Source organism: Terriglobia bacterium (genome assembly GCA_035712365.1).
In the GTDB taxonomy this organism is placed as follows: Bacteria; Acidobacteriota; Terriglobia; order UBA7540; family UBA7540; genus SCRD01.
Window position 1 is genome coordinate 1 of the sequence record DASTAW010000003.1, and the last position, 57,671, is coordinate 57,671.

Annotated in this window: 49 protein-coding genes and 1 tRNA gene (1 of these 50 running past the window's edge); 22 read left to right on the forward strand and 28 right to left on the reverse strand. The window is 57.6% G+C overall.

Translation table 11 applies throughout. The features are described 5' to 3' along the window. Positions 1-194 precede the first annotated feature (194 nt). Entirely contained in the window at positions 195-455 is a 261-nt protein-coding gene (locus VFQ24_00715) for a hypothetical protein (GenBank protein HET9176862.1), read from the forward strand. Between the two features lie 356 nt (positions 456-811). Here VFQ24_00715 and VFQ24_00720 read toward each other — a convergent pair whose 3' ends face one another. Next, complete coding sequence (locus VFQ24_00720) at positions 812-2,098, reverse strand: M14-type cytosolic carboxypeptidase (protein ID HET9176863.1); 1,287 nt, start codon at positions 2,096-2,098, stop codon at positions 812-814. A 160-nt stretch (positions 2,099-2,258) separates the two neighbouring features. Continuing rightward, positions 2,259-2,948, reverse strand: coding sequence for a hypothetical protein (locus tag VFQ24_00725; GenBank protein ID HET9176864.1), 690 nt, complete (start codon positions 2,946-2,948; stop codon positions 2,259-2,261). 170 nt (positions 2,949-3,118) lie between these two features. Here VFQ24_00725 and VFQ24_00730 point away from each other — a divergent pair, with 170 nt between their 5' ends. Next, complete coding sequence (locus VFQ24_00730; GenBank protein HET9176865.1) at positions 3,119-3,970, forward strand: hypothetical protein; 852 nt, start codon at positions 3,119-3,121, stop codon at positions 3,968-3,970. Positions 3,971-4,080: 110 nt separating this feature from the next. Here the strand turns inward: VFQ24_00730 and pruA are convergent, their stop codons facing one another. Together pruA and VFQ24_00740 are read right to left on the reverse strand one after the other, a co-directional pair. Next, positions 4,081-5,637 (reverse strand): L-glutamate gamma-semialdehyde dehydrogenase, encoded by a 1,557-nt coding sequence (pruA, locus tag VFQ24_00735; GenBank protein ID HET9176866.1) that lies wholly within the window; start codon positions 5,635-5,637, stop codon positions 4,081-4,083. A 378-nt stretch (positions 5,638-6,015) separates the two neighbouring features. Then, entirely contained in the window at positions 6,016-6,600 is a 585-nt protein-coding gene (locus tag VFQ24_00740; protein ID HET9176867.1) for a hypothetical protein, read from the reverse strand. A gap of 246 nt (positions 6,601-6,846) precedes the next feature. Between VFQ24_00740 and VFQ24_00745 the strand changes: the two genes are divergently transcribed. Further along, positions 6,847-7,833 carry an aldo/keto reductase gene (locus tag VFQ24_00745; protein HET9176868.1) on the forward strand — a complete coding sequence of 329 codons (987 nt, stop codon included), beginning with the start codon at positions 6,847-6,849 and terminating at the stop codon, positions 7,831-7,833. 34 nt (positions 7,834-7,867) lie between these two features. Here VFQ24_00745 and VFQ24_00750 read toward each other — a convergent pair whose 3' ends face one another. The 5 genes from VFQ24_00750 to VFQ24_00770 all read right to left on the reverse strand — a co-directional run bounded on the left by VFQ24_00750 (position 7,868) and on the right by VFQ24_00770 (position 11,663). After that, on the reverse strand, positions 7,868-8,029 hold the full coding sequence (locus VFQ24_00750; GenBank protein HET9176869.1) for a type II toxin-antitoxin system HicA family toxin: 162 nt from the start codon (positions 8,027-8,029) through the stop codon (positions 7,868-7,870). A 75-nt stretch (positions 8,030-8,104) separates the two neighbouring features. Beyond that, the gene (locus VFQ24_00755; protein ID HET9176870.1) at positions 8,105-8,344 is read right to left on the reverse strand and encodes a type II toxin-antitoxin system HicB family antitoxin; all 240 of its coding nucleotides are present in this window, start codon (positions 8,342-8,344) and stop codon (positions 8,105-8,107) included. A gap of 90 nt (positions 8,345-8,434) precedes the next feature. Then, on the reverse strand, positions 8,435-9,604 hold the full coding sequence (locus tag VFQ24_00760) for an acyl-CoA dehydrogenase family protein (protein ID HET9176871.1): 1,170 nt from the start codon (positions 9,602-9,604) through the stop codon (positions 8,435-8,437). Between the two features lie 255 nt (positions 9,605-9,859). Then, positions 9,860-10,606 carry a hypothetical protein gene (locus tag VFQ24_00765; protein HET9176872.1) on the reverse strand — a complete coding sequence of 249 codons (747 nt, stop codon included), beginning with the start codon at positions 10,604-10,606 and terminating at the stop codon, positions 9,860-9,862. 538 nt (positions 10,607-11,144) lie between these two features. Continuing rightward, positions 11,145-11,663 carry a helix-turn-helix domain-containing protein gene (locus tag VFQ24_00770; protein ID HET9176873.1) on the reverse strand — a complete coding sequence of 173 codons (519 nt, stop codon included), beginning with the start codon at positions 11,661-11,663 and terminating at the stop codon, positions 11,145-11,147. Between the two features lie 857 nt (positions 11,664-12,520). Between VFQ24_00770 and VFQ24_00775 the strand changes: the two genes are divergently transcribed. From VFQ24_00775 to VFQ24_00785, 3 genes are all read left to right on the forward strand, one after another. Further along, positions 12,521-12,670 carry a hypothetical protein gene (locus tag VFQ24_00775; protein HET9176874.1) on the forward strand — a complete coding sequence of 50 codons (150 nt, stop codon included), beginning with the start codon at positions 12,521-12,523 and terminating at the stop codon, positions 12,668-12,670. Between the two features lie 165 nt (positions 12,671-12,835). Continuing rightward, on the forward strand, positions 12,836-13,105 hold the full coding sequence (locus VFQ24_00780) for a hypothetical protein (protein HET9176875.1): 270 nt from the start codon (positions 12,836-12,838) through the stop codon (positions 13,103-13,105). 223 nt (positions 13,106-13,328) lie between these two features. Further along, positions 13,329-14,813 carry an NAD(P)/FAD-dependent oxidoreductase gene (locus VFQ24_00785; protein ID HET9176876.1) on the forward strand — a complete coding sequence of 495 codons (1,485 nt, stop codon included), beginning with the start codon at positions 13,329-13,331 and terminating at the stop codon, positions 14,811-14,813. Positions 14,814-14,880: 67 nt separating this feature from the next. On the opposite strand, the gene VFQ24_00790 is transcribed toward VFQ24_00785, so the two are convergent. After that, positions 14,881-16,167, reverse strand: coding sequence for a VCBS repeat-containing protein (locus VFQ24_00790; protein HET9176877.1), 1,287 nt, complete (start codon positions 16,165-16,167; stop codon positions 14,881-14,883). 186 nt (positions 16,168-16,353) lie between these two features. On the opposite strand from VFQ24_00790, the gene VFQ24_00795 reads away from it, so the two are divergent. From VFQ24_00795 to leuD, 3 genes are all read left to right on the forward strand, one after another. Next, positions 16,354-16,851 (forward strand): DUF2165 domain-containing protein, encoded by a 498-nt coding sequence (locus VFQ24_00795; protein ID HET9176878.1) that lies wholly within the window; start codon positions 16,354-16,356, stop codon positions 16,849-16,851. A 240-nt stretch (positions 16,852-17,091) separates the two neighbouring features. After that, complete coding sequence (gene leuC / locus VFQ24_00800; GenBank protein HET9176879.1) at positions 17,092-18,513, forward strand: 3-isopropylmalate dehydratase large subunit; 1,422 nt, start codon at positions 17,092-17,094, stop codon at positions 18,511-18,513. A 169-nt stretch (positions 18,514-18,682) separates the two neighbouring features. Continuing rightward, a complete protein-coding gene (gene leuD, locus VFQ24_00805) occupies positions 18,683-19,327 on the forward strand; it encodes a 3-isopropylmalate dehydratase small subunit (GenBank protein HET9176880.1) in 645 nt (214 codons plus the stop codon). 79 nt (positions 19,328-19,406) lie between these two features. On the opposite strand, the gene VFQ24_00810 is transcribed toward leuD, so the two are convergent. Then, positions 19,407-20,108 carry a rhomboid family intramembrane serine protease gene (locus VFQ24_00810; protein HET9176881.1) on the reverse strand — a complete coding sequence of 234 codons (702 nt, stop codon included), beginning with the start codon at positions 20,106-20,108 and terminating at the stop codon, positions 19,407-19,409. 471 nt (positions 20,109-20,579) lie between these two features. Here VFQ24_00810 and VFQ24_00815 point away from each other — a divergent pair, with 471 nt between their 5' ends. Next, positions 20,580-21,359: a septal ring lytic transglycosylase RlpA family protein gene (locus tag VFQ24_00815; protein ID HET9176882.1), complete on the forward strand. Its 780-nt coding sequence runs from the start codon at positions 20,580-20,582 to the stop codon at positions 21,357-21,359. 30 nt (positions 21,360-21,389) lie between these two features. Continuing rightward, on the forward strand, positions 21,390-21,734 hold the full coding sequence (locus VFQ24_00820) for a histidine triad nucleotide-binding protein (GenBank protein ID HET9176883.1): 345 nt from the start codon (positions 21,390-21,392) through the stop codon (positions 21,732-21,734). A gap of 20 nt (positions 21,735-21,754) precedes the next feature. On the opposite strand, the gene VFQ24_00825 is transcribed toward VFQ24_00820, so the two are convergent. Beyond that, a complete protein-coding gene (locus tag VFQ24_00825; protein HET9176884.1) occupies positions 21,755-22,939 on the reverse strand; it encodes a M20 family metallopeptidase in 1,185 nt (394 codons plus the stop codon). 149 nt (positions 22,940-23,088) lie between these two features. Here VFQ24_00825 and VFQ24_00830 point away from each other — a divergent pair, with 149 nt between their 5' ends. Further along, the gene (locus tag VFQ24_00830) at positions 23,089-25,203 is read left to right on the forward strand and encodes an alpha-amylase/4-alpha-glucanotransferase domain-containing protein (protein ID HET9176885.1); all 2,115 of its coding nucleotides are present in this window, start codon (positions 23,089-23,091) and stop codon (positions 25,201-25,203) included. Between the two features lie 102 nt (positions 25,204-25,305). Then, on the forward strand, positions 25,306-25,479 hold the full coding sequence (locus VFQ24_00835) for a Trm112 family protein (GenBank protein HET9176886.1): 174 nt from the start codon (positions 25,306-25,308) through the stop codon (positions 25,477-25,479). Positions 25,480-25,488: 9 nt separating this feature from the next. Here the strand turns inward: VFQ24_00835 and VFQ24_00840 are convergent, their stop codons facing one another. Further along, positions 25,489-26,607, reverse strand: a complete 1,119-nt coding sequence (locus VFQ24_00840; GenBank protein ID HET9176887.1) for a glycosyltransferase family 9 protein — start codon at positions 26,605-26,607, stop codon at positions 25,489-25,491. Positions 26,608-26,778: 171 nt separating this feature from the next. Here VFQ24_00840 and VFQ24_00845 point away from each other — a divergent pair, with 171 nt between their 5' ends. After that, on the forward strand, positions 26,779-27,795 hold the full coding sequence (locus VFQ24_00845) for a PfkB family carbohydrate kinase (GenBank protein HET9176888.1): 1,017 nt from the start codon (positions 26,779-26,781) through the stop codon (positions 27,793-27,795). Here VFQ24_00845 and VFQ24_00850 read toward each other — a convergent pair. The 7 genes from VFQ24_00850 to VFQ24_00880 all read right to left on the reverse strand — a co-directional run bounded on the left by VFQ24_00850 (position 27,792) and on the right by VFQ24_00880 (position 35,966). Continuing rightward, complete coding sequence (locus tag VFQ24_00850; protein ID HET9176889.1) at positions 27,792-28,193, reverse strand: hypothetical protein; 402 nt, start codon at positions 28,191-28,193, stop codon at positions 27,792-27,794. The two genes, VFQ24_00845 and VFQ24_00850, sit on opposite strands and share 4 nt — an antisense overlap. A 201-nt stretch (positions 28,194-28,394) precedes the next feature. Further along, positions 28,395-29,153, reverse strand: coding sequence for an SDR family NAD(P)-dependent oxidoreductase (locus VFQ24_00855; protein HET9176890.1), 759 nt, complete (start codon positions 29,151-29,153; stop codon positions 28,395-28,397). 139 nt (positions 29,154-29,292) lie between these two features. Further along, positions 29,293-29,544: a pilus assembly protein HicB gene (locus tag VFQ24_00860; protein ID HET9176891.1), complete on the reverse strand. Its 252-nt coding sequence runs from the start codon at positions 29,542-29,544 to the stop codon at positions 29,293-29,295. After that, positions 29,541-29,969 (reverse strand): putative toxin-antitoxin system toxin component, PIN family, encoded by a 429-nt coding sequence (locus VFQ24_00865; protein HET9176892.1) that lies wholly within the window; start codon positions 29,967-29,969, stop codon positions 29,541-29,543. Before VFQ24_00865 ends, VFQ24_00860 begins: the two co-directional genes overlap by 4 nt. 361 nt (positions 29,970-30,330) lie before the next feature. Further along, entirely contained in the window at positions 30,331-32,958 is a 2,628-nt protein-coding gene (locus tag VFQ24_00870) for an ABC transporter permease (GenBank protein HET9176893.1), read from the reverse strand. A 498-nt stretch (positions 32,959-33,456) separates the two neighbouring features. Further along, positions 33,457-34,611: an N-methyl-L-tryptophan oxidase gene (solA, locus tag VFQ24_00875; GenBank protein HET9176894.1), complete on the reverse strand. Its 1,155-nt coding sequence runs from the start codon at positions 34,609-34,611 to the stop codon at positions 33,457-33,459. Between the two features lie 101 nt (positions 34,612-34,712). After that, positions 34,713-35,966 carry an MFS transporter gene (locus VFQ24_00880; protein ID HET9176895.1) on the reverse strand — a complete coding sequence of 418 codons (1,254 nt, stop codon included), beginning with the start codon at positions 35,964-35,966 and terminating at the stop codon, positions 34,713-34,715. A gap of 440 nt (positions 35,967-36,406) precedes the next feature. Here VFQ24_00880 and VFQ24_00885 point away from each other — a divergent pair, with 440 nt between their 5' ends. Next, positions 36,407-37,246 (forward strand): amidohydrolase, encoded by an 840-nt coding sequence (locus VFQ24_00885; protein HET9176896.1) that lies wholly within the window; start codon positions 36,407-36,409, stop codon positions 37,244-37,246. Positions 37,247-37,351: 105 nt separating this feature from the next. Here VFQ24_00885 and VFQ24_00890 read toward each other — a convergent pair whose 3' ends face one another. After that, the gene (locus VFQ24_00890; GenBank protein ID HET9176897.1) at positions 37,352-37,675 is read right to left on the reverse strand and encodes an L-rhamnose mutarotase; all 324 of its coding nucleotides are present in this window, start codon (positions 37,673-37,675) and stop codon (positions 37,352-37,354) included. Between the two features lie 208 nt (positions 37,676-37,883). Between VFQ24_00890 and VFQ24_00895 the strand changes: the two genes are divergently transcribed. Both VFQ24_00895 and VFQ24_00900 read left to right on the forward strand, forming a co-directional pair. Beyond that, complete coding sequence (locus VFQ24_00895; GenBank protein HET9176898.1) at positions 37,884-38,990, forward strand: DUF3179 domain-containing (seleno)protein; 1,107 nt, start codon at positions 37,884-37,886, stop codon at positions 38,988-38,990. Between the two features lie 97 nt (positions 38,991-39,087). Further along, the gene (locus VFQ24_00900; GenBank protein ID HET9176899.1) at positions 39,088-39,552 is read left to right on the forward strand and encodes a cupin domain-containing protein; all 465 of its coding nucleotides are present in this window, start codon (positions 39,088-39,090) and stop codon (positions 39,550-39,552) included. 64 nt (positions 39,553-39,616) lie between these two features. Here the strand turns inward: VFQ24_00900 and VFQ24_00905 are convergent, their stop codons facing one another. After that, entirely contained in the window at positions 39,617-40,567 is a 951-nt protein-coding gene (locus tag VFQ24_00905) for a deaminase (GenBank protein HET9176900.1), read from the reverse strand. A gap of 501 nt (positions 40,568-41,068) precedes the next feature. On the opposite strand from VFQ24_00905, the gene VFQ24_00910 reads away from it, so the two are divergent. Further along, complete coding sequence (locus VFQ24_00910; GenBank protein ID HET9176901.1) at positions 41,069-41,911, forward strand: phosphosulfolactate synthase; 843 nt, start codon at positions 41,069-41,071, stop codon at positions 41,909-41,911. 96 nt (positions 41,912-42,007) lie between these two features. Here VFQ24_00910 and VFQ24_00915 read toward each other — a convergent pair. The 6 genes from VFQ24_00915 to VFQ24_00940 form a co-directional block, all read right to left on the reverse strand. Beyond that, positions 42,008-42,085, reverse strand: a tRNA-Val gene (locus VFQ24_00915). Between the two features lie 12 nt (positions 42,086-42,097). Further along, positions 42,098-43,117, reverse strand: a complete 1,020-nt coding sequence (locus tag VFQ24_00920) for an acetyl-CoA C-acyltransferase (GenBank protein ID HET9176902.1) — start codon at positions 43,115-43,117, stop codon at positions 42,098-42,100. Between the two features lie 229 nt (positions 43,118-43,346). Continuing rightward, a complete protein-coding gene (locus VFQ24_00925; protein HET9176903.1) occupies positions 43,347-45,377 on the reverse strand; it encodes a beta-N-acetylhexosaminidase in 2,031 nt (676 codons plus the stop codon). 180 nt (positions 45,378-45,557) lie between these two features. Next, on the reverse strand, positions 45,558-46,751 hold the full coding sequence (locus VFQ24_00930; protein HET9176904.1) for a glycoside hydrolase family 27 protein: 1,194 nt from the start codon (positions 46,749-46,751) through the stop codon (positions 45,558-45,560). Between the two features lie 191 nt (positions 46,752-46,942). Beyond that, complete coding sequence (locus tag VFQ24_00935) at positions 46,943-48,127, reverse strand: hypothetical protein (protein HET9176905.1); 1,185 nt, start codon at positions 48,125-48,127, stop codon at positions 46,943-46,945. A 91-nt stretch (positions 48,128-48,218) separates the two neighbouring features. Then, positions 48,219-50,006: a hypothetical protein gene (locus VFQ24_00940; GenBank protein HET9176906.1), complete on the reverse strand. Its 1,788-nt coding sequence runs from the start codon at positions 50,004-50,006 to the stop codon at positions 48,219-48,221. Positions 50,007-50,469: 463 nt separating this feature from the next. Between VFQ24_00940 and VFQ24_00945 the strand changes: the two genes are divergently transcribed. The 4 genes from VFQ24_00945 to VFQ24_00960 form a co-directional block, all read left to right on the forward strand. Beyond that, entirely contained in the window at positions 50,470-51,216 is a 747-nt protein-coding gene (locus VFQ24_00945; GenBank protein HET9176907.1) for an IclR family transcriptional regulator, read from the forward strand. A 142-nt stretch (positions 51,217-51,358) separates the two neighbouring features. After that, complete coding sequence (locus VFQ24_00950) at positions 51,359-51,883, forward strand: VCBS repeat-containing protein (protein HET9176908.1); 525 nt, start codon at positions 51,359-51,361, stop codon at positions 51,881-51,883. Between the two features lie 770 nt (positions 51,884-52,653). Further along, positions 52,654-56,202 (forward strand): TonB-dependent receptor, encoded by a 3,549-nt coding sequence (locus VFQ24_00955; GenBank protein ID HET9176909.1) that lies wholly within the window; start codon positions 52,654-52,656, stop codon positions 56,200-56,202. A 72-nt stretch (positions 56,203-56,274) separates the two neighbouring features. Next, positions 56,275-57,671 carry the beginning of a carboxypeptidase regulatory-like domain-containing protein gene (locus VFQ24_00960; GenBank protein ID HET9176910.1) on the forward strand. It continues 1,882 nt past the right edge of the window, so 1,397 of the gene's 3,279 nt are visible here — the first part of the coding sequence; it begins with the start codon at positions 56,275-56,277; the stop codon falls past the right edge of the window.

Below are 57,671 nucleotides of genomic sequence, written 5' to 3' on the forward strand. Positions count from 1 at the left end.
TCGCAAACTGGAGCAGATTCACGCCCTGGCCGACCGACGCCTCAGCCCCAAAGCTCCAAATTCGTCTCAAAGCTCGGTTACATTTTAGATGGCGCGACATGTACAACCCAAAGTTACTTTCTTAAATGGCTTGATAGGGCCCGTCGCGCCGTTTTAGGTGTAACCCGAATCCAGGGAGATGGAGGAGGGTTGCCATGAGTCGTCACTCGAGACGGGAGTATTTTCTTTCGATCTACGGCCGCTATCGCAGAGCGGACCGAAAGCTGAAGCAGGTGATCTTGAACGAATTTTGTGCCAACACGGGCTACCACCGGAAGTACGCCATCCGGATGCTGAACGGGCCTCCGCCCAGCCGGGTGCGGCAGGACCGCCGCCGGCCTCGCTCGCCGAGTTATGGCCCGGCGGTGGTGTCGGTGCTTCAGGCGGTGTGGGAAGCGGCGGGCTATCCCTGGTGAGCCCAGGTGTCCTCTTCCGCAGCACGATGATGTCCCTCACCACTTCAAACTCCACTTCCGTGGCCGGGCGGAGCCTGAACTTCTTGCGAATAGCCTTCGGGATGGTCACTTGTCCTCGTTCGCCGATTTTCATATTTTTAAGTGTGACTCGAAATCCATACCACGCCAATCGCAACCAGGCAAGAGGAGTGCGCCGCTCGAATTCCGGCATCGATCGCGGCCTAAGCTAACACCTGCCCAAAAAGGGAAGCCCACCGCCGAATTTGCTTGACTTGTGTCGGCTAGTATAATCGCGTAAATACCCAGCCTGCACCTGGCAGGATGAAACCGTCGCGCCTTTTCCTGCGCGACATGGACTACCTCAGGGCAGCCCAGATAGCTTTGACCAAGCCTTTGCCGAATTCCATCCGGTCATCGATTGTCGGGCACCGGCTCAACTTTCCGACACGGGCGATCCGCTGCTCCATCAGGAATGCCGGGAGGGAGTGCTGGTAATAGAGGGCTTGGGCCACGTCCATTCTGCCGGGCTCGAGCGGAGTGACCTTTCCGGGGTCCTCTTCGTAATCGTGGCTGGGGTCAAATGTCGTTGTTTGCATAAGCTCTTCAAACACCTTTTGCCCCAGAGGCCGGAATGTTGCGGAAGGCGGGCCGATCAGGTATTCGTTCGTTTCATCATTATGGAGCGAGAGGAAAAAGTCGATTCTGCCGCCATGGTCTGCCCAGTTCAAAATAGCGCTGCGCGCCGCCGTAATCTCCGGCATTTTCACGGGGTCGTGCGTGTCCCAGTTACGGTTGAGGTCATACCCGTAGGCATTAAAGCGCACGCCGCCGCGGAAGACGCCGTCAGGGTCTTGCATGGGGAGGATTTTAAAGATGGTTTCCCTGCGAATTCGAGCTGCGATGGGGTCCGGCGACAGCAGGAACCGGATGGCGCCCTCGCCCGCCCAGGACGATCCAGCTTCCCAGGCGTGCTGCCGGAACATCAGCCACACCACTTTTTTCTGCATCTGGCCGGCACCGGGGTCGGTGATGGTCAGCAATGGGATGTCGCGGCCCTGGACGGACTTGCCGATCGCCTGGTATTCGAGCGCGGGCGCGCTCCTGATCTCTCCCAGCAATCGAGCGAGGTGCCGGTTGGTATAGGGCGTGATGTGGGCGATCCACAGGCGGGGTTTTGCAGGCTTGATTCGGAGCCGCATGCTGCCCGCAGCGGCGTGCCAGTTCTCTTTGGCCACGTGCGTCCAGTGCCGCCCGTCGTAGCTGTAAACGGGGAGCGTATCGGGCGTGACGGCGTGGTTACCGGGACGAAAATTGTACTCTCCGGCAAGGTCTGTGAACTCGATGGTCAATTCTGAATCCGGGGCGCCGTCAATCCGGAAGTAATACCAACTGACCTGCCGGTTCCGGCCAAGCTGGTCGACTTCTCCGAGCAGGATGCATCGAGTGTAGGTGTCCGTGACACGGATAACTTTGCCCAGACTCCCGCCTTCAAAGCCCGTGGTAAAGGTCATGCCGGGCCGCCTGGAGACGGAGACTTCTTCTTGTGGCGCCAATAGGGTTCCTTCTGCAGGGGATGGTATCTCCGCAGCCAGCATGCTGCCGAGACCAGCCGCTGTGTTGCGCAGGAAATTCCGTCTGTGCATGGGTGCCCTCTCCGTGGAACTGTGGCCCGTCGCCATACAAGCTATTCCAGGCGCGCGGGGCCCTTCCCGCCTGGCACCGAAATGTGCTTTGACATAGCCGCCTTTTTAGCAGCCTGGCGGGCTTTTGACAAGAGAAGATGCGCGGAGCAGAAATATCCTCTCAGCAAACGTGATCTGAACGTGGTAAAACCTGCTCTACGCCTTCAATTAGACTTGAATAAAGAGACGCTGTCTTCGCTCTTGCCGCAGGGTGCCAGAATGAGAGGGCAGCACTACGCCTCCATTCGAAGCAAAGAAGGCCATTCTCGAGTGGAGACCATTTGGATTCTGGAGCAACGATTTCCTTGACCAATTCCCCTACAGACTGGCGACCGCAGCAGATGATAACCGTAGGGTCGATGATTTCCATTTCCTGACGAAGCATCGCTTTGTTGATGGGGTTAGCCACGAATGCGCTCAATTCTCGGGGCCTGGTTTTGCTTTCCCCTCTTGTCTTCTTAAGATTGATAATCGCAATAGAGAGGAGACCCCCAGAGGACCTAAATCCTTTTTCCATCTCGCTGAACTGAGGGTGATCAAAAAGCAACCCATGGCTCCATCGGGCAAGATTTCGCCATGTCGCATATCTGTGCCTACCAGACTCGCGTAGGGTCCGTTCGGCGTGCCTTGCATGGCACCGCATGTCGTCGCTGTGACCATTGGGCTCTTTAAGTACAAAAAGTATTCGCAATTTCGCCCGGTCATACATGGATTCATCGACTATTCCGTCTGGCGAAAACCCTTGTGCAAGCTCGTTATTGCTTTTCTGCCAGCATTCAAACAGCTTTTCTAGTTCAGCTGTGCGATTCAAGGTATTCATCTCCTTATGTTGGGTTTGGTGTGACGACAGACTACACGTTGCACTGAAGAGAATCTACACCCGAGAACCTCTCGGCGCAAACTGGTTCGCTCATGGTCGGTAGCCCAGCGTTTGATACGGCGGGGCGGGGCGCGCTAACATCTAAGCAGATGAGGTGCAGGATGCGCGGAGGAGCATTTCGGACGCTGGCGGTGATGGCGCTGGCGGCGCTGGTTCTGGGCCCGCTGCAACTGCGGGCAGCCATCAAGCTGTTCCTGAAGGATGGCAGCTACGTCCTGGTGAAGAGCTACGAGGTGGAGGGCGACCGCGTCCGTTACTACGACCTGGAAAGCTCGGACTGGCAGGAGATGCCCAAGGCGATGGTGGATTTTGAGGCGACTGAACGCGCCAAAACAGAAACAAAAGCCGAGCAGGCGAAACAATTGAAATCAGCCGAGGAGTTGCAGAGCCAGCGGCTGGAAATTCCTGTAGATAGCGGCTACCAGATCAAGCCGGACGTCCGCCTGCCAGGCGATGCGGGCGTATATGCCTATGACGGTGCAAGGGTGATTCGATTGATTCAGGAACCGGGACACGTGGTGACTGACAAGAAGCGCATTGCCCTGATCATGGTGATGCCCGGGCCGCTCTTGAAAAAGCAGGCCCTGGTGATGCTGCCTGGTCCTAAGGCCGCCGTCAGGATTACGTCAGCCGACCCGGTCTTTTATATTCAGGACACCGAAAACTGGCCCATGCGCGCCCAGATGTTTCCTCTGACTCAGAAAAAAGACTCCCGGGTGGTTGAAAAGATTCAGTCCGGAATCGGTCTGGGTAAGTCAGGGGAAAAAAGAACGGACATCCCGCTCGATCGCAAACAACTGGCGGCCGGCGTCTTTGAACTGAAGCCCACACAGCCGCTCGATTCCGGCGAGTATGCGCTTGGGGAAATGCTACAGGAGAAACTCAACATCGCCGTTTGGGACTTCGGAATCGATCTGCCGGGCTCAAGCTCGAACGTTGCCAAATCCAAATGACTTTAGAGACGCCGCTGGAGGCGCCTTGATGGCATCACCGGCGGGCAGATGGTGTCCCGAGGAAAATGGTCAGTCACAAATTGCCCGGGTATGGCGGTCGGGGCCGGCCACTAACCGTCTTTTTCAGAGATGGACTTGGCTTGAGTGAACAGCAACAAATAGTCTCGCCCGCCGGCCTTGGAATCCGTGCCCGACATGTTGAACCCGCCGAAGGGATGCGCGCCCACCAGAGCTCCGGTGCACTTGCGGTTGAAGTAGAGATTGCCCACGTGGAAACTCCCGGCGGCCTTGTCAATCTTCGCCCGGTTCGCGGTGTATACGGCACCCGTCAGGCCGTACTCGGTGTTATTGGCAATCTGCAGAGCGTCGTCAAAGTCCGCGGCTTTCAGGACGGCCAGCACCGGACCAAAAACCTCCTCCTGCGACAACCTGGCGTCAGGAGGAACATCGGCAACCACGGTGGGAGCAACGAAATGGCCATTGCCGGGCGTTTCCCTGCCCCCTGCGATCAGCCGGCCTTCGTTCGTTCCGATTTTGATGTACTGCAGGATGGATTCTTTGGCGCGGCTGTTAATCACTGGGCCCATGTAAGTTTCAGCATCCAAGGGGTCGCCCACTTTGATGGCTTCAACCCGTGCCTTGAGCTTTTTGAGGAATGGCTCATAAACTGCCTCAACGACAATAGCGCGCGAACAGGCGGAGCATTTCTGTCCTTGATAACCAAAAGCCGAGGCTGTTACCCCATCGACAGCCGAATCAAGGTCTGTTTCGCTGTCCACAATAATCGAGTCCTTGCCGCCCATTTCGGCGATGACACGTTTGATCCAGATCTGACCGGGCCGCGGCTTGGCTGCGAGCTCATTGATGTGCAGGCCCACTTCCTTCGATCCGGTGAAGGCGACATACCGCGTGCGCGGATGCGCCACCAGGGCATCACCAACGGCAGAGCCGGGACCGGGAAGAAAATTCACCATGCCGGCGGGCAGGCCGGCTTCTTCCAACGCTTCAAAAAATTTGTAGGCGATCGTGGGCGAATCGCTCGAGGGCTTCAGCACAACGGTATTGCCCGTCACAATCGAGGCCGTGGTCATTCCGACCAGAATTGCCAGGGGAAAATTCCATGGAGGAATAACGATACCGACACCCAGCGGGATGTACTCCAGGCGGTTGCGTTCCCCGGACACCGGTGTAACCGGCTGGGGGCCAGCCAGGCGCAGCATCTCCCGAGCATAGAACTCGCAAAAATCGATGGCTTCTGCCACATCAGCATCAGCTTCGGCCCACGACTTGCCAACCTCATAGACCATCCAGGCGGCAAAATGAAACTTCCGGTCACGGAGGATGCCGGCCACGGAGGCCAGCAGCCTTACACGCGTTTCCGCCGATGTGCGACTCCAGGTTTCAAAAGCTTTTTCGGCTGTTTCAATGGCCAGGGCGGCCAGGCGGGAATCACCCTTGGGAAAGGTCCCCACAATCTGGTCTTTGACCGACGGGTTATAAGAATGGAAGGTTTCTTTTGTTTCGATGCGCTCGGGGCCAACCACTGCGGGATATTTCGCTCCGAGCCGTTTCTTAACATCTTCCAGAGCTTTCTGCATTTGACGGAACTGCTCAGGATTGCCCTTAAAGTCAGTCAGCGGCTCATTTTTGAACGATGCAATCTGCATTCGTACCCCCTGTTTATCTCTCCTCAAAATCCTCATTATATCGGCAACTTTGAATTGCGGAGAGGTGATGCGCATATGAGGCGCCGGAATCGGGCGAAACCGAAGTTATTGCTTTGGAGGGTCAGGAGAGCATGGCAGGGCTGATCGAAAGACGTGCAGTAAGTGGTCGGCCCTGAAGTTGGCCGAACTTGCATATTGCATTCCCTCTGGATGACAGAGCTTTGGCTTAATGAGGATTGCATAATAGAGTGACGGACTTCCGTAGCGCCGGTCCCGCCAAGCGGTACCGGCCCTGAAAATTGCCGTCGGGACGGCGGCGCTACAAACGATCTTGTCGCCCTATTTTGTAATCCTCAGCAGGATGAAAACCGTACGTAATCAGTTAGGCTCGTCGCGGCCGTGAAAGATTCGAACCAGATGGATCTCGGTTCCGCCGCCGCGCGACGCAAGGGTCACAACTTTGTCCTGTTCGCCATGCTTGATCTCGAAGATGACCTTGCCGTTGCGGTCGGCCCCGGTAAAGCTGGTGATTTCGCCGCCCAATTGCTGCCTGTAAAATTCCTGGACCTTGCTCAGCGCGTCGGGGGTGTTGAATTTGGCTGCTGCAACGCGAAGGTTTGCCTCATTAGGGAGGTCAAAGTTAAGGGAAAAGGAGTTGTTGTCACTAGAATCCGCAGCCCTCGTAGCTCCTGGATACACCGGAAGCCCCAGATCGAGGTCGCTGGAGGCCGGAGCCTTAGTAATCTTGAATTCGCCGATAGGAGTCTTGACCGTAGCCACTCTGCTGTCGGCGCCTGTCTCGTTGACCCGGACTCGGACAGCATGGGACACAATGCGCAGACCGAACCAGACCATGAAGATGCCGGAAACAATGATGAACGCTATAACCAGCAGGATCGCCCAGATCACGTGCTTGTCCACTGGTTTGCGGGGAGGGACAGTGGGTTGGGGCGAAGTAGCCAAATTGTTCTCCTTTCTTTGACAGCATTCTACAGCACCCACCGGAACCGGGGAAAGTTGCCGCGGCCTGCTCGTTGATACGTATGTTACCGGGCGCGGGTTCCGCAACAAGAAGAGGAGGCCGGGAGTAAAAGCTCGGCGTTCGATGTCGGACCCTGTGCGGAACGCATATCGACAAACCTTGAGGCACCATAAACAGGATGCTATCCTGAACTCTCACCGACCAACCGGAAATGGAGGCGGAAGTAAATGCAATTTCGGAAGCTGGGTCATAGTCCATTTTCATTGTCAGCCCTCGGGCTGGGATGCATGGGCATGTCGGAATTCTACGGCGAGCGTAATGATCAGGAATCGATTGACGTCATCCATCGCGCTCTGGACCTCGAGGTGAATTTCTTTGATACGGCAGACGTGTACGGCAAGGGGAAGAACGAGGAGCTGGTGGGCAAGGCCATTCGCGATCGTCGCAGCCAGGTGGTGCTGGCAACCAAATTCGGCAACATGCGGGACCCGACAGGAAATTTCGTCGGAATCAGCGGACGGCCGGAATACGTGAAGCAGGCGTGCGAGGCCAGCCTGGGGCGGCTCGGGACCGAAACAATCGATCTCTATTATCAACACCGGGTCGACACCAACGTACCCATTGAAGAGACCGTGGGCGCCATGTCGCGGCTGGTGGAAGCCGGCAAAGTCCGTTGTCTTGGACTTTCAGAGGCTGCGCCTGACACGATACGCCGCGCGCATAGGATATGGCCGATCAGCGCGCTCCAAACCGAATACTCGCTGTGGAGCCGCGATCCGGAAGATGAACTCATCCCCCTGTGCCGCGAGCTGGGGATTACCTTTGTGCCCTACAGCCCGCTGGGCCGAGGCTTCCTAACCGGCAAGTTCAGGAGCCTCGGAGATCTTAAGCCGGGCGACTGGAGGCGCAACAATCCGCGATTTCAAGGAGAGAATTTCCAGCGCAATCTGGACCTGGTGCATCGGATCGAAGATATGGCGGCGGATAAAGGCTGCAAGCCTGCACAATTGGCCCTCGCATGGGTCCTGGCTCAGGGAGAAGGTATGGTTCCCATTCCCGGTAGCAGCCGTCGCGCCCACCTGGAAGAAAACCTGGCAGCCCTCGAGATCAACCTTACCGCAGAAGAACTCAGCCGGATCGATGAGGCTGCTCCCAAGGGCGTCACTGCGGGCGACCGCTACCCTGAGGGCGGAATGAAAGTTGTCAACCGCTGAGGGGCACTTTCTGCGGAGTTGGGCACCCGCCAGCTCATTCCCAATCGCTGTAAAAAAACGGGGCCAGTTCCGAAGCGGGCACATATCGCGACACTTGGCGAAGAATGGCCCGGCAGGTTCCGGTGTCAAGTTCGCGGTGATTGGGGATGGTTAGGGTTTCGTTTACGCCACCGACCCCAACACGGCGCAGCTTGATGTGACTTCCTTTTTGGAAATCACTGCGAAACCAAACCTGCGCATGATGGCAACGACTTCCTGGCCGGAGAGCCGCCTAAGCCGTGGCCGGATAAGCCTCCAGTTCGAAGGTCACAACGATGGTGGGTGAGGGGGCAAGCCCCAGTTCGGACAGGACCTCGCCTTCCAAATGCAGTTCCACTGCTTCGCGGAGGTTGCTCGTTACCTCATCGAGGGTATGCCCTTGGGTAACGACTGGAATTTCCAGACACTCGGCGACATAACCCGATTCTTCCCCAGGTCGAATGGTGGCTTTAATGGTCCGCTGCAGATTCATGGATTGCACCCAACCGGCGCAAGCCCGGCTCCTGAAATGAAGACTAACAGACTTTCATCAGCCTCTCAAGCGCGCGCTGTCGTCCGCTTCTTACTGATACGCAGGGATGCCCGTGGCGCGCTCGCCGATGATCAGCGTGTGGATGTTGTGGGTGCCTTCGTAAGTGAAGACCGATTCCAGATTGCACATGTGGCGAAAGACGGGATACTCGTCCGCCACGCCGTTAGCGCCAAGGATGTCGCGGGCGCTGCGGGCAACGTCGAGTGCGATTTTGACGTTGTTGCGCTTCAGCATCGAGATATGGGCGAAGTCGGCGCGGCCAAGGTCCTTCAATCGGCCGACGTGGAGCGCGAGCAACTGTGCTTTGGTGATTTCGGTGATCATCTCTGCAATCTGCGCCTGCACCAACTGGTGCCTGGCGATAGGCTTGTCATCGAACTGCCTGCGCACCTTGGCGTATTCGAGAGCTTCGTTATAGCAGGCCATGGCGGAGCCCACCGCCCCCCAGCCGATTCCGTAGCGTGCCTGGGTCAGGCAATCGAGCGCGGACTTCAGGCCCGTGGCGGCAGGGAGCATGCTCGACGCAGGGATTCGAACATCCGCGAGCGAGAGTGACGACGTCACTGAAGCGCGCAGTGACATCTTGCCTTTAATGTCTTTGGCGGTATAGCCCGGCATCCCCTTTTCCACCAGGAAGCCGCGAACACCTTCGGGCGTCCGCGCCCAGACCAGGGCAACATCAGCAATCGAACCGTTGGTGATCCAGGTCTTCTCACCGTTGAGAACAAAATCACCGCCGTCCTTCACGGCGCGGGCGCGCATGCCAGCCGGGTTTGAGCCAAAATCCGGCTCCGTGAGTCCGAAGCATCCGATAGCCTCGCCCTGTTGCAACGCCGGCAGCCATCGCTGTTTCTGCTCTTCAGAACCGAAGGCATGGATGGGATACATCACCAGCGCGCTTTGGACCGAAACAAAGCTGCGGAGCCCGCTGTCGGCGCGCTCGAGTTCTTGCATCACCAGTCCGTACTGCACATTCGACATCTCCGCGCAGCCGAACCCGCTGAGGTTAGCTCCCAGAAAGCCCATCTCGCCAAGCGCGGCTGCCAGGTGCATGGGAAATTTGCCTTCGCGGAACCAGCCTTCGATGTGCGGAACTACTTCCTTGTCGGCAAACTCGCGCACCGTCTGGCGAACCAGCTTTTCTTCGTCGCTCAGGAATGTGTCGATTTCCATGAAGTCAACGCCGTGAAATGGAAACATGCTGATGCTCCTGTCGGGAATGATTCAGATGGAAGCGGTTGGCCGCGCGGGCAGTGTGTACCCACTGGCCCGCCTGATCGCAGTTGTCCCATCTCAGAATTTATCACAGAGTTTGAGGAGGCGGCTGCACGCGCTGGTGAACGGTGATCTGCTGGTGCGCGGCCGTGTACGGATGATCGAGGGACCAACATCAAATCGGCCTTGTGGGTTGGCCGCCCATGCCCTCACGCAACCCGCCATCGCCTGGGCCGCCAATCAGGTATACTTTCCGGCGTCCTTGATCTGTTTTTGCGCTTTGTTAAATTCCGCTTCTTTCGTCTTGTCAGGCTTCTCTTTGAGCATTGCCGCGATGGGTGGACCAAGCCGGGCGGTAACGTCACAAAGGGTTTTCAACTGACCGGGGTTGGCAAGGTATTTCGGGCCGAACAACTCAAGTCCATGCACCATGTGCTTTTCAAGAAAGAGAGCGACGTCCAGGCCATTCAACTTGACCGGGCCAGCCCCCATCGCAGCGCGGGCATTGCTACGGTCTCCACCAAGAAGTTCCGCCAGAACCTCGGCGATCGCCTTGTGCTGAACGTCGAGCCCGGCGCTATCCTGTGCATCCTCAGGGACCCAGGCCCCCCGTTGGATTCGCCCGAAGGCGTCGATAACCTTCGGGCCTTCCACGTCCGGCCATGGCGCATCCAGCGTGAACTCTTTGGGGAAATCAGGCTTGGAAGTCAGTTGCATGACGACTTCCCCAAGACTGAGAGCGGCTTCGCCGCCGTACTGCAAGGCATTGCTCCGACGCCGGTTATAAGACGTTACAGTTTGTGATTTCGTCGCGACATTGCTCCCCTTTTTGTACGTATCGGCCAGTTGCCGGTAAGCATCGATTCGTCCGCAGTAAATGACAGCCCGAAGCACACGGGCCTCCAGCGTAACGGTAGTGTTCGCCTTGTCTGCAGCCATGGCGTCAGTCAGGCTGAGCGCACGGTCCAGGTCGCCCTGCTTGAACATAACCTGGGCCTGCTGGTAATCCACCGCGGAGCCCTTTGGGGGCGCGACGGAGGAAGAGCACGCCGTAAGGCACAAGATCAGCAAGATGGATGGGACCCATGGACAGACTGAACCTGATTCAGAAGGACCATGTCTATTCATTGTCAGACCTCTCTGCAGGAATGTTGATAGCGGTGTAAGAAGACGGTTGAGTTGATGCGACAAGCCAGCCTTGACGGCCGCTATTCTGGCGCTGATTATAGGCTCGGCTGCCGAACACTTCAACCCTGAATTTCAAAAAGGGAGCAGCATATGCCCGGAGCGAATGAGTCGATGGAGCCGGCCCATGGCTGCCAAACTTCCGCCCGCGCCAAGCCTACGGGAAGTTCTGAATACAGAAGGAGGGTTGCACGAATTTTTTCGAAGGAGGCTTCGGCTACCGCATGTGGGACTCCTCCCTCAGCATGGCCACCGCGGCGCTTTTGCCGCTGCCCGAGATTGAGATGGACAGAGCAGCGTCTTCGTTCGCGACCCGCAGCCTGGGAACGACACTGGGGCCCTACTCGCCCGCCGGCTTGACCGTTTGCTCGGCCGAAGCCGTGGAAGTAACCGGCGTGCCGGCCTGCAGACCCGCAATCTGACCTTGAAGGTCCTTGGCAAGCTCCTCAAGGATGTGAACCTGCTGGCTCTTCCGGTCCAGGGCCGATTGGATCTTCGCAATCTGCCGCTGCAGCCTCTGATTTTCGCGGCGCAGGACGTCAAGTCCCTGCGGCGGAAACAATTCATCAAGGTCTTTTCCCTTGGCGCCCTGCGTCCGCAATCCGGTTTTGATCGAAGAGTAGGGGGAAACCTGCGCTTGAGATTCCCGGATAAGAGCATCCAGGTCCTTGCGCTCCTGTGAAGGAGGACAAAGCTGGCGCAAGGCCATCAGGCGCGCCAGGTCCGGACGGTTCCTGCCGCGTTCCCAGTGCTGGACAGCCCCCTTCGTGGCGTTCAGAAGGCGCGACAATCCCTCCTGGCTTACCTGAAGCTTCTGTCGCACTCTGCGAATTACTTTTGATACATCGAGCTCAGCCATCGAGGACCTTCTCCTGATTAGTTTTCACTTGACATGACTATAGTTATAGGCTAGTATAGCATAGAACTGAAAATTCGGAAGTTTTTTATTGCTTCCGGATATTTTTTTGTTGCGCCTGGGCCGCGATTGTATGTCGCCGTAGAGGGGGGAGACGGGGCAGACAACCGGGGTTCGGATGTCACCGTCTGCGTCGAAGCTCCCCCGCCACAACCCAAAGGGCTCTACGAGCAGTACCAATTCACGCGAATTCTGAGTTGTATCACATGCTTAGGCTAATGAGCAAGCAAACGTTTGGGGCGAAAATGTTTACTTGTCTTATACGTAACCCGTTATTCACTATCAGCCGCTTCAGACCCGAGCCACTTCTTCAATTCTTTTGTTTTTATCAGCTTACAACAAGTCCTCTGGGAGATGCTGCGTTAGACCTGGTTCCCTTTCGCCTCTTCAGCCTACCTGTTTCTGCAAGCGCTGCTGTCCGCCTGAAACTGCTCGCAGCCCGGAAAACTCATCTGACTACGCCCGGCCTCGCAGCTCGCAACCAGCTATACGATACGATTCATTGCTCGATCCTTACCTCAACCCAATACACAAGGAGGAGTACGATGAAAGAGTCTAACCGGAATATTCATTTTCAGTCCCTCGTTCGTTCTGCCATCAACTTTGAAGGAAAGGAAGATTCCGCGCCCCCCAGCCGGCTCGCTTGTCAACAGCGGCTTTGCTTCAGCACAGGTTCCGGCGCAAAGCCTGAGAACACCTCACTTGTAGGCGGACGCTGTTCAGAAAAAGGATGCGTTTTCCCAGCGTCCTCGCCCGGTTATGGCAAGTGTGTCTACCATATGCACCAACAGGAAGAGCCGGTGCTGTTTCGGTCCCACCAGCCCACGGGTCTGCTTCTTGACCCCGCAAGGATGATGCCCACCGAAAAAGAGTTTGACGGCAGCCGCAGACGTGATCGCCGCCGGATGGCCGCTATCTGGGAACGGTTTCAGAACGACGGAACTTCGTAGCCAAACCACGGTTTCCGGATTCTGCTAGTTGCGCAACCTGGCGCAGGAGCGCATCCTGACGTATCTGCGATTCCCGGATTTGGCCGATTGGGCTGCAATTCTGAACCTGCCCCGGAATGACCGCTCGGGTTGAAGCGGTGCCTTTTCTATTTGAGGTGCTAACGCATGGCATTCAATTCCAAATTTGAAGGATCGATGGCTCCCCAGGAGTCCAGCCACACGGACCAATTCCACTCGCACTCGCCGCTTCTGCCTCCTACGACAGCGTGGCGCATTCTCCGCAGCAGAACTGGGGGCCACATTTCCCGCTCTACTTTTTATCGCTGGCTGGATTCCGGCAAGGTGTACTCGCTTCGCATGGGTTCGCGCATGTATGTCCCGTGGCAGGCCCTTCAGAAAGTTATTTCGCGCTGCCTTAGCGGCGAACCCTTCTGAAATGATCTCCCCATGGCGAACTCGGCGAGATTCGAAAATGTGTCTTTTGGCGTTCATGCACCGGCGCGGAACCTGTCGCGAGGCCCTCCGACGGCGCGTGCGATGCTCCAATTCAGATACACCCGCGCATCCGATGACGAGTCATGATATAAGTCTTCAAAACGGGGTTTGAATGCTTCCACGAGGTTTCCAAGATCATAGTCTTCTGAATCGTGAGGCCCAGATGGCGATGGATTTTGACATGGTGGTGGTTGGCGGTGGCGCCGCGGGGCTGACTGCGGCGGGGATCTCGGCCTCCCTGGGCGCGAAGACCGCCTTAATTGAACAGAACAGGCTTGGCGGTGATTGCACCTGGACCGGTTGCGTGCCGAGCAAGGCCCTGCTGAAAACAGCCGGACTCGCCAACGCCATTCGCACGTCCAGCCGTTACGGCCTGAAGGCGTCAGAACCAGAGTTTGACTTTTCGACGGTCATGGACAAAGTTCACGAACTTCAAACCGCGATCTATGAAGAGGCCGACGCTCCTCCCCTCTATCAGAAAATGGGCATCACGATTATCGAAGGAAAGGCCCAGTTCATCAGCCCGAGACAGGTTGAGGTCCTGGGACAGGGCGGCGGCAGGCGCCAGGTGGCATCCCGCTATTTCGTGATCGCCACAGGCGGACGTCCAGTCATCCCGCCCATCAAAGGGCTTACTGAGACGCCTTACCTGACCAGCGAAACGATCTTCACGATTTCAAAGCTGCCGGCAAGGATGATGATCATAGGCGCAGGCCCTGTTGGAATCGAAATGGCGCAGGCATTCCGCCGTTTCGGCAGCGAGATTGTTGTGCTGGATGCCCAGGACCACATTTTGCCTCGCGACGATGCGGAGCTTTCGGAGCTGCTGCGAGAGCACCTCGCCGGCGAGGGAATCCGTTTTCTGCTGCGAAGCTCTGTGGAGCGAGCCGAATGCGACGGCGGCAGGATCACCGTCACTTTCAGAAAGGATTCTTCACGGGTGCTGGAAACCGTGGAAGGAGACGCCCTGCTGCTGGCAGCCGGCCGCTGTCCGAATCTCGATGAGTTAGGTTTGGAAGCTGCCGGCGTCCAGGCCAGCAACGCCGGAATCACCGTGGACCGCCATTGCCGAACCTCGGCGGAAAACATTTTTGCCTGCGGCGATGTGACGGGACTTTACCAGTTCACACACATGTCGGAGCACATGGCCAAAGTGGCCGTCACCAACGCACTGCTCCACCTTCGGATGTCGGTAGACACCGTTAACGTTCCCTGGTGCACGTTCACTGACCCCGAGCTTGCGCACGTGGGCGCTTCTGAAATTGAATTGAAAAACCGCAAGCAGCGGTACGCGATTTACCGTTTTCCCTTCAGCAAAATCGACCGCGCCGTAACCGAACGCGAGACCACGGGCATGCTGAAAGTGCTGGCGCGAAGGTTTGACGGAAGGATTTACGGTGCCAGCATCCTGGGCGCCCATGCCGGCGACATGATCGGCGAATTCGCTCTGGCTATGCGGAACAAGGTATCGCTGCGCAAGATGGCCGATACCATCCACCCATACCCAACCTACGCCCTCGGGAACCGCCGCGCCGCCGACCAATGGTATGTCCGCAAGCAGTCGCGAATGTTTGTGCGCCTGCTCAAGCTGGTTTTTCGGTATCACGGGCAATTGCCGGACACCAGCGACCCCAACCGGATCGTGTAACCGTGTCCGGTAGAAAATATTCCTGGTTGGGGCATGCTTGCTGGAGTGAAAAATCTACTGGCCAGATTTATGAAGCCAGGTTTTCATACCACTTGACGTTGGCGGTGGATGAGCCGACGGCAACGATGTCCGGCCGGCCATCGCCATTGATGTCTGCAATCGCCAGGCAGGAGGCAGCCATCTCTGTGTCGAGCGTTTCCCGCTCCCATGCTGCGCCGCTTTCATCGGCGGCGTGGTAGATAAAGAGCGAAGTTCCAGGGCCGCGAAATCCGGCAATGATTTCGTCGTTGCCGTCGCCATCAAGATCGGCGCAAACCAGGGCGTGCCCGTCGTTGAAGCTCGAGTCGATCACGTGTCGCTCGGAAAATCCGCCCTTCCCTTGCGGGTACACCACTACTTTGTCTCCATGCCAAGGCTCGATGGTCGCGAGGAATCGGCGCGCGTAAACTTTACCCACGCCGATTTCGCTGGCGCCGTGGTAACGCTCAGCCTGCTCGCCTTCCGTCAGCAGCGTCCGCTTCCACTTGAGGTCCGCGCCTTTACCCGCAGATTCGAACAGGCTCACACCTTGAGTGCTGGCCGTCAGAACTTCGTCGCGGCCGTCGCCGTTCCAGTCCATCACGTGAACGCCGTGCACGATATTGAGCGAATCGTCGATCAGATACGAGGTCCATTGGCTTGATTGCTGCCGGGCCGCCACAGCGTGACCCGTCAACATCGCCTCCGGCATCTCGAACCAGGTGATCTGCGCCGGAACGGAATAATCAGGCGGCCGCGATCCGGCGCCCACGATAGGAACCGCCACCAACTCCTGCCGCCCGTCGCCGTTAAGGTCAGCCCAGTGCAGGCGGTGCAACCCCGGAATCCGCCCGATCAGCGTGAGATTCCACTCCTCGTCGACCGTTGATCTCGGACTCGCCCACCAGATGTCTCCGCCCGCCTCGGCATGATCAAGGTCAAAGCCGCTTGCGAGCGCCAGACCCTCGGCGGGATAACCCTGGCGAAACAGCGGCGCCAGGCTGATGTTCTTCTCCGTGGAAGTGGTCACGGAGCGCTCCCGCCACGACGGATTCTGGTGCCAGGCGACGATGTTCTTTTCGGAACTGAGAGCCAGGATGTCGGGCCGTCCATCGCCATCGACGTCCGCCACGGCAACCTGGTAGCCGCTGGGAAGGCTTGCGACGGAATGCGCCAGCCATCGCGGCCGGCCGTTCCCGGTCTGTGCTGCCCTGCCCATCGAAAAACTCGCAAGCGCGCTGCCGGTCCCCAGCGTAGCCTTCAGAAACATCCGCCGCGAGGGACGAGTCTTCTGGCGGCTGGTCGCAAAGAGGTTCTGAGAGTAATTCCGAGGCATACGCCTCGATTCTACGCCCAGACACACTGCTTGGCCAGAATATCAAACCGCGCGTGGCGCCTGCGGTGGCAGTGTATAATGCGAGCAAATCATGGCACCTCGGGTGCACATGCGACTGGGATTTTGTGAAACCATTTCATGCCCGACAGGACTCCCATCTCAGGCCTGCCTTTCACTGGAGAAACGATGACGTTGCGCATTTCCAGAGTGCTGCTCGTTGCTGCCGTTGCGTTCTATTACACATTAATCGTCCTCAACAACTGCACCGATTACGGAACCAACCATCAGTTTGTTCATCACGTGATGCTGATGGATACGACCTTCCCCGGCAATCATGGAATGTGGCGTGCGATTCAAAGCCCCTGGATGCAGAAAGCGTTCTATGATGGAATCATCATCTGGGAAGCGATCATCATGGTCCTGTGCTGGGCGGGAAGCGCGCGGATGCTACGAGAGTTTCGGGGACCTATCGACGCCTTCCACAAAGCCGCCAGGGCTGCAGTGGCGGGTCTGACGCTTGGCTTGCTGCTGTGGCTGGTTGCCTTTCTCAGCGTCGGCGGGGAATGGTTCCTGATGTGGCAATCCAACGCGTGGAACGGGCAGGAGGCAGCCCTTCGCATGTTCACGGTGACGGGCGTCGTGCTGCTGGTGGTTATCATTCCGGAGGGCAGGAATTCGACATAACGGAATACAGATTCGTGCTATTGTGGCGCCGGAAGGCTCGTCAAGTACCCCATTCCGAGGGCGGGGCTGGCAATAGGAAGAAGCAAGAATTTGACAGGTATATGCGAGACGTGCTACATTACCTACCGACTGGTCGGTATCTGCGGCCGACGTGCCTGACAGTCTGCAATCAGGCTAAAACCCTGGTTCATCCGGCCTACGGTTTCCGAGCCCTTTCAGGCCAGGTTTAGAGTTGACCTTATGCCGTCCGAGACAATGTACGAAAAGATCTGGAACGCCCACGTGGTGCGGGAAGCGCCCGGACAGCCGTCGCTGATTTATATTGACCGCCACCTGGTCCATGAAGTGACCTCAGCGCAGGCGTTTGCGGGGCTGCGGGCCCACGGACGGAAGGTCCGCCGGCCAGACCTGACCTTTGCCACCATGGACCATTCGGTTCCGACTACCGATCGCAGCCTTCCAATAATGGACCAGGCTGCCGTGGCGCAGTTTGCGGCGCTGGAGCGCAATTGCAAGGAAAACAATATCCTGCTGTTTGACATGCAAGACCGCAACCAGGGAATCGTGCACATTGTCGGCCCTGAACTTGGCATCACGAATCCTGGCCAGACGATTGTCTGCGGCGACAGCCATACGTCCACTCACGGCGCATTCGGGGCGTTGGCGTTCGGCATCGGAACCAGCGAAGTAGAACACGTGCTGGCCACCCAGTGTCTCTCGCAATTCAAGTCCCGGCCTATGCTGGTGCGTGTGAACGGCCGGCGGCCGCAAGGCGTGACGGCCAAAGACATTATCCTTGCCGTCATTGGAAAGATCGGGACCGCCGGCGGAACGGGCCACGTCATCGAGTATGCAGGCGAAGCCGTTCGGGAGCTTTCCATGGAAGGCCGGATGACCGTGTGCAATATGTCGATCGAAGGTGGGGCGCGCGCCGGCATGGTTGCACCCGACCAGACGACCTTCGCATATCTGGAAGGACGGCCTTACGTTCCGCGCGGCAGGGATTTCCAGTCCGCCGTGGATCGCTGGAAGAGCTTTACATCCGATCCCGGGGCAGCCTATGACAAAGTTGTCGAACTCGACGCGGCGGGAATCGCTCCGCAGGTGACTTGGGGAACGAACCCTGGCATGGTGACCGACGTGACGGGCAGCGTGCCGGATCCCAGTTCTTTCAGCGATTCGGTGTCTCGGCAATCCGCGGAGCGGGCGCTTGAATACATGGCGTTGAAGCCGGGGACCCGTATCGCCGAAATCACAATCGACCGTGTTTTCATCGGGTCGTGCACCAACGCGCGAATTGAAGATCTCCGCCTCGCCGCGCGAGTCCTCGACGGTAAGAAAATCGCCGCAAGCATCAAGGGAGCGCTGGCCGTGCCGGGTTCCCGCCGTGTCAAGGCGCAGGCGGAAGCCGAAGGCCTTGACAGGATTTTCCGCGCCGCGGGGTTCGAGTGGCGGGACGCCGGGTGCAGCATGTGTCTGGCGATGAACCCGGATGTTTTGCCAAGCGGCGAGCGCTGCGCCAGCACGTCCAATCGCAACTTTGAAGGCCGCCAGGGCAAGGGTGGACGCACGCACCTGGTGAGCCCGATGATGGCAGCCGCCGCGGCTGTCGAGGGCCATTTTGTGGACATCCGAAACTGGGGCGTTGGGCACGTTGAGTAGCCCCTGGACTCGATCGCTGAAGCGCGCAGTTAGAAATTACGAATTACAAGTGACGAATGAGGAGAAGCGGATTATGAATTCTGAATTATGAACAACAACGTCGGCAACCTGGCCATGAAACCAGGGGCTTTTTCATACTTCAGCCTTCATAATTGACTATGGAGTTGCGATGACCCCCTTTACAAGGTTGACCGGGATTGTAGCCCCGCTTGATCGCGTGAACGTGGACACGGACCAAATTATTCCCAAGCAGTTTCTGAAGGCCATCACACGGGAAGGATTTGGGCGCTTTCTGTTCAACGACTGGCGCTACATTGAGGGCGAAAAACCAAACCCTGACTTTGTCCTGAACCAACCCCGCTACCAGGGAGCTTCCATCCTGCTGGCGGGGACCAACTTCGGCTGCGGCTCCAGCCGCGAGCATGCTCCGTGGGCCGTGCTCGATTACGGCTTTCGTGCGATCATTGCACCCAGCTATGCCGACATTTTCTACATCAACTGTTTCAAGAACGGCATCCTTCCCATTACTCTCCCGACCGCCCAGGTGGATGAACTCTTCCGGCGCACTGAGCAGAATCCGGGATACCAACTGACGGTGGATCTGGAGAGCCAGACGATCACCGAAGAGACACCTGTTCCAGGAGGCGGACTGAAACTCTCCTTTGAGGTTGACCCCTTTCGGCGTGAATGCCTGCTGAAGGGCTGGGACGAAATCGGCCTGACGCTTCGCTTTGGTGACCGGATTGCCGATTTCGAAAGGGCGAACCAGCCGAACGCCACCCGTTACGGCTCGCTCGAAACCTCCGGCCAATAAGCAAACCTGAACAGGAACAGCATAACTCCTGCCACGGCTATGGGCCCGGAAGCGTGAACTGTGCCTGTCTGCCAGCAAATCATTGAAAAAGAGGGCTGTTAATCTGAAGGGCCATGAGGGCGAAGGAACCCGCAATGATGACGACGGAAATGACGGCCAGTGCATTCCACAAGTTTTCAACGGGTCTCGTTTCCGGAACCCCTTCGGGAATGAGATATCCGAGAATCAGGCCAGCGATGAGCCCGCCAAAGTGAGCGGCGTTGTCCACCGGAAAGAACAACCCGAAGATGGCAATGTAAATCACCCATCGCCACAACATACTGCGGTACTCCTTGCCCAGCCTGCCGTGGTGGAATGTGGCCCCGATCAGAATGCCGATCAGGCCCATGATGGCGCCCGAGGCCCCGATCGAAAGGCCCATAGGGCTCCAAAAAAGGCTGACGACATATCCCAGGACCCCCGTCACGAGATAGAGCACGATATACTTTGACATCCCGAACAGCCCTTCCACTTCCGGCCCCAGATCAAACAGGCACCAGAGATTCATCCCGATGTGTAACAGTCCCGCGTGCAGGAACATGGCAGTCACCAGCCGCCACCACTCGCCGGCGTAAATCAAAGGCCCGTACTTGGCGCCCAGCCGGATCATTGCCATACCCTGGATGCCTCCGAACAAACCTCCGCCTTGGCCTGCGCCACCGGCCTTTTGCGTGAGAAGCCATTCGACCACGAACATCAGTACAATCGCTGCAGCCAGCATGGACGTGGCGCTGGTGGGCATGGGGATAACGCCCATAATCCGGCCCGAAGCGCCTGTCGGGCCCCGAGCGCGCTGAGGGCCGATTTTGGCGCCGCAATGCGGACAAACCTTGGTACCACGGGGATTCAAGGCTCGGCATTCCGGGCACATGCGATGAGAAGTGTCGTACTTCTGTTCAGCGGTTCCGAAGGCTGATTCCCACCAGCTTTTTATTCTTTGGATTTTGAACCAAATATCTCGAGGAAGTTGCATAAGCACCAGAAGTTATGGACGTTAGGGGATAAACGGTTATTATAGTCCCCCCCAACGCCAGCTTGATAGGCCATTTTCACCGGCAGTCCGGGTCCGAAGCTCCGCCCCATTCTCAGGGCCGGCCATCGCAGAGCCATCGAAGCTGCGGTAAAATAGTCCGACGGTCGATGGCGGGCTGAATTTTGCCCCGGTCTGGCCGGGAAATCGGAAGGAAGCACGGAAGAATAGAACGCGGAAGTCTTGACAAAAAAACGGGCGAAACCAGAAATCGTGGTCAAGACGCTAAATCCCAAAATCCGCTCCAGAACGCTCAGTAAATTCGCCCGCCTTCTGTTTCTGGCGGGCCTGGCGTTTTTCTGGACCGCTTGCCATCATCGGCCGGCGGTGGTTACGCCCCCATCGCCAGCGCCCGCACCTTCTCCGCCCTCCAGCGGGCGCCCACCCTCAACGGGCCAGAAGCAACCCCCGGCCCCTGTCATTCAGGGCGAGGAAGGGATTGCTTCCTGGTACGGCCACCCCTTCGACGGTCGATCCACGGCAAGTGGAGAAATTTTTAACATGCATGCGATGACCGCCGCTCACCGCACGCTGCCTTTCGGCACCCTGGTAAGGGTACACGACCTGGAGAACGGCGACAGCGTGGTGGTGCGGATCAATGATCGCGGCCCATTTGTTGAGGGGCGTATTATCGACCTTTCCTATGCGGCTGCGATGGCCATGCACATGCCCGGAACGGCCGTTGTGAGGCTGGAGATACTGAACGCCGGGCCCGATCCTCCCGGCGGCGTTTATTCAGTCCAGATCGGCGCGTTTATCGATCGCAGCAATGCGGAACGACTGAAACGCCGCGTCGAGAAGAAATTCCATCCAGTCATCATCAGGAAGGAAAGCCACGGCAGCAGTGTTTTCAATCTGGTTCTTGTGGGGCAGGAAAACACCAGCGAGCAAGCACAAGCACTGGCCAGCGAACTGGTCCGGGAAAAATTTGCGACGGAAACCTACGTGGTAAGGATCAACTGAACCGAAGGGGGCATTCATCGGCAGATGAAGATGGACAATTGTATCTTTTGCAAAATCGTCGAACGACAGCAGCCGGCCAGGATTGTATATGAGGACGACCAGGTATTCGCCATTGAAGACATCCGCCCGCAGGCGCCAGTACATCTGTTGGTGATACCTCGAAAGCACCTGCCTTCGCTGAAGGAAGCGGACAGCACCGATAGCCCCATGATCGGACGTCTTTTCATCGTAGCTGCCCAACTGGCTCGGGAAAGGCAGCTTGAAGCGAGAGGCTACCGCACGGTCATCAACAATGGGCCGTGGGCCGGACAAACCGTTGACCATCTGCACGTGCACTTGCTGGGTGGGCGCGTGTTCCACTGGCCCCCTGGATAGCTTCGGCAGCGTGTGACGGCCTAGATTGTCGCCAGCAATGCCGCCAGCAGCGCGGCGCGACGCGGTAGCCCTCGGATGATCACGTGCTCATGAACCGCGTGCGCGCCGTCCCCCACTCCTCCCAGCCCGTCCAGAGTGGGGATGCCAAGCGCGGCGGACAAATTTCCATCCGAACCCCCTCCGGTCATCGCGCCCTCAACTTCAAATCCGAGCTGTCCAGCCAGTGTTTTCGCCATTCTAAAAAGACCCTCCGTCATCGCTCGCTCCATCGGCGGCCTGTTGATCCCACCCTCCACTTTCAACTGGGCGCCCGGATGGACCGCCTTCAGTGCAAAGATTTTATTTTCGATCCGGGCTCGATCTTGAGCCCTCGGAATGCGAACGTCCACGGTTGCGCGAGCCAGTTCAGGGACAACGTTCGGCCGCGTTCCGCCCTCGACGACGCCGACGTTCAAGGTGAGGCCGCGCCGCGGCTGCGCCAGTTTCTCAATCTTGAGAATCTGCCGGGCCAGCTCGTTAATGGCGTTGATCCCAGAGGCAGGGTCAATGCCAGCGTGCGCCGATCTCCCTTGAACGGTAAGGCGAAATTCGCCCACGCCCTTCCGGGCCGTCTTCAGCGCACCGCCTGCCGCAGCCGGCTCCAGTACCAGCACGGCGCGCGAGCGCCGCGACTCGCGCTCGATCTCACGCCGAAATGCTTCGCTCCCAGTCTCTTCTTCCGGGTTCAGGAAACACCGCACCGGGCTTGCCGGTTCGATAGCCAACGTCTGGAGCACCCGGACAGCCGCAATCGCCTGCACAATGCCCGATTTCATATCGAGAATACCAGGGCCGTAGGCGCGGCCTCCCCGAATCCGGAACGGCATTCGTGCCAGCGTCCCTTTGGACCATACGGTGTCGTGATGGCCGATTAGAAGAATGGGTTTTTGTGCGCCCGTGGTCGCGCGCTTTCCCCCATGGCGACGGGACCCGGCAGCACGGGGTTTACCCCAGAATTCCGCAATCACTGCCGCACCGGTGGTTGAGTTCTCAAGCAGCGAAACCTTCCCACGAAGGCGGCGGAACTCGCGCGCAAAAAAGCGCGCTACGCGATCGATATCAGGCTTTGAATATGTGGGAGATTCGATTTCCACCGCTTCACGCAAAAGCTTCATTGTATTGGGCAGATCACGCTGGCAGCAGGCAAGTAACGTTCGAAATTCCAATGTTGTCCTTTCGGTTACGCGCGATGTGCGGCACGGGACGAGGCCAAACTTCCCGGTCGTGACAATTAACGGCGTTTCATTTTATCCTAGCTGTATCAGTCTAGGCGAACGTTGCCGCAAGGGGCGGTTGTGCAGTCTGAAGGGGTTGCGTGTTGAACCATATCTCATTGGCCCTGATTGTTCACGCGCACCAACCTGTCGGCAACTTCGATCACGTTTTCGAAGAAGCCTACCAGAAGGCTTACCGTCCCTTTGTGCTGACGTTACTTCGCCATCCGCGCATCCGGGTGGGTCTTCACTTTTCCGGGTGCCTGCTGGAATGGATTGAAAAGCACCATCCCGAATTTTTCGGAATGCTCAAAGATCTGGCAGCGGGCGGGCAAGCAGAACTGATGGGCGGCGGATTTTTTGAACCTGTATTATGTGCCATACCCGATGCCGATAAGGCCCTGCAGATCGCAAGGCTCAGCGACTACATCGAGGAACGCTTTGGCGCGCGGCCCCAGGGTGCTTGGCTCACCGAGCGCGTTTGGCGGCAGGACCTGGTGCGCCCGCTGGCTGAGGCCGGAATCCGCTACGTCATGCTGGACGACACTCACTTTATCGCTGCGGGCGTTGAAGCCACCGGCCTGCACGGGACGTATCTCACTGAGGAACTTGGTGTTCGGCTCCAGCTTGTCCCCAGCTTGGAAAGGCTGCGCTACACCGTTCCTTTCCGGGATGTGGTCGAGACAATCGATCTGCTCCGCCAGGGAATCGGCCGGCCCAACGCCTTGTTTGCAGCCGGCGACGATGCCGAAAAGTTCGGGATCTGGCCCGGCACCCACGACCTCTGCTACACGAAAGGCTGGCTGGAACATTTTTTCCAGGCCATCGAGAATGCCGGCGACTGGCTGGAGACGACCACACTTTCGAGATTCATGGCAACCCACGACCCGCTTGGCAGAGTTTATCTGCCCGCCGCTTCCTACCCCGAAATGATGGAATGGGCGCTGCCGCCGCGCGCATGCGAGGAGTTTCTGCGATGCCTGGAGGAAACTGAGCACATGCCCTCGGGTGAACGTTTCCGCAAGTTTTTGATGGGCGGCACATGGCAGGGATTTCTGAGCAAGTACCCTGAATCGAATCAGATTCATAAACTGATGTTGGAAGTCAGCCAGCGGCTTCATAGCGCCGAAGTCCAGGTCCCCTCGGGGAGCGAGCGTCACGGCCTGCTCCACCAGGCACGGACCCACCTGCTCGCCGCGCAATGCAATGACGCCTATTGGCACGGTCTGTTCGGCGGCCTTTATTCTCCACATCTGCGCAGCGCAGTCCTGCAGAATCTGATCCGGTCGGAAGCGCTGCTCGACCAGTTGGACGGCAAATCAACTGCGAATGGCATTCGCGTGTCGCAAACCGATTTCGATGTCGATGGCGAAGAGGAAATCGTATTCTCCCATTCCAGGGCTGGAATGATTTTGAAACCGTCTGATGGCGGAACGGTTTCGAGCCTGCGATTCAAGCCCGCTGCGACGGAGCTCATCAATTCGCTGATGCGCCGGCCGGAGGTCTATCACAGCCGCATCCGATCGAGAGTCGAGGAACATCCCGAAAGCCTGGAAAAAAAGGCAGACCTCACACAACTTCTGCGTTACGACCGTTACATGCGGCACTGTTTTCGCACCTATCTATTTCCACGATGGAAACGGTGGAAGGATTTTGAGCAACTCGAATTGCAGGAAGAAAACGGTCTGGCCGCTGGCGCCTGGCAGTTGGCAACCGACCCTTCCGCAAACCCTGTGGAGCTATTCCGCCAGTCGCGCTACGAGTGTGACGGAGCAAGCATGGTGATTGAAACTCGCAAAGTCCTGTTGGCAACGAGCACAGATGCCGGTTTCCACCTCGAGTGCCGCTCGCTGATTTCAAGCGACCAGTCTCACTCGGCGCCCGCTTCGCTTGGTGTGGAGATGGTGTTCAACTTTCTCGCGCCAAACGCGCCGGATCGCTACTTTATGGCTGTGGAGGCACGGCATCCGCTCGAGTTTTCGGGCGAAATCCAGGTCCCAGAGCTGAAGCTCGTGGACGAATGGCAGGGGGTCAGACTCGTCCTCAAAGCCCGGCCCGAATGCCGCTGGTGGATTGTTCCGATTCGAACAATTTCTCAGTGCGAGACAGGCTATGAGGCAGTTTACCAGGGGTCCGCGATCATGGCGGTGTGGGAAACAGACCTCTCCTCCAGCCCCCAAAGCCGGTGGATAGGCATAGACATCAGCCAGAGGTGAGAAAGATGCATGTTCGTCACACACCGGCATTGGGTTGCTCGGCTTGAATTCCCCTGGACTGTCTGGTAAATTCAAGAAATATCTTTGGTTTGGAGTCATACAATGGCTGTAAGCCAGGAATTACTGGATATTTTGGTCTGCCCTCTTTGCAAGACACCCGTCACACTTACTCCGGACGGCCAAGGGTTGAAGTGCGGCCAGTGTAAGCGCGTCTACCCCATCCAGGACGACATTCCTGTGATGCTGGTGGACGAGGCCAGGATCGATCCGGAATAACGCGGGGTTTCAGCAGAAGTGCGGCCGGCCCAGAAACTCTCCCAGCGCCTCCTTTACTTCTTCAACCCCGATCTCCTTCATGCAAATATTGTCTTTGCAAGTCTTCATGGCCGGGGTTCCGTAGCACGGCGCGCAGTGAACGCGGTGATAAAGAATATGCGGCGGATGACCCGGTGAGAGGGGGGCTGTCTGCTCGACAATTCCGGGTCCCCACAGCGTGACCAGCGAAGCGCCCAGCGCCGCCGCCATATGCGCAGGCCCTGAGTCAACCGTGAGATAGACGTCCAAACGGCCGATCAGCGCAGCAAGCTCCAGGAGCGAAAGTTCGCCGGCAAGGTCCAGGCACGGGACGCCTGCCTGACGGGCGATATAGCGAGTGAGCGGACGATCGGCCGCCGAGCCTGTTAAAACAACGTGCGTGCCTCGCTGGTTTACCAGCCAGCGGACCACTTCAGCAAACCTGTCGGGAGGCCAGCTTCTTAACCGCGTCTGGTCTGGAGTTCGAGTCCGTCCTCCCCAGCCGGCATGGATGCCGACCAGGCGGTGATCGCCGCCTCCCACGCCGGCTTTTTCGAGCCGCCAGGCAACATTTTTGATCGTCTCCGGCTGGTTGTTCAGTTCCATATGAAGACCATCCTGCCGGAGACGAAGCGGGCGGGCCAGATCGAGGTGATTTTCAATCGAATGCTTCCGAGGATCGAAGTGGGCCGGCTCAAATCCCTGTACGTGGTCATCGCCGCTGTAGGCGATAATCCGACGGGACCCTCCCCGCCTTGCCATATCGACAAAGCTGGGGTGGCCTTCAAGCACCAGCGCCCAGTCGAGGTCGAGTTTTCGAAGGGAGCTATGAATCCTCGACTTCTCTCGACTGAGCCATGCCGGGAGATGGCGGTGCGCAATCGGAATCGTTTGGTCGATGTGAGGATTGTAACGAATCACGTCAAGCGCCGAGGCAGAACAGAGAAAAGCCAGGTGGCATTCCGGAAAAGTTTTTCGCACGGCGCGGACCAGCGGCGTGGCCATCAGCGTGTCACCGATGGCTCCGGCACGGACAATCAGGATCCGCGGCCGGCCAAGAGGACGCACATCGGCAGGAGAGGTTTTCCGGTCTGAAGTTAAGTTAACCACTTCTTCTCCGCGGCAGGATTGCGAACCTGCGGGTCCCTCCGTTTAAGGTAGAATAGCGTTTTAGCTGCGTCAACTTGCGCCATCATTGAACGGCCAGGAGGCGCGGATGATTGTGGGACGCGTTCGCCGCGCTCTGGCCAGGAAGTGTGCATGCCTGCGGCGCCAGGACTTATGAAATCGATTCAAAATCCATTGACGAAGATCGTTCGCAAATTCAGCAGCCAGACGGTCGGCGTGCTCGGCGACTTCCTGCTGGACGAACTCCTTCGCGGAGAGGCCACACGTATTTCGCCGGAAGCGCCGGTTCCCGTTGTGCTGATGAACGGCCATTCCGAGCCGCAACGTTTCCCCGGTGGTGCGGGCAATGTGGCCATCAATATTCGGGCCCTGGGTGGTCGCTCCATCCCTTTCGGAGCCATTGGAATGGATGAAAGCGGCGACCGGCTTTGCAAGGAACTGAAGGCCCGGGGCGTGGCGTCCGGGACCCTGGTTCGGGAGCCCGGCCGCATCACCCCGCGCAAGGTCCGGATTGTTGCTCATCAGCATCAGTTGCTAAGGCTTGACTTTGAAAAGCCCGCTCCCATCTCGCCCAGAACTTCCGCGCGAATGGACCGCAGTTTCACCCGATGGGCGCCCAAATTGAATGCGCTGATCATTTCTGACTATCGAAAAGGTTCGGTTGACACGGAGTTGTGCAGTCAGGTTTTGTCTGTTGCACGCCAGCAGCGAATCCCAGTGTTTGTCGATCCGAAGCCCGACCACCCTGAAATTTGCCGCCACGCCACAGCCGTCACGCCGAACTTGCACGAAGCAGAGCTGATGGCGGGCCAATCCATGCGCGACCACGCCAGCCTGGAAGCGGGCGGCCGCCGCCTGTTGGCTGAGCTTGACTGTGCCTATCTCTTGATCACTCGCGGAGCTGAGGGCATGACACTCTTCGAAAAAGGCGGCGCAGTCCACGACATCAGAAGCGAGGCCCGGCCCGTCTACGACGTCACCGGCGCGGGTGACACTGTGCTCGCGGTCCTTGCTCTGGCTTTCAGTTCGGGAGCACGCATGACGGACGCCGCCAGGCTTGCCAACATCGCAGCCGGGCGCGTGGTCCTGAAGTTTGGAACGGCAGAAATCAGGCCGAAGGAGCTCTTGATGGCCATCAACGACGGAGGTTACGGAACGGGCGGCAGCTAATAAGGAGAGTAGGCAAGCCCTTTTGACTTCCGATCGACGAGCAAGGCCAGCGCCGGAGTTCGATTGTTGATGGTGACGATCACAATAGCGACCGCGTTCCCTTTTGATTCGGCCCCGACGATCTTAAACTCGCGGACCTTTCCGTAGTCACCCTGGGGTCCCCAGTCGTGCAGAAATTCATCATAGGTGTAGTCGGGCGCCGGCTGCCACAAACTATAGGCTTCTTTGTAATTCCCGTTCTGGAGCTGCGTCAGGAAATTCGCCACCGCGCGCTTCTCCGGCAGGTTGTGGAATGCAAAGAATCCGATAACTCCCGCAACCACAATAATAATCACCACCAGGGGCCAATACTTGCGAATTCCGGTCTTGGGTTTGGGAGCTTCCGAATCAAAGAGCATCGCTGTCACCACCTGTCACGGGCAAAACACGGCGAGAGCGTGTTTCCCGCGCGAAAATCTTCCGCTGCCCGTAAACACAGACACCGGAAACACTCTTTATGTTCCCAAAAAGCCTGAACATAAAAACTATCACATTGTTTACGATGCACAAAAGGTCCGCGGCGATCGTCGCGGGCGAACTAGAACACTTGCCCTCCCGAATCACTGTGCCGTCCAGCCACCGTCAATCAGAATGTCGGTGCCGGTGATAAAGCCCGCAGCATCAGAGCAGAGGAAAACCGCCAGCGGCCCGATCTCCTCCACCTTGCCCCATCGGCCCACTGGAATCTTCGAGGTAAACTCCGCATTACGCGCGGGGTCCTGCATCAGAACGGTATTCATCTCCGTTGCAAAAGGGCCGGGACTGATGGCGTTGGCAGTGACGCCATAAGGCGCCAGTTCAAGCGCCAGCGCCTTCGTCATCCCCAGCAGCCCGAATTTGCTTGTGCAATAGGCCGTGCGGTGTGCGAGAGCGACGTGCGCCATGGTGGACGCGATGTTGACGACGCGCCCGAATTTCTTTTTCATCATCCCCGGCACAAACACGCGGCTGCAGAGGAAAGCACTGTCCAGGTTTGTCTGCATCACGCGATGCCACTCGTCAAGCGAGAACTCGTGCAACGGCTTGCGCAGGTTGATGCCGGCATTGTTGATCAGGATGTCGGGGGCGCCGGCCGCGTCACTCACCTGCCCGGCCATTCTGGTGACTTCTGCTTCTTCGCGGAGGTCCGCGACAAACGCATGGGCTTTGCCGCCCCGGCCTTCAATCTCTGCCTTAACTTTCTCCAGCAACTCTCCGCTTCTGGCCACCAGGGCAACCGTCGCTCCGGCTTCCGCCAGCGCCATCGCCATCTGCTTCCCCAATCCTCTGCTCGCGCCCGTGACCACGGCCACCCGGCCATCCAACGAATGATTTTGCATTGCATTCTCCTCGGAGAATTATAAACGGCGAGAGCGACAAGACCGCGGGTGCGGTAGCTGGTTCACTGACTGGCGGAGGTTCACCGGCCAATCCCTTCCACTCTGCGGCCCAGACAGATCATACGCTTCTTAGGCCAGCCTAACGGCCTTTTTGATCCTCGACTTCCGGTTCAACATCCGGCGCCTGGCGCAGGAAGCGCATCAATCCGCGGCCGGTTGCCGATCCCGCCCGCCGCTTGAAGAACTCGGCGGCCGTTTCGATCACTCCAACCTTTTCGGCCACGGCCACGGCGATCCACTGATTGAGAGACACGCCGTCCTCTTTGGCCAGCCGCTCGGCCGCTCGCTTCACTGAAAGCGGAAGTTTTAAGGGATACGTTGCCTTGCTCATCGCCTTACCTTTCTTAGCAGATCCGCCGGACAAAGGATAGGAACCTTGAACCGGTCGCCAGCCAGAGCGAAATGTTTGAGGTTGTAAGTCACCAAAGCGTCCGCCCAGCCGTTGATCGCCGTTTCGAGCACCATCTCGTCGCTCGGATCCCGCACCTGCGGGCGCCACCGAAAATGCGTTTCAACGGGCTCGATCAGCGCTGCCAGTTCGGCCAGGAAATCGTCGATGGCTTCGATCGCTAGCCCGTGAGCCAGCCGCTGTTCAGGGCGCTTCAGGGCGTCCTCATATTCCAGAAACAGCGGGGGCGTGGCGAGGAGAACCAACTCCCGGCGTGCCAGCAGGCGCAACACCTGGTTGGCGGCGCCGCGCCGGGTGCGGAGTGCTGCAACAATCACGGAGGTGTCCACTACCACGCGCCGCAACATTGACATCCCATAATATATCACATGTCATGAGAGATGACATACACCGCCGACTATGGCGGCGGGACGCGCGCGCCGCGGTTCGAAACGCAGATTCTTCGGCCGAAAATCGGCCTCAGAATGACAGCTCGCCCAGCGCAGGTGGCTACTCCCATTGCCAAGTACCCGATCCATGGCTTTGGCGAATGGCGCAATGGCCGTCGCAAATGTGGTTGAGTTTCTTCTGTTGTGGAATGCGGGCGAGTCCAGGCGAGAACAGTAACCGCTATTCGTGCCGCAAGGCCACCATCGGGTCCACTTCGGCCGTCCGCGTCCGTAGCGGCTTTACGCCGCCAATTCCAGATGTGGCGCGGTAAACGCGCCGCTACTCGTGCCGCAGCGCCACCATCGGGTCGACTTTTGTGGCGCGGCGGGCAGGGATATAACAGGCCACGAGCGCCACGGCGATCAGGATCACCGAGACCGCAACGAAGGTGAGCGGGTCGGTGGGCTTGACGCCATAGAGCAGGCTCGATAGGAAGCGCGTCACCGCCAGCGCCCCGGCAACACCAATCGCCACGCCGATCAGCGCCAGTCTGAGCCCTTGCCCGATGATCATCCGAAGAACATCATTCTTCTTCGCTCCCAGCGCCATGCGGATGCCAATTTCGTGCGTGCGTTGAGTGACCGAATAGGAAATCACCCCATACATGCCGACCGCGGCAAGGAGCAAGGCCATACACGCGAAGCCGGCCAGGAGCAGCGCGACGACCCGCTGAGGCGCGAGTGTCTCCGAGGCGAGTTCTCGCATTGGCATCACGTAACCAATCGATTGATCCTTATCCACCGTCCAGATCTTGCTTTCGGCGGCTTTTGCCAAATCAAGCGGGTTGGAAACTGTGCGGATAGCAAAACAAATAATCCGGACTGGACTTTGAGAAAATGGCAGATAGATTGCCGAGGTTTCCCCGGATGTGATGCCCCGCTGGTGCACATCGCCAACCACCCCCACAATTTCGGTGGACTTCTTGAGGCCCTGGACGATAATTCGATTGCCGACTGGATCGGCGTTTGGCGATAGGCGGCGTGCCAAACTTTGGCTGATGACGGCCACGGGAGGCGCAGCCTGGCTGTCCTGGTTTGTAAAGAAGCGGCCTCTGACCAGCGGAATTTCCATAGCGCGGAAATAGCCTGGTGTTACCGAACTCCACTGGGCCACGGGTCGCTGATCCTCTGGAGTTGGCTGCCCCTTCAATGAAACGGAACGCCTGCCTTCCCATCCACTCAGCGGAAGAAAGGTAACCGACCCCGCCGCCCTCACGCCGGGAAGCGATCTGATGCCCTCTAAGGCTTGATCGCTAAACGCGATCTGTTGAGCGTCCGTCTTGTACTTGTAGTTTGGCAGAAGAACACGCATGGTCAGGACATGATCTGGGTTGAAGCCCAGATTCCCCCTAAGCAGGTCGACAAGGCTTTTGAGAGCGAGCCCGGCGGCCACGAGCAATCCTAGCGAAAGTGCAATTTCCGAAATCACCAAGCCGTTGCGAAAGCGCAAGCGTTGGGCGCTACCCGCCATGGAGCGGCCGGACTCCTTGAGCGCCTCGTTAATGTTCGCGCCGCCCCCCTGCAGCGCGGGAATCAGTCCAAAGACCAGGCCCACGAGCAACGAAACGCCCAAAGAGAATCCCAGCACCCGGCCGTCAATCGGAATCCTTTCAAGGTGTGGAATGTTGATGTTGAAAATATTGGGGGGAAACATTGCCACCGATGCTTGCCCGCCCCACAGAGCCAGAGGCACGCCCAACGTCCCACCGCAGAGCCCCAACAGAACGCTCTCCGCAAGAAATTGCCTGACCAGCCGTGAGCGGCCGACTCCAAGGGCCACACGGACTGAGATTTCTTTCTGGCGGCCCGCCGTTTTTGCAAGAAGCAAATTGGCAACGTTCACGCAGGCGATTAGCAGGACCACTCCAACTGCGCACAAAAGTACCAGCAGAGCGGGACGAATGTCGCCGCTGATCATCTGGCGCAGGCTGATCAGGTTTGTGGCGTCTTGGTCTTTGTTGGTCTTTGGGTACTCAAGGGCCAGGCGGCCGGCGATGGTGTTCATTTCCGTCTGAGCCTGCTGGATCGTAACGCCGGGCTTCAACCGGGCCATCACCCGAAGATAACGGTACCCGCGGTCGTTGGCAGCCTCAGGCGGCACCGTCAATGGGGTCCACAATTCTGTGAACGTGGGATACTGGAAGTCTGGCGGCATAATTCCAACAACCGTGTAAGGCTCGCCGTTTAATGTAATTGACTTGCCTATCAGATTTCGGTCGCCGCCGAAGCGACTCTGCCAAAAGGAATAACTCAGGACGGTCACGTGGTCCTTGCCGGGCTGGTCTTCCGCCGGCAGGAAAGTTCGCCCCAAGAGCGGTTGCACGCCAAGCACGTGAAAATACTCCGGAGAAAATGCGTACGCGATAATGAGCGCGGGATCTCCCTCACCAGTCAGCGTGTACTCGGCTTCGGTGGACGCCGCCATGCTCTGGAAGACGTGATTTTCGGAGTGCCAATCGACGAAATCGGGAGGCGAAACCTGATCGGTGTCGAAGCCTCGCGATTTGTTGTAGCTCCAAACGGTCACAAGGCGATCAGCATTTTTGTACGGTAGCGGGCGCAAGAGCACGGCATTCACCACGCTGAAAATCGCTGTGTTCGCGCCGATGCCGAGCGCAAGGGTGATAACCGCGACCGCCGTGAAGCCGGGATTGCGGCGAAGCTGCCGCAGACCGTAGCGCAGGTCCCGGATCAGAGTTTCAATGAATCGTGCGGCACCTACGTCGCGGCATTCCTCTTTCACCTGGTCGAGGCCTCCGAACTCGACCCGGGCGTGGCGGCGCGCTTCTTCCGGAACCATGCCCGCGGCCACGAGGTCGGCAATCCTCTGCTCGAGATGGAAGCGAAGCTCGGCGTCGAGATGGCTCTCGGTGAGCTTTCTGCGGAAAAACCGTTGATACCAGCGCATGGATTAAGCCTTCAGCTTTCAGCAGTCGGCCGTCAGCAAGAACGGAAATGGGAAGTAGGAAATAGGGTTGCCGCGACTTGCTACTCCCATTTTTCAACTTCCGACTTCGGCCGCATGTCCGGTACTCATCACTTACCACTAACCACTGCTCTTCAATAATACCTAGAATACCTACATATACCTCCGGTGGGTCAATGTCAAGCGGCTTTTAGCGGGAGGAGAGGAGCAGCGCGGTTCGCACGGTGTAGTCGGAGTATGAAAACCGGTACGGCTCTGCGACCTCTGTTGGTTAAAAGCTCTAACACGGAGGACACAGAGGGCCTCTCTGTCCTCTGTGTTGAAGGTCTTCATGGCGCAGAGAGCACAGAGAAGGACGAACCACACGCCAGTCGCCGAGTAGTCGCGGCCGAACGAAAAGCCGCAGCCTTTAAGGACAAGGCTGCGCTACCCGGCCAAGGGGCGGCAGGAAGAAGCAGATTCCTCTCCTGCGCGACGGGATCAGAATGACGCCGGAGGCGGCTGCGGCTTGAAGTCGCGGTTGAGGCGGAAGAGGTCGAGGTTGTGGCGGGTTGCGCCGCTGGTGGCAAGCTCGGCCATGATTTCACCCACCACGCTGCAAAACTTGAATCCGTGGCCTGAGAATCCGGCGGCGATGAACACGCGGTCGGACTCCGGATGCGCGTCCAAAATGAAATGCTCGTCCGGCGTGTTGGTAAACAGGCAGACCTTCAGGGCAAGCGTGGGACCGTTCGCTTGCGGGAAGTAGCGGAGAATGCCTTCGCGCAGCACCGCTTCGTCTTCCGGGTGGCACTCGCGGTCCATCGAGTCGGGGTCCACTCTTTCATTCCGGTGATGATATCGCCCGATCTTGAATCCCGGAAAGTCGTGCACAGGGAACCCATAGAAATGGCCTTCAGGGCTTTGCAGATTGAAAATCGGGAATGCGCCGAGCTGGAAGATTTCCGGACGGAGCGGGCGGGTCCAGATCAGCACCTGCCTTTCCGGCTGGAGAACTTTGCTGAGGGAGGGCATCAGTTTCGACGCCCAGGCGCCCGCAGACACGATCAGCCGGCCGGCGGAATAAGTCGCGGTCTCCGTGCGGACGATGACGAAATCCGGACGAACCTCCCAGCCCACGACGGGCTCGCGGCCATGGACCTCCGCTCCTAGATCGAGCGCGAGGTGCGTGTAGAGCGAGATGGCGCGCTCAGAGAGAACGAATCCGCTGTCAGGCGAATAGACGCCGACCATGTCCTTTGAGAGGCGAACGCCCGGAAAGCGTTCCTGCAGATTGGCGGCGTCCAGCACTTCGTGGCGAAGAGAATGCTCCTCGCACGCCGCCAGCGATCCCTGAACGATCCGGCCGTTCTCAGGGCCGGCATCGATGCCGCCCGTCACAAACAGGATCCTTTCGCCGGTAATGTTTTCAAGGTGGCGCCACAGTTCGTAAGCGCGAAAAAGCAGCGGAACGTAAGCGGGATGTTCGTAATACGCCAGGCGAATAATGCGCGTGAGGCCGTGCGAGGAGCCCATGTCGTGCAGAAGATTGTGCTTTTCGAGTCCCAGCACTTTGAGGCCGCGCCGCGCAAGCTGATAAGCCGTGGCGCTGCCCATGCCTCCCATGCCGGCGACGATGGCGTCGAAATGCTCCATTCAGCATCTCCTGCTGAAAACCACTCTCTTCGAATCGGCAGTCCGCTACCTGCCTCAGACCGGCTCTCCAGAGCGCCACACCTACAACCGGGCACTCACGGCTACGCTTCCGTATAAACTTTGCCTGCCAGCAATGTTTTAACACTCGCGAGCCCTTTGGACCCTGCCGCGAGCAGACAGAAAGCAGCCAGAACGGGACAGATACCCGCGATCAGGATTGCCGGGCCAAAATGTTTCTGCGGCCCAAGAAGCCATCCCGTGACAATAGGCGCCAGGACGCCGCCCAGCACCGAAACTGTGTTCAGGAATCCGACCGCCCGACCCACCAGATGTTTCGGTGAGGCGTGCTGCACAATCGCCCAGTAGGTGGAATTCCCAATGCCTGTGGCGCACAACGAAAACGTCAGGACAGGAAGCGACCATTCGCGGCCTGTCACCAGCAACAGCAGAATGGCCCCTGTGCCGATATACCCGAGCACAACAAACCACAACCTGGCGCGAAAGACGCTGATGACGGCTGCCAGTCTGTCCGCCAACTTGCCCGCCACGATATTCACCAGGGCCATGATCAGGAGCGCGGTGGAAAGCACGCGCCCCATTCCAAGCGTTGAGAATCCTCGCGAGATCACCAGGTAACTCGGCACCCAGGTCAGCACAAAATACCAGTAGTAAGAAGCCAGCAGCGTGGCCAGCGCCATGGCCCAGAAGGTGCCGTTGCGCAGCAGCATGTTCCACGTCCAGGGCCTGGGCCCGGACGGCTCATCGGCTTCCCTTGCCGCCCGACGCTCAGCGCGGCTGCCGTCACGCGGAGCGGCTGCCAGCCAGCAGGGCACCCACGCCAGCGCTCCCAGTCCGGTGATGGCAAACATCATCCGCCAGCCGAACCTGTCGATCAGGATGGTTCCGACCAGCACGCCCAGCGCAGGCCCGATGTTCTGGCCGGCAATATAGATTGAGGTCGGCATCCCCTGTTCCTCGCCGGAAAAGCTGCTGCGGATGAAAGCAACGCTGGCCAGCGGAGCAACCGATTCGGCCACGCCCAGCGCCATGCGCATGCCAATCACGTCGCCGGGCCCTCGGCTGAGGGCAATGGCAGCGGAGGCGAGCGACCAGAACAAAAAAGAGAGCGTGTAGGACCAGCGGATGCCAAAACGGTCTACCAGCATCCCGGACGGGATCTGAAACGCGGCATAGGTCCAGAAAAAGGCTGAGAGCAGAACGCCCATGCTTTCCGGGTTGATCCGGAAGTCCTTCATCATGTCCGGGGCCGCAATGCTGAGGTTGCCGCGATCGACGTAGTTGATCATGATGGCGACAAACACGAGGGCAAGAAGAAGCCAGCGGCAACGGTTCATCGTAAACTTCCGCCTTTCCGGGGCGATTCTGCCGCTAATCCACCGAGTGCCCAGGCGCCGCGACAGGCCGGGAGGCGCCGCTCAGTTCTGCGGAATCTGTATCCGAGTCCTGTCAACTGTATGCTTTCTCCTGGATGGTGCTTATCAAACGGTCCCCGGCCGCGCCAGCATCAACACCGCTGGCGCAACCGCCGCCCATAGGCTCCGATGGCGGCCTGCCGCGAAGCCTGCATTGTAGCGTCTGCTGACCCCGCGAAGCGAGAGCTTATTGCCGCCGAACCACAGCCTTTCGGAAAATCACGAGCGCAGCAGCTCAACGGCTGCGCTAAACCCGGAGGTCAGGAGCTGTTTGAACTGGGCAGGTTTGGATGTAAAATCGCACCCGGCGCGGGGGCCGGAAGTGCGGTTGAGCATCTGAGCCAAAGGGATCGGACGAAACCATGAAGATCATCGACACCCACCAGCACCTTTGGGATCTGGACTTATTTACGTATTCATGGATCGACGATCTCCCTTCGCTGCGGAAAAGCTTTGGCATGGCGGATTATCTCGAAGCGAGTGAAGGATTGAATATCGAGAAAACCGTGCACCTGGAAGCCGACGTTGATGAAGCGTACATGCTAGGTGAAACGCGGCACATCCTGGCGCTGGCTGAGCAGAACAATCCGCTGGAGGGCGTTGTGGCCTGCGCAAGGCCGGAAAAAACGGGCTTTGCAGATTATCTTGACCAGATCGCCGGCCACCCCAAACTGAAGGGCGTTCGAAGAGTGCTGCACACGCAGCCTGACGAAGTCGGGGATTCACGCCTCTTCGCCGAAAATGTGCGGCTGCTGCATGCTTACGGACTCTCATTCGACGTCTGCGTGCTGGCGCGCCAATTGCCTGTTGCCATTCGACTGATCGATAAGTGCCCGAAAGTTTCCTTTATCCTTGACCACTGCGGAAATCCTCAGGTGAAGGACCAGGTGTTCCATCCCTGGCGTGAGCAAATTCTGGAAGTGTCAAAATTTTCCAACGTCGTCTGCAAAGTTTCCGGGATCCTGGCCAACGCCAATCTTGAAAAGTGGACGCCCGAAGATTTGCGCCCTTACGTTGAGCATGTGATTGAGTGTTTCGGGTGGGACCGAGTGATGTTTGGCAGCGACTGGCCCGTATGCACGCTGGCTGCCTCGCTGCGAAAATGGGTGGAAACCCTCAAGCTGCTGACCCAACCCGCCGGGGAAGAGAACCAACAGAAGCTGTTCTACGAAAACGCCGCCCGTGTTTACCGTCTCGGCTAGACTCGCGCGGCTCGGCGTATCGCCATTTGGACTAATGTCAGGGGGTTGAAAAACGAAGTCGCCTATCGCACAAATGCACTGCTTCTCTTTAGCCGCTGGCGGTCATTAGTCGGTGTGGAAAACCTCTTCCATATTGGCCCACCACTCACCCTTTTCCCTGGTTGCGACCGGCTGCTGCATCGGCCCCATGATAGCCCACCACTCCTGCGTTTTAGGATCGGCGGCCATCTTTGCCATGTCGGCGCGGTAATCATCGCCAAGGTATTCGAAGTAGGCGTACAGGGTATCGTCTTTCAGAAAAATCGAGTAGTTGCGGATGTTGCAATCGCGAATTGTCCGGAGCACTTCCGGCCACACCTTGGCATGATAGCGGACGTACTCCTCTTTCGCCCCGGGCTGCAGCCGGATGACCTGCCCATATCGTTTCATACTTCCACCTCTCTGTCTCGAGTGCGCTTGAACAATATATCACATTGCGATATATCAGGTCCTGTGCGCCAGCCGTGGACCGCATGCACCGAGGAGCATCCCTGGCTACTGCGCAAATCTGAAATTTCGCTTCGCGGTTGGGTGTAAACTCGAAGAGACGCTGGGAGTGCGTCGAGTTCAAGGAGCCGCGGCATTGGGGCATTCGCAAATGATAAACGCACGAATCGGCGGAGAAAGCGCGCGAGCGGAAGATCGCGTTTCGGGCAAGATTCAGTCTCGGGCAAAGGGTGGCAAACTGGGTTGGCTGGCGGCACTGCTCGCGACAGCCGCAGCTCTGGCTTTTGCGCCGCGGCCGTTCACGACGCTGGCGAAGCAAACGCCCCTGCCCTACACCACCATCGCCCATCCGCGATTCATCCCGGCCTCGCAGGCCTCTTTTATGTCACCTGATGATTTGCTGATTGGGGTAACTGACGATAAAACCGCCAAGGCGTATCCGGCGGCGATCCTGGCGCAGCACGGCGTTGTGCAGGACCGGATGACGGACGGGAGCATCGCGGTCACCTGGTGATCGTATTGCAACACGGCCCTCGTGTTCAGGGCCGCCGCGCGAGGCAGGGCCCTCGTGTTCGATACGGCCGGCCTGATCGGCGGCAATGAAGTGTTCAAAGACCGTGAGACAGGCAGCCGCTGGCAGCAATCAACCCGCGAAGCCATCTCCGGGCCGCTCAAGGGCGCGCATCTGGCGCTCTATCCCTTTCTGTTGACGACCTGGAGGGAGTGGCGCAGGCAGCATCCGGAGACGCTGGTGTTGCAGCCACTGCCTGGTTACGCGGATCAACTGGCGGCCAGGAACAGGATCATCGATCAGGGAATAATGGGCATGGCTGGCGCGGCGCCGAATGGCGCTTTTAACCACGATCGCCGGCTGCATCCGAAGGACACGATCGTGGGACTTGAGGCGGGCGGAGAGGTGAAGGCCTACCCGATGTCCGCGCTCGAGCGCACGCGAGTGGTAAATGACACGGTAGGAGGCAGGCCGGTATTGATTGTGCATCAGCCCGCCTCGGACACGACCACAGCGTTCGTGGCCGAAGCGGGCGGTGAAAGGCTGCGCTTCCGCGCCGCCGATTCCGAGGCCGACAAACTTATCGACCTGGAAACCCATTCGACGTGGAACGCCTATGGCGTATGCCTGACCGGGCGTATGAAGGGGACGCGGTTAAAGCCGCTGATTCTGGAGCCGGAATTCTGGTTTGCCTGGTCGGAGTTTCATCCGAAAACTCTTCTGTACAGATCGAGCCCTGCACATTAACCTTTAAGCCGCGGTCCGGGTGCGATCTGCCTGCTGCGGTTTGAGCGCGCTCCGTACCGCGCGGATTGCGACGACCTTGCGAAAGGAGACTTGCAACATGACAACTCGACGCGAAATGAACAACAGCCTCGCCGCCATGGTGGCCGGATTCTTTCTTGAGAGCGCCGGCACGCCCTTGCGGGCAGCAGCGCAACGGTCCCGACAAGCCGCCCAGGGCCACATGCAAAACATGCGGGCCATCGGAATTCACACGTTGATGCAGGAACCTTTGGCTGAAATGCCCAATCCAGAGGTGACGGTGCTGACGCTCACCGTCGCTCCCGGCGGCAACTCCCAGCCGCACAAGCATACGGGGCCGGTTTTTGCCTATGTGCTGGAAGGCGAGATCGAGAACCAGGTTGACCCGGATCCTCCCCGGAGATACAAGCCCGGCGAGTACTTTTACGAGCCTCCGATGCATGTCCATCGAGCTCTGCGCAACCTGAGCAGCACAAAGCCCGCAAAGCTTCTGATTTTTCAGGTCGGGGAAAAGGGAAAGCAGTTCACGATGTCGGCGAAATAGTGGAACGGGCTGTTGGTCATCGTGCTGCGGCATCGGCCAATGACGGGCAGAAATCGGCGGCTGCCTAAGGAACAAACAACTCGCTACATTCCTTTTCGAGCACGCCTCTCACCACCACCGGAGGCGGCGGCCAGTTGGGAATGCCGGCGTCAGTGAGAATGGGATGCTTTGAGCTGACGCCGCCAATGTGCGGCACGGCCTTTCCCATTATCACCCTGGAAATATGGGCGCTACGAATCACGAACGAACACATGAAGCAAGGCTCCGCGGTGGTATATAGCTCGCAGCCCTCGAGTTCGCGAGTCGCTAAATTGCGGCAGGCATCCTGCACCGCTTTGAGTTCTGCATGTGCGGTGAAATCCTTTTCGCTCCGCACGCCCTCGATGCCCTCGGCGACAATGCGCCCTTCGCGAACCACCACCGAGCCGACCGGCGTGTCGCCGCGTTCGAGAGCGGCGCGGGCCAACCGGATCGCCTGGCGCATGAATCCTTCGTCGCGAACTTGCGCCATGTCCGGCTTGGGATCTGTCCCCCCGTAGCCCATGCGGTTCCCTCGGGCGTTCGCTTGTTTGCCAACTTCAAACTGCGGAAGCAACTCGACCGCCGCGCTCACCGAGTTCGAAATGATGCAGGCTTCCTTCGCGTCTTTGAAGATCTCTTGCGCAAACGGAATGTCACTCTCCCGGCCGAGCGACACCGTGGGCTGTATTTGGATGTGGGTCACGCGGTATTTCCCGCCGTCGTTCTCCACGGTTGCTTCGGCACTGCTCTCATAAGCTGATATTTCCAGTTGTCGCCGCTCCGCGAAACTCAGGAAGGTGAGCATCAGACAACTGTTCACCGCGCCGGTCAGCAACTCCTCCGGGCACCACACGTCCTCCGTCCCCTTGAATTCCGGCGGGCTCCCGATCTCGACCGGCGGGCGCCGGCTGTTCGTCATCGTCCCACGCCTGGCGGTCTGCCACGCGATTGCACTTTTGAAATGAAACACCTTGAACGTCTTCTTCGCCTCCATTGGATCCTCCTGGCTCTTTTGATTCGTTTCCCTTCCCAGCCGTTGCAGCCCATGCCTACCGCCGGCAGTTCGATTTTGCCAGAACTTTCATCAAATCGACGAACTGCAATGTTTTCCAAGTTCCTCGCGGCTCTCGAGATCTTGCGCCGCAAGGAGGCCGGAGCATACGGGCCACAGAGCCGCTGAAATTCCGTAAGAGCAGTTTTCCAGACAGAACAGGCAGCGTGTGATAACCCTCGTAATCGGGCCCTTGCTTCTCCAGCACACGCATGTCCTGTTAACGAATCGTGACACGGAATGGCGCGCCCGAGGCGCAAAAATGTGCGTGCCAAGTTGAACGCGGGTGCATCTAATTGGTTGATAGCGCCGAACCGCTCCAAGCCGCGCGCCTTTTCCGGAATTGAGCCTGACGGCGCCATGCAGTTGGGCAACTACATCGGCGCGGTTAGCCAGTGGGGCAAAAAACCCCAGAGTGCCCTGAAATGAGAGGAGTTCTTCATCATGCCAGAAGCCCAAAATCAACACTCTGACCGCGCGTTCCCATTTCTGCGGCTGAATGACCGGCCCGCAAAGCCGCGCCAGCGCGGCATCACAGAAATCCGCGGGCCTTATTACACGCCGATGGGCAGCCGGTATCTTCAGGACATTCTCGACACCATGGGCTGGTACGTGGATGCTCTCAAATTTGCCGGCGGATCGTTCAGCCTGATGCCGCGCCAGACCGTCAAGAAATTGCTCGACCTGTGCCATGCGCATGATGTACTCGTCTCCACCGGCGGATTCATCGAGCACGTTCTCACGCAGGGGCCGGAATCCGTGACGCGTTATATCGAGGAGTGCAAATCGCTCGGCTTCGACATCATTGAAATCTCCAGCGGCTTCATCACCATTCCTCATGACGACTGGCTGCGGCTGATCGAAAAAGTGCAAAAGGCCGGGCTCAAGGCCAAGCCGGAGGTCGGCATCCAGTTTGGCGCAGGCGGCGCCACCAGCGCCGAAGAATTGGCGGCCGAAGGCTCGCGCGATCCTGATGGCGCCATCGCCCAGGCCAAGCGCTTTCTGGAAGCCGGGGCCTACATGATCATGATCGAATCCGAAGGCATTACTGAAAACGTCAAAGTTTGGCGTACGGATGTTCCGGCGAAATTTGTAAACGCCCTGGGAACCGAGAAGATCATGTTTGAAGCCGCGGACCCGGAAGTTTTCGCCTGGTACATCAAGAATTACGGCGCTGAAGTGAATCTCTTCGTCGATCACAGCCAGATCGTGCAGCTCGAGTGCCTGCGCTCGGGGCTGTGGGGCACCAAGAGCCTGTGGGGACGTGTCGTGACATACAAGGGCTAGATTTTCCCGGGCGCCCGCCTTCGGCGGAGACACCCGGGCTTGTGCAATGGGGCACCAGCACAATAACGCTAATCCAATGAGCTTAAGGGGGAGGAATGGTAGGCCCGAACGGACTCGAACCGTTGACCTCTACCGTGTCAAGGTAGCGCTCTAACCAGACTGAGCTACGGGCCTGCAAGGACTTAGCTAATTGACATTCGGCGCTTGGTGTGGAACTTGGTGTGACGCTCCCGCAAAATCGGCCTCTCTCTCGTCCGCCATGGTACTGGGCAAGACCGTGGCAATAAGCTCTAAGGCCTGCCGTTGAGCTTCGGGCCGGATGTGACCGTAACGCTTGGCCATCCGAATGGCCGTGGAAGCCGACCAGCCAAGCACCTGAGCAACCGTGGCAATAGGAACTCCGTTTTGGAGCATCTTGGTAACCGCCGAATGTCGCAAATCATGATACCGCAATCTAGAAACCCCTGCCAGTTCGCAAGCCCTGTGCCATGCGGTCCGCCAGTTAGCGATCAGTCTGGAAGGATCAACATGGCCGGTTTCGACGTTGCCGCCGCCGAGGCACAGCGCGGCAACTCCGCGGCGCGCGTCGCGGCGTTCCATTTCGTACAGCAGGTCCACCAGGATGCGCGCTCCCGAGGCGCCAATCGGATGTCCCAGCGCCACTGCGCCGCCGTTCACGTTGGTCTTCTGCGGGTCCAGTCCCAGTTGCTCGATCACGGCCACCGCCTGCACGGCAAAGGCCTCGTTCAGCTCCACCAGGTCAACATCTTCAACTTTCCAGCCGGTTCTTTTCAGCAGCGACTCGACCGCGTCAATCGGGGCCATCATCACCCAGCGCGGTTCCACGCCGCTCACCGCCTGCGCCACAATCCGCGCCATGGGCTTTTTGCCCAGCTTCTGCGCGGTTTCAGCCGAGGTCACCAGCGTGGCGGCGGCGCCGTCATTCGTCCCCGGAGCGTTGCCCGCCGTCACCGTTCCGCCCTGTTTGAAAGCGGGTTTCAGGCGGGCCAGCTTTTCCAGCGAAGTGTCTTCGCGCGGCGATTCGTCAACGGAAAACTCCCGCATCTCGCTCTTTTTGCAGGGCACGCAAACAGGCACAATCTGGTCTTTCAGCTTTCCGCTTTTGATGGCCGCAACGGCGCGCCGGTGGCTTTCGAGTGCAAACCGGTCCTGCCGCTCGCGCGAAATCTGGTATTTTTCCGCCACCAGCTCGCGTGCCGCCGAGCAATTTGAATCAGGGGTTCCAAAAACCCCTCTGAAACGCCATCTCTAAATCCCGCATTTTCAGCACGCGATTTGTATGTTTCCAGGGTTCAGCAAACAAGTGTTTTTGGGAACGAGCACCTATTAAGAATCTGCTCATGAAGGAGCAGTCTTCTACTTAAGCCTTGGCACGGATGGAAACGGGTCGCGCATGTCCACCGTCCGATTCTAATCAGCGTGGGCGGGTGAATGAGTCGAGCGGCGGAAGCGTGTCCCCTTTGCGATAGTGATTTTCGAAATATTCCAGCCGCTTCTTCACAGTCCACCAGTAGTCCAACTCTCCATCGAATCTTGCCATGACTCGACGGAGTCGGTACGGCGTATACTCTGCGAGCCACGCAATGCGGTAAGGCTGTTGCAGATTGCCGATGGCATCCAATAGGTCCGCGATCCGGCTATGGTCGTGGCTATAGATTTCCCCGCTATAAAACGAAAGGTCACTGGGATCCGGCGACTTGCCCAACTGCTGCCAGAATCCACTGATCTGGTCGGCATAGAGATACTTCATGGTTGCGTAGTCGGCCAGTTGAGCTTCGAGAAGCAGTTCCGGAAGCGCGAGGTGACTGCCGTGTATCTGGAGTGTTTGCATCAACTGGACCTGGGCGTCTTCCGCGGCCCGTCGTGCGCCATGAATATCTTCCAGATGAGCGTGTATTCGCGAGAGCCGATCGGGCTCAAACGGATCATCCCAGAGTTGGGGGCCCGTTTCCTCACCAACGGCAGTCGCCAATCGGGATTCTGCTTCAGAAAGATCTCGCAATCCTGCAGACACTTGTGCCCGCAGGGCAGCGGGATATACAACTTCTGCATAATCCGAAAAGAACTGCGAGCGATCTACGGGCTGGGTTTGCCAGGACGCGATCGCGCCGTAAGCAATTCCGGGCAGGGCTGGGCGCATCAACACCATCACGTCGTCTGTCCATACGGTATTGATGATGCCCAGAACCCCGTGTGCGCGCCCCGCGGCCAGAAAGTTATCGATGTTGTCGAATGACATGTCGAAGTCCGGCAAGATCTGGTCCCATACGCTGACTCCGCTCGCGATGAATTTGGGGATGGGGAGCGTGGCGAATGGCTCCCAGTAAGGTTCATAAACGGTGTGTTCGTAGCCCCATGGTACGACAATGGTTCCGCTTGGTATTTGTGGGATCAACGTGGGGTACTTCGCAAACATGTCGCTCCATACCATCACCGTTTTTCCATGACCTCGAACCAGGTTTGAAACCTTCAGGAATAAATTCATATAGAGCTTATCCGGATTTGACGCGAGCTCCTTCGTTTCACCTGTCTCGTCGAGCCCGATGTGGAAGAAAGAGCTTGGGAATAGCTGTGAGAACTGATCGATCCAATCGGTGAGTACTGAAATAAGCCTGGAACTCCTCGGATCAAAATCCCTGCCATACCGGATGAATCCCAGCTCCGAGTACCGCTCCACCCGGAAGAGATCGTGCTGGTGGCCGTAAAGCTCCAGGCAGGGGACTACGTCAATGTGGCGTTGGCGGGCGTAAGCGATGATCTCCCGGACCTGCTCCTGCGAGAATCGGCCCTCCGGATTGATCAGCGGGAAAGCCTTCAGTTCGATGCTGTCTTCGCTGTAGAAGTAATATTGATTCGCCTTCCAACGGGCCATAAAGTCCAGTTGCCGCTGCACTTCCTGCACCGTGGGCAGTGGCCCGTGGCTCATGTCCACCATTGTTCCCCGATAGGCCAGGCTGGGCCAGTCGTGGATTTCAACTGCGGGCAGGACCGCCTGCCCGCCCTCGCCTTCCAACAACTGCCGCAGCGTTTCCGCGCCGTAGAAGATTCCCGCTGAGGAACGAGCGCGGACGGTCACTCCGCTGGGCCTGACCTTCAGCTCGTACGCCTCGCGCGAATCAGGACCGGGCTTTTCACCCGGCATGGGCAGAGCATCCACCGCTCCGGTGCGTTCCAGCACGATGGCAGGACCATTTCCCTTAACTTCACGAATGGGGATTTCAGCGCCAGCACGGGACCCCAGCCATTTTGCGAGTTGCTCAGCGGCAAAGCGGTCCTCGGGGGCTGGCGCGGAAGCGAACTCAATCGCCAAGCCTCGCGCTGCCACATGCCCCGACCCGTAATCGATCTGCTGCGGCCGCGGCAGCAAAGGATTATGCGCAGCACTCGCCGAAACCGAGCACACGATATAAAGGATGATCAGACTAGCGTAGCGGTGAGTTCGCATAATGGTCCTCGCTGAATTGCTGAACGAGTCTTTTCCCATTCCACCTCAGAAGCAGGCAGGTGTCTGGGCTGGTCGACGATGAGACAACAATGGAGCATTATGATCACCGCAGCTCGCTGGACGGCAAATGGCGCGATTTGCGGTGCCCTGGCATGTCGCGGTGGCAAGCACCGTGCTGCTTTATTTCCAGAGCCGGAGCATGACCGCACCACCTTGTGGCACGGTGACGGTGTAGGAACTGTGCAGAACCCCCAAGTCCCTGTGCGCCCACAGATCGCGTACGTGGAGGGGGCCGCTGAAGCCGATGTCTTTGAAGCGAAAAGTGAGCGGCTCCGCTTCATCATCGATCACGAAGTTGAAGAGCGCCACCGCCATGGCGCCGCCGCTCAAGGGTCGCGCCCAGATTTGTGGCGGCCCGACGCGGCGCCCTTGAATGCCCAACCTGTCCTGGTCGACGGCAATGACTTCCGGGTTCATCAGAATGCTTTTGGTCGTCTCGTCCATCCTGGTCAGGTCATTACCTGCAATCAATGGCGCGGCGAGAATAGCCCAAAGGCTCATCTGAGTCCGATATTCGTCTGGTTTCATGCCACCGTTACCCACCTCCAGCATATCGGGATCGTTCCAGTGACCCGGCCCCGCATACTTTTCCAGCCCAGCCTGCGAGAAACCTATCAGCGCCATGCTGCGATAAGTGTCACTGATATCGTCGGTCGTTCGCCAAAGATTGCCTCCCACTTCCGGTCCCCATTCCCAGACGGAACCGACACCGTATTCGCAGAGGCTGTACACAACTAGTCGGTGCGTGTCTACCAGCGCCTGGTGCATCTTCGAGTAGGCTTGTTTCATCATGTCCAATGCCTTTTGCGGGTCCTGGTGGGTATCATGTAGTTTCATGATCGACATGAAACTGCACAAGTCATACTTCAGATAGTCCACTCCCCAGCCAGCGTAGGTGTTGGCATCCTGCTGCTCATGCCTGTAACTGCCTTCGTAACCTCCGCAGGTTTTGGGCCCAGGCGAGGAATAGATCCCCAGCTTCAAACCAAGGTTGTGGACGTAATCAGCCAGCGTCTTCATGTCAGGAAAATTCGCATTCGGATGAATAAAGCCGTCGGCGTCGCGCTTTCCCTCCCAGCAGTCATCGATGTTTACGTAGCGATACCCGGCCGCCTTCATGCCGTTTGTGGCCATCGCTTTAGCCTGTTCGCGTATGATAACGTCGCTTACACGACAGCCAAAATGATTCCAGCTATTCCACCCCATCGGCGGGGTGCGAGCTAAACTTCGGCTCTGAGCAAAACTCAGAGTGTTCCCTGCGAATACCGGCAGGATTCCCAAAAGCAGAGGAATCCATAACCATTTCTCGCGCATTTTTAACTCCCCGGTTTGAGTGCTCAGACGAGGCGCACCAATACGGCGATTTCCAACGCAACACTGCAGGTTACGCCATTTTTTCTAAGGCTCAAAGCCGCAAGGGCGCGGCAGACAGGCAACTACCGCCTCCCGTGGCTATTGACCATGGCTTAGCCTGGGCTTGCGACCCACGCGATAAAATGGCAAGCTCAGGCCTTGATGAAGATATTCCTCTTATACATCCAGAAGAGCAACAACCATGCTACGGCGAAGACCGAAAGGGCTGAAAAGAGTGGGCCAAAAGAGCCTAGCCCTGCCGCAATTGGGGCTGAGAACACGCCCACGATTTTACCAACCGGAATGATGCTCATAAACATGTAGATGAAAATGGCATTCATCCCGATTACCACCAAGGGCAGCGTCCACTGCTTGTTCCCTCGAACGTCGATAAACCAGAAGAACAAGGCGAACACCAGACAAGCACATCCTGCTGTCATCACTCCGTAAGACGTCGTCCACATCTTCATGACCACGGGAATGAACGGGCTCAAGACCCATCCCAGCGCGATTCCAGACGCCCCGGCGGCCGCGATGATTTTGGCCTTGGTGGCTTTTGGTCGGGAACTCATCAGCAGTTCGCCAATCATCAGGCCGAATATCGTGGTCGAGATCGTAGGAATGGTTGAGAGGATGGTGCCCCAGCCTTCGGGCGCATAAGGCCACACCTGCCAATGCGGGCGGAGATAAACCAGGTCCACATAGTTGACCAGGTTATGATTCAGTTCGTAGGTGCCGGCCGGAATCCCCGGGGCCCCCACAAATGCCAACACGAGCGCGTAACCGATCAATATCAACGATGCTACAGCCGCTTGTACACGCACGGACTTCCTGGAAATCAGAAATGCCACCAGATAGGCAATGGCGATCGGTTGTAATGCGCTGCTCAGTTCGATGAGGTACGGATGTCCCAGGAAAATCGATTCGCGAACCGAACCCAGTAGAAACAGCACGATTGCACGCCTCACGGCGTGCCACAGAATCTGGCTCTCGGTCTGACTCTTTGAACGCTTCGCGACTGCGAACGGGATCGAAATACCTACCATCAACATAAACGATGGCCAGATGCAATCGTAGAATCGAAGACCGCGCCACGGCGTGTGGTTGAATTCGTAGACCAAAAAGTTGAAAACTGGGTTCCTGCCTACGGTGTGGAGCGATCGAATAACTGCGTCGCCGCCGGCAAGCCATAGCATGATGAATCCGCGAAAAGCATCCAGGGAGACCAGTCGTTCTTTTTTCGGACTCACCAGCGAAGCGTCGATTCCCGCTGACTTGCCAGCCTCAGGGCCTGCGCCTTCTTTCCCAAGGTTTGGATTTGAAATCGTTGTGGCCATTGTCCTGGCCTCCTTTATGTAAATCCTAGCGACTAACTCGGGCATTATCTACAATCAGGCCCCTGCCCCCGTGCCTACCCGGTTGAGCGCCCTATCTTGCTGCGTCCAACTTCCAAACGTGCCTTCCCAGCCCCGCGGGAACATCAATCACGAACGGCTGACGAGATAAATCCTCCGGCCGGATCGTCTTCGCCACCTCTTTATCGATACCCAATTTTATGCTGGGCAGACTCGCAAGCCTTTCCCGTAGCGAATCAGAAAGCCACAAACGCCAGGAGGAGGGTTGCTTCTCGAAGAACGCACAATATGGATCTTCATAGTCGAAGATCAGTTGCCATTCAGTGCCCGTTGAGGAAGACTCAATTTGACTATGGACAATCCCAATGTATTGATTTGCGCTTATGGGCTTATACCCGGCGGGCAGCGCGTCCAGGAAACTTTCAACAAAGTCCGGTCGGAGGGAGATATCACGGTCGTGAAACACCACCATGACCGGCCCATCCGGGTGCGCGGGCTTCAGATCCGTCTGCAGAGTGTTCAGGCGGTCATAACCGGTGGTGAAATGCGGAGAGATCCCGGTCATATCCAAAACCATGTGGTGGTCAAGATAGTAATAGAAATCCGGCTCAGCATGGAAGATCCCGAAGCCCAGTTGCGCCGCCAAGCGGCCGGTGTTATTGAATTGGGACTTTGACCAGCCGCCGTTGCCCGGCCTGAGCTCCAGAGGCCTTTGCCCGAAATCCTTTTCGATATACTTGAGGCCTTGCTCGAGATGGAACATCTGCACAATGGCCGGCACTTCCGTACCGCGGCGGTGGTCCGCAAATTCTGAGTACCAGCCGTCTGCAGAAGCTTCCCCTTTCAAATCCGCAGTCCACCAGGGGCCCGGCGGAGATTCTAAATCCGTCTCCATATGGTCCCATCCGTGGCTTTCAATCTGGAGAACTCCGGCGGCAACGGCATCCAGAAGACCTCTGTGCGTCGATGCATAATCCTGGTGAAGACCCCATGAGTCGGTAAACGTCTGTTCCCATGGCGAGATGATGCGCTTCGTCTTCCTGTCGGCGTATCCTGTGATTACATTGGCGGCAAAAATGGCATGGTGCTTTTCAAGCGGAGCAATCAGGTGTTCGCGCAAGGTCTCTTCGCTGGGTTCAAGATAGTGCCAGTAAGACAGGAAGCCCTTATCGGCGGTCCCCCAATCGTCCATCTCAATTTCAATCGCGTGGGAATAATCCACATCGGGCTGAACGAGGTATCCCATGCTCCAGACGAGCGAGCGAAAGAAAATCTCTCTCCAGTAGGGAGAGTCGCGAAGCAACGAGATCTCAGGAACGCCCAGCCACATTACCGACACATCGCTGGCAATCTGGTTCAGAGTGAGCACGGGATGGCCTGCTTGGTCGATCAGAACCTTCGCACCTTGCGGTTCAATCCAGAAACGGGTGGCGAAATCCCAATTTGTATTGAGGGCGTTGAGGCCCTCGGCTGCAAGCTGCCGCGTGATAAAGTGCGGCTCGGTAGTTCGTATCGGATCGGTGGCCGTATACGCCTCTCGAAACTTAGCGCCCACTAGATTTTCGAGCGTTGGATCGAGAAACCGCGATTTGGCCACCAGAAGACTTGTTCCGCCCCGCACCGCGTCCGCGAGCGCCGCGATGTTCTGGTCCTTATAGGATGGCAAGTCAGCGAGCCAGATCACTGAACCGTATCGAATGTCACCAGACCGGTCAATGAGATAGGTGGCGTCCATGTGCTGCTGATCCAGGCGCAAAATGTCGAAGGGCACGGACCAGGCTTTAAGCAAGGCCGCAACCGGCTGAAAGCGATCCTTGTCATGGTCAACCAGAACGCTTTCGGGGTCGCTCCATTTTTCCACTACGAGCAGGACACGGTAGGGTTTCCGAAGGAGTGGCTGCTGTGGCTTAACCTCTCCCCACCCACTAGTGGAGACAAGTAGCAGAAACAGGATAGCAACGAATGCTGGATTGTTGGCCCGTGCCCTTGGATTCTCAGTAATAGTGGCCCTCCCAATGAGAGATGGAACATACAAGGCCGATCGCGGAGCCTGACAAACAGATCCTTGTCCGGCCTCCTTACTAAATCGCTCCAGGTAGATTACCGCTCATGGCCTTCAAGAAAGGTTTTGCGGCGCCGCGCACCGGGAACTGCCCTGCCCGATTATCCAATTGGCCGATGTGGTCCTTTGCAGGCGCTGCAGGACGATTACATCCCGCCCTTTGACTTGTCAAGGCGCATCTGATACTTTCAAGCCAGTCAGTTCAGCATATTGAACAATTTCCGAGAGCTCCCGTATGGTGACCGCATTAAGAGGTTGTGGCGTGCCTTCGGTCGAACGAGCACTGCGCATCTTTGAACTGTTGTCCCACTCCCAAAGGGGGCTCTCGCTGTCCGAAATCAGTCGAACGCTTGCGCTGCCAAAAAGTTCTGCATTCCTGGTGGTTACAACGCTTGAGCAGAACGGGTACCTGCAAAAGAACAAACAGACCGGGCACTATTGTTTTGGGCTCAAGCTCATCAGTCTTAGCCGAAGTGCACTGGAAAATCTCGACCTGCGCCAGGTGGCGCGACCATTCCTGCAGAAGCTTGCTCAAGAGACCAGGCTTACGGTACATTTGGCAGTCCTGGAACGGGGAGAAGCGGTCCTGATTGATAAAATTGAGGCGCCGGGGCTGGTCAAGCTCGCTACGTGGGTCGGGCGCCGGATGGATGTAAACTGCACAGGCGTAGGAAAGGCGCTGATCGCTTTCCTTCCAAAGGAGTCGTTCGAGCAGGAAATCAGGGGCAAGGTTCTTGCAAAGCACAATGATCAAACCATCGTGTCAGTCCGTGGTCTTGAGAAGGAACTCACTCGCGTGAGAGAGTTGGGCTATTCCTTCGACGACGAGGAGGATGAAATCGGGCTCCGCTGCGTAGGCGCACCCATTTTCGATTACAACCGGGCTGCGATCGCGGCGTTGAGTGTCGCAGGAACCGTCAATCAGCTCCCGCTGGAGCTGGTGCCGGACATAGGTGCGAAAGTCAAACAAACGGCTGCCGCCGTTTCTGCAAGGTTCGGTTTCTCTTGAGTATTGCGGAAAGTAGACCGGAGTTGAACCAGCAACTTTCTGACTTATGGCGGCCATCCTTAGGAAAGTGTCGAAGGCTAAACAACTGCTCGCCAGGCGGGATTTGCTAACTCTTTTGGGCGCCTCGCTCTTGCGACCGGCAATGCCAAGGTGCGCCGGCTTCGCTGAAAGCAAGACTTCGATTCCCATTCGGTTCGCACTGCAATCCATTCCCTTTCAACTGGAGACAGACGAGACTTTGAAGGCCCCGCACGCTCCGGCGACGATGGCCGGTGGGGTTGCTGTCTTTGACTACAATCAAGACGGACGTCCCGACATCTTCTTCACGAACGGGGCAAACATTGCGACGTTGAAGAAGGACCTGCCAAAGTACTCCAACCGGCTGTTTCGAAACGACGGTAACGGGGTTTTCACGGATGTGACGGACCGGTCAGGTTTGGCCGGCACAGGGTACGACTACGGAGTGGCGGTCGGCGATTACGACAATGATGGTTACCCGGACCTGTTTGTCACCGGAGTTCACTGCAGGACTCTTTATCACAACAACAGAGATGGCACCTTCAGCGACGCCACGGTCAAATCGCATCTGGATAGTTGGAACGATCCGGATTACGGCCACTCTGGTCCGTCGCCGCCGGATGGGTCGCCGTCAACAACGACGGTTTAGTTGACCTGTTCGTGGTGAACTATCTACGATGGGATTACGCAAACGAACCACGGTGCGGCTTCGTCAGCGCCTACGACTATTGCAGCCCTGATTTCTAAGGACAGCCGAGCCAGAGAGCGTCGTGTGCTTCCTGAGACAGTGTCTGAGCATCCGATTCCTGCGGCTCCTGTGCATAGACGGCAAGAGAAACCATCAACGTAGCGAGCACCGATACCCATAAAGCGGAGTGGCGGAATGACATTGGAGGCACCTTGATTAAGCTACGCCTCTCGACAGTCTACTTTCGAGCCGCTCATTCATCAAGCCAGCAACCCGAGCTACGTGCGTGACGTGAAGCCAAAGCCTCTGATTCGGACCGCCAACAGTCCGAATTCGTCCCTGCCGTCGGTGGACGATCACAAATCTGTTCAATACATTGAACAGGAGCGACTCCACTGCCTGAATCCCCCTTGACTGTTTAATTCCGGGACGTATGATCGGGTCGAGTCACGTATTCAGAACCTCGCGCGGAAAAACCAGGTTTAGATTGGGAGCAATGAGGCTGAAAGCTTCCCAAGCAATTGCGGCCTTCCGCAGGGCGAATCCATTTCGCCGGCGCTTATGCGGACAACATGTCCTGGGGGATGGAGGCCGCTACGCGCTCGGCCAAGCGCGTGGCGAAAGTGATCGACGAGGCATGATGCGGCGTCTGCGCGTCCATCAAGTCAATTTGCGGGATGAGATAACAGCACTGCCTGTGTAATTGGAGAGGAATGGGAGGAGTAATCACCATGAGAGTCGCAAGTTGCAGACGCCTGGTCGACAGCTTTGTGGGGCTTTATTTCCTTGTGCTGCTAGCAGCAGGGGGCGTCCCGGGCTGGGCTCAGCAAGTGAACGCGACTTTGAGTGGGACAGTACGCGATGCCAGCGGCGCCGTCGTGCCGCAGACAAGCCTCACGGTTAAAAACGTCAGCACAGGGGGCATTACGACGACGGTTTCCGATGGGTCTGGAAATTATATTTTTCCGTCACTTCGTCCCGCCACATACATCCTTTCCGCAGAAAAGAACGGCTTCAATACAACGGAGATTTCCAGCATCACTCTGGCGGTCTACGAGAAGTCCACAATCGATGTCGTCTTGCGTGTGGGACAGGTGAGGCAAACCGTGGAAGTGAAAGGCGCCTCACCACTTGTCAGCACGACGAGCGCCAGCGTCGGCACACTTATTGGCGAGCGCGAAACCCTCGATCTCCCACTTAACGCCCGCCGCACGAGTGCATTGGCCCTGCTGGTTCCAGCCGTTGCTAATACTTCCGGAAATTCTCTAACTTCGGCCAATGGAAATGGTTCAGGTTTCAACCAGACCAGCTTCAGTTCGGTAGGAAGCACCTCTGCCAGCAACCTGGTGTTGATTGACGGTATGCTCAATCGAGCGCTCAACAATGGAGGATTTGCTCTGGATCTCGCTCCGGAGATGGTGAAGGAATTCAAAATCCAAAACAATGTCTACGACGCCACCTACGGTGTTGCTGCCGGCGCCGTGATGAATATCGTCACCCCATCAGGAACAAACCAGTTTCACGGCTCTGCGTGGGACTACCTTCGCAACAAAGTGCTGGATGCCCGCAACTTTTTTGCCCTTAACCAGACCGATCCGGTCACCGGCGCAGAGATCCCTGGCTCCGCGCGGCCGGAATTTATCAGGAACCAGTTTGGCTTCTCGGTCGGTGGGCCAATTCGGAAGAACAAGACATTCTTTTTTGGAAGTTATGAGGCATTGCGATTGGTTCAAGGCGAGACATCAACCTCCGTTGTGCCCACTGCCGCTGAGCGGGCAGGAGATTTCAGCTCTTTTCTTACTGGCCAAAACATCAATCTTTGCGGCGCCGGCGGTCCCGCTAACCTTAACTTTGATTCAGGGCAACTGTTTGATCCGGCCAGTGAGTACCAATTCACGTGCCCAGCCGGAAGCGCCCTGGCAGGCTCGACTGTACTTGCGGGGCAGCCGGTTGCTGGCAACATTGTCAGCAGCATCAATCCCGTTGCACAGAAGGTCTTGTCACTCTTCCCGACGCCAAACGCGCCCGGCATCGTCAACTTCATAAACGGCAAGCCACTGCGCGAGCAGGACGACACGATTCTAATTCGAATTGATGAAAACCTCTCTGCGAAAGATCAGTTGTTCGGCCACTATGTATTTGGCAACGCCAACGTATTTAACCCGGGCAATTTTGATCCTTTTAATACCTTTCAGCATTATCGAGGTCAGAATGGCGTGATAGGGTGGACGCACGTGTTCTCACCGACATTGCTGAGCGAAGCGCGCGTGGGCGTTTTTCGAGGTTACCTGAAACGAAACTGCGCAGAGTGCCCCCACCCTCCTGGTACGCTGGCTGGCTTCGGAATTCAAGGCGTTGCTGCCTCTTCAACCGAAACTGAAATAATGCCTTCTGTCGTTTTCGCCAATTTCGCCGAATGGGGAGACGGTGGGTACAACCCGGATGTCGTTCCGGACATGCTGGAAAAATTCGAAGGGACGCTGACTAAGATCCGCGGGCGGCACACCATCGCCGTTGGCGGCGATTTTAACTTTTACCAGCTTATCGGGTACCAGGACCCCGCCCAGCTTAACGGGCAGATCTTCTACAACGGTCAGTACTCTTCATTGGCCGGAGCAGTTCCCGATGCCAGTACGATTTCCGATTTGGCTGATATGGAGTTAGGGTTTCCATCCTCCGGGAATTACATGAAAAATGCATTCGTCAATGACTACGTTGGAGGAGGTTGGTTCAGCCTGTTTGGCCAGGACACCGTTCGAGTAAGCGATCGATTGAGTCTTCAGCTCGGCCTGAGGTGGGAATACCGCAAGCAACCCCACGACAGGCACGATAAGATCGCAACGATTTTCCCGCTCAGCAACAGTTTCACGCCGGGAGACGCACTTCTGGTTACTGCGCTCCCCGACGCCGAAAATGACGTCCTCTGTTCTCAATCATATTTCATCTCGGCAACGGGGCAGTGCCTCGTGATGACATCGGCACAGCGGGCGCAATTCGGCCTCACCGGCGGCAAACGCCGACAGGTCAGCCTGGGTGATAGGTGGCATAATTTCGCGCCGCGGCTTGGCATTTCGTGGCGACCCACAAATTCGAATAGCTTAGTGATCCACGGCGGCGCCGGAATCTTTTATGACTTACCCGAAACCAATCAACTGGTCGCATACAATAACAACAATCCTGTCAATTCGCAGACGCTCCTTTACGAGCCGGCGATCGGAGAGCCTCCTCCTCTAACGAATGGCGCTCCAACCACCACCGAGACGATGTTTGCCGGAGCTGCGGGTGCGGCAATACCGCTCTCCGCAGTCGGTGGGCAGGTTCAAGCGCTGCCGATGTACTTTACGCCCACGGTTTATGAATGGAGTTTAATGGTAGATTCGCAATTCGCGCAAAACTGGGCGTTGGAGGTTGGCTATATCGGGAATCGTGGTGTCCACCTGAGTACGTACTATTCTCCCGGAAATCAGGCCAGGCCAGGAGTGGGCGATATCGGTCCGCGGCGAGTATGGCCGGATCTCGGCGCCTTTACCTACAACGCCTACAACGGTATCTCACGATACAACGCGCTAACGGCCAGAGTGACCAAGAGATTTTCGCAAGGACTCTCTGTTCTGGCTGCGTATACCTATTCGAAGCAACTGGATTTTAACGGAGGCGACTCGTCTGAAGTCACGCTTCTGCAAGACGCCAATAACCCCAGGGCCAGCTATTCTGTCGGCGATATCGACGTCCCTCAGGTGCTATCGATTAGCCCTATTTGGGAGCTGCCATTCGGCAGTGGTCGACGGTACCTCAATCGCACAGGTTTGGCCAACGCTCTTGCAGGCGGGTGGGAGTTCAGCGGCATTGTCACTTTCCAGAGTGGAAACCCATATACCATATATTCTCCTGAAGACTATTCGAACAGTGGGTCCGCGTCCCCACAACCTGACAGGACATGCAACGGGGCTGGCCCGAAAACTGTCGAGGAGTGGTTCGATACGAGTTGTTTTACCACTGCTCCCCTTGCACTCGCCCTCGCCAACGGAGCGCCCCGATTTGGCAACTCCGGCCGCAACATCTTATTTGGTCCGAGTCTTAAACAATGGGACATCTCCTTTATCAAGCGCAACCAGATCAGCGAACGCTTTACCCTGGAATTTCGGGCGGAATTTTTCAACCTGTTTAATCGTCCCCATTTTGGTAATCCCGCCTCTACAACGGATACCGGTGACTTCGGTCTGATCGAGGGCGCGGGAAGTCCGCGGGACATTCAGTTCGGGCTGAAGTTGAGCTTTTAGGCAGCAACGGGAAACAGAGGAGAAGTTGCACGGTAAGCACAGAATCCTCTGTTTCCAGGACGGAGGCAAGACATGAAACTGTATTTGCTTTCAGGGAAGATATCTCATGCCGGCGAAGCGCGAATCCGCCTTCAGGGTTTATGGCTGGCTCTGGTATTGGCCATTGTTTGCTCGCTTCCTGCCGCCGCACAAACAAGTTTGTCAACAGTACGAGGGGCTGTTACCGATCAGTCGGGCGCTTTAGTACCCGGCGCACAGGTCCGGTTGATAGATCTGTCGACGAATATTGCTGTCCGGACTGTCAGTACGGATGCCAATGGCAACTACGAGATACCTTTCGTAAAGGGAGGCCATTACGAACTTACGGCGTCACACACTGGATTTGACACCTATACTCAAACGGACATTTTCCTCGCCAGCAATGAAACCAAGCGCGTAGACGCTGTGTTGCACGTTGGTTCAACCGCCACCAAAGTGACCGTGAGTGGGGCGGCGAAGGTGATCCAGACCGAGGGCGGATCTATTGGTGGCACTTTCACTGCCAGTGAGTACAAAGTTCTTCCGATTCCTGGGAACTCCTATTCTTCTCCGACCGACGTTCTTGCCACCATGCCTCTACTTCAGTTTGACAGGGAAAACGCATTCAACCCGACCCTGGCCGGGCAGGGCGGCAACCAATTTAATATGAGCATGGACGGGGTTCTCGAAGAGAACGTCAACACACAGACTGTCAATATGGAGGATGCCGATGAGGTAAGACTCTTGGGTGTCAATAACAGCGCGGAGTACAGCAGGATCGCAACCTACGATGTCGTCACCAAACGTGGCACGGACAAATTCCACGGAGAGCTGGAATACTACCTGCGCAACTCGGCATTGGGCGCGCGAGGCTTTTTTGATTCAACCAAGCAACCGATCATCTACAACACGATGACCGCGGAGGCCTCCGGTCCGCTGGGCCACCGGACCTATTTCTACGGCATGTGGAATGGCGAGCGCGTTAAGCAGCACACATCTTATCTGACGACCGTGCCCACCGATTTGATGCGGGCCGGGGATTTCTCCCAGTTGCTGCCCTCGACTGTCATTACAAACCCAGCGACCGGGGCGCCCTATCCAGGAAACGTTATCCCCCCCTCTGACCTTAGCTCCTCTCCGGCCTCAGCCGTGGCTCTGGCGACGCAAAACAATTACATTCCAAGACCGAACATCGGCGGGCCAAACGCACTGGTTAATAATTTCACATTTGTTTGGCCATACCCTGGAGACCAATACAATGCTGATGTTTACGTCGGCAGAGTTGACCACACATTTTCCGAAAAGGACTCCATTTACGGCAGATTCTCCAGTTACTTTCCCAAGTATATTTTGGCCGGCAACTACCCGGCCCTCGGAAGTAGCCGCACGAGGACCAGCTATTCATGGGCGGTGAATGAGACCCACATCTTTGCGCCGAATCTGCTCAATTC

Excerpts from the sequence above, each read along its gene's own strand:
- VFQ24_00715 (HET9176862.1), top strand. The coding sequence starts at position 195 with ATGAGTCGTCACTCGAGACGGGAGTATTTTCTTTCGATCTACGGCCGC.
- VFQ24_00720 (HET9176863.1), bottom strand. The coding sequence starts at position 2,098 with ATGCACAGACGGAATTTCCTGCGCAACACAGCGGCTGGTCTCGGCAGC.
- VFQ24_00730 (HET9176865.1), top strand. The coding sequence starts at position 3,119 with ATGCGCGGAGGAGCATTTCGGACGCTGGCGGTGATGGCGCTGGCGGCG.
- pruA (HET9176866.1), bottom strand. The coding sequence starts at position 5,637 with ATGCAGATTGCATCGTTCAAAAATGAGCCGCTGACTGACTTTAAGGGC.
- VFQ24_00745 (HET9176868.1), top strand. The coding sequence starts at position 6,847 with ATGCAATTTCGGAAGCTGGGTCATAGTCCATTTTCATTGTCAGCCCTC.
- VFQ24_00755 (HET9176870.1), bottom strand. The coding sequence starts at position 8,344 with ATGAATCTGCAGCGGACCATTAAAGCCACCATTCGACCTGGGGAAGAA.
- VFQ24_00760 (HET9176871.1), bottom strand. The coding sequence starts at position 9,604 with ATGTTTCCATTTCACGGCGTTGACTTCATGGAAATCGACACATTCCTG.
- VFQ24_00765 (HET9176872.1), bottom strand. The coding sequence starts at position 10,606 with ATGTTCAAGCAGGGCGACCTGGACCGTGCGCTCAGCCTGACTGACGCC.
- VFQ24_00770 (HET9176873.1), bottom strand. The coding sequence starts at position 11,663 with ATGGCTGAGCTCGATGTATCAAAAGTAATTCGCAGAGTGCGACAGAAG.
- VFQ24_00780 (HET9176875.1), top strand. The coding sequence starts at position 12,836 with ATGGCATTCAATTCCAAATTTGAAGGATCGATGGCTCCCCAGGAGTCC.
- VFQ24_00785 (HET9176876.1), top strand. The coding sequence starts at position 13,329 with ATGGCGATGGATTTTGACATGGTGGTGGTTGGCGGTGGCGCCGCGGGG.
- VFQ24_00790 (HET9176877.1), bottom strand. The coding sequence starts at position 16,167 with ATGCCTCGGAATTACTCTCAGAACCTCTTTGCGACCAGCCGCCAGAAG.
- VFQ24_00795 (HET9176878.1), top strand. The coding sequence starts at position 16,354 with ATGACGTTGCGCATTTCCAGAGTGCTGCTCGTTGCTGCCGTTGCGTTC.
- leuC (HET9176879.1), top strand. The coding sequence starts at position 17,092 with ATGCCGTCCGAGACAATGTACGAAAAGATCTGGAACGCCCACGTGGTG.
- leuD (HET9176880.1), top strand. The coding sequence starts at position 18,683 with ATGACCCCCTTTACAAGGTTGACCGGGATTGTAGCCCCGCTTGATCGC.
- VFQ24_00810 (HET9176881.1), bottom strand. The coding sequence starts at position 20,108 with ATGCCCACCAGCGCCACGTCCATGCTGGCTGCAGCGATTGTACTGATG.
- VFQ24_00820 (HET9176883.1), top strand. The coding sequence starts at position 21,390 with ATGGACAATTGTATCTTTTGCAAAATCGTCGAACGACAGCAGCCGGCC.
- VFQ24_00835 (HET9176886.1), top strand. The coding sequence starts at position 25,306 with ATGGCTGTAAGCCAGGAATTACTGGATATTTTGGTCTGCCCTCTTTGC.
- VFQ24_00845 (HET9176888.1), top strand. The coding sequence starts at position 26,779 with ATGAAATCGATTCAAAATCCATTGACGAAGATCGTTCGCAAATTCAGC.
- VFQ24_00850 (HET9176889.1), bottom strand. The coding sequence starts at position 28,193 with ATGCTCTTTGATTCGGAAGCTCCCAAACCCAAGACCGGAATTCGCAAG.
- VFQ24_00855 (HET9176890.1), bottom strand. The coding sequence starts at position 29,153 with ATGCAAAATCATTCGTTGGATGGCCGGGTGGCCGTGGTCACGGGCGCG.
- VFQ24_00860 (HET9176891.1), bottom strand. The coding sequence starts at position 29,544 with ATGAGCAAGGCAACGTATCCCTTAAAACTTCCGCTTTCAGTGAAGCGA.
- VFQ24_00865 (HET9176892.1), bottom strand. The coding sequence starts at position 29,969 with ATGTTGCGGCGCGTGGTAGTGGACACCTCCGTGATTGTTGCAGCACTC.
- VFQ24_00870 (HET9176893.1), bottom strand. The coding sequence starts at position 32,958 with ATGCGCTGGTATCAACGGTTTTTCCGCAGAAAGCTCACCGAGAGCCAT.
- solA (HET9176894.1), bottom strand. The coding sequence starts at position 34,611 with ATGGAGCATTTCGACGCCATCGTCGCCGGCATGGGAGGCATGGGCAGC.
- VFQ24_00880 (HET9176895.1), bottom strand. The coding sequence starts at position 35,966 with ATGAACCGTTGCCGCTGGCTTCTTCTTGCCCTCGTGTTTGTCGCCATC.
- VFQ24_00885 (HET9176896.1), top strand. The coding sequence starts at position 36,407 with ATGAAGATCATCGACACCCACCAGCACCTTTGGGATCTGGACTTATTT.
- VFQ24_00890 (HET9176897.1), bottom strand. The coding sequence starts at position 37,675 with ATGAAACGATATGGGCAGGTCATCCGGCTGCAGCCCGGGGCGAAAGAG.
- VFQ24_00900 (HET9176899.1), top strand. The coding sequence starts at position 39,088 with ATGACAACTCGACGCGAAATGAACAACAGCCTCGCCGCCATGGTGGCC.
- VFQ24_00905 (HET9176900.1), bottom strand. The coding sequence starts at position 40,567 with ATGGAGGCGAAGAAGACGTTCAAGGTGTTTCATTTCAAAAGTGCAATC.
- VFQ24_00910 (HET9176901.1), top strand. The coding sequence starts at position 41,069 with ATGCCAGAAGCCCAAAATCAACACTCTGACCGCGCGTTCCCATTTCTG.
- VFQ24_00925 (HET9176903.1), bottom strand. The coding sequence starts at position 45,377 with ATGCGAACTCACCGCTACGCTAGTCTGATCATCCTTTATATCGTGTGC.
- VFQ24_00930 (HET9176904.1), bottom strand. The coding sequence starts at position 46,751 with ATGCGCGAGAAATGGTTATGGATTCCTCTGCTTTTGGGAATCCTGCCG.
- VFQ24_00935 (HET9176905.1), bottom strand. The coding sequence starts at position 48,127 with ATGGCCACAACGATTTCAAATCCAAACCTTGGGAAAGAAGGCGCAGGC.
- VFQ24_00950 (HET9176908.1), top strand. The coding sequence starts at position 51,359 with ATGCCAAGGTGCGCCGGCTTCGCTGAAAGCAAGACTTCGATTCCCATT.
- VFQ24_00955 (HET9176909.1), top strand. The coding sequence starts at position 52,654 with ATGAGAGTCGCAAGTTGCAGACGCCTGGTCGACAGCTTTGTGGGGCTT.